This window comes from Actinosynnema sp. NPDC023658 (assembly GCF_040639995.1).
GTDB lineage: Bacteria > Actinomycetota > Actinomycetes > Mycobacteriales > Pseudonocardiaceae > Actinosynnema.
The window spans coordinates 1-54,847 of record NZ_JBFAAX010000002.1 but is presented as its reverse complement, the minus strand read 5'-3'; the positions used below and the strand labels follow the sequence as shown (position 1 = coordinate 54,847).

The following is a 54,847-nucleotide window of genomic DNA, read 5'->3' as shown; positions in this document are numbered from 1 at the left end:
GGGTGGGCGGGCGGGGGGCCGGCCGGCGCGCCGCGGGCGGCGGTGGCGGGGGGGCGCGCGCGGCCCCCCGCCCCCCCCCGGCGGGTGGCGGCGTCAGCCGTTGGCCAGCGCCTGCAGTCGGTCGTAGGCGCCGTTGAACTCGTTCTGGTCGATCGGGGACGACGAGTACTGCCAGATCGTGTAGATCGGCCAGGCGTAGGGCAGGGTGCCGACGGCGGTCGAGTAGCGGGCGACCCACAGCGGGTTGGTGGAGCTGAAGTCGCCGCTCACGCACTGGTTCCACCAGCTCGTGGACGTGTAGATGACCGGCCAGCGCCCGGTGCGGGCCTGGTAGCGGTCGCTGAACGACTTGATCCACGAGGTCATGCTCGCCTTGGACAGCCCGTAGCAGGTCGAGCCGTACGGGTTGTACTCCATGTCCAGCGCGCCGGGCAGGGTCTTGCCGTCACGGGACCAGCCGCCGCCGTTGCCGACGAAGTAGTCGGCCTGGGTGGCGCCGGCCGACTTGTCCGGCAGCGCGAAGTGGTAGGCGCCGCGGATCATGCCGATGTTGTAGGAACCGTTGTACTGCTGGGCGAAGTACGGGTTGCGGTAGGTGGTGCTCTCGGTCGCCTTGACGTAGGCGAACCGCTTGCCCTGGTTCCACCAGTAGGCCCAGTCGACGTTGCCCTGGTGCCCGCTGACGTCGATGCCGTAGACGACGGCCTGGGCGCTCGGATCGGTGGGGATCACGATGCGCTGGCCGCCGCGCCCCTCGTGCTTGGCGATCTGCGAGCCCATCGCGTGGTCGTCGACGACGGGTGCGGCCTGGGCGGTGCCGGCGAGGCCGAGCAGGGCCAGTCCGACGCTGGTCAGGATGGCTGTGGCGGAGCGTCTGAAGTTGTTCATCGGGACTCCTCGAGCCAGTGCAGGGGGTTGACTCGTTGGGCAGTGTGCTGCACGTCTAACCAATTCGCCAGGGTTCGTGTTAATTAGTCACGAAAACGGAGCAACGGGGACTACCCGAGTGCCACCCTGCGCAACTGTTGGTCGTCACCGTCGAGGACGTCCCGGCCGTCGGGGACCAGTCCGGATCCCGCTCCCGGCGGTACCGGGCACGGAGCGCGCGGGCCGGGGCCGCGTGCCGCGACCCCGGCCCCCCGTCGTGGAGCGGTCCGCCGACCGGTGGGTGGCGCTCCGGCGACCGGCCGCCGGACGACCGCCGGCGTGACGGTCGGCGCACCCGGTCGGGCGGTCGTGGTGCGCGGGCGGGTGTGTGTCGCCATCGACGTCCCCGTTCGGTCGGTGGTGCTGGTACGTCCGGCCTAGATCGTCCGGCCAACCGCCCGCCACCGCATCCGGGGCGTCACCCGTCCAGACGCACCAGCTCCTCCTCCGACAGCCGCAGGTGCACCGCGTCGGCCGAGTCGGAGATGCTCGCGGGCCGCGACGAACCCGGGATCGGCACCACCTGGGGAGCCTTGGCGAGCATCCACGCCAGGCACACCTGCTGCGGGCTGACCCCGCGGTCCCGGGCGACCTCGGCGAACGCGGCGAACCGCTCGCCCAGCTCGCCGGCCGCGGCGATGCCGCCCAGCGGGCTCCACGGCAGGAACGCGATGTCCAGCTCCGCGCACAGCTCCAGCTCCGGCTCGCTGGAGCGGAACGCGGGCGAGAACTGGTTCTGCACGCTCGCGAGACGGCCGCCCAGCACCTCGTTCGCCTTCCGGATCTGCGCCGGGTCGAAGTTGGACACGCCGGCGAGCTTGATCTTGCCCGCGTCCAGCAGCTCGGCCAGCGCGCCGACCGACTCCGCGGTCGGCACCGACGGGTCGGGCCGGTGGAACTGGTAGAGGTCGATCGCGTCCACCCCGAGCCTGCGCAACGACGCCTCGCACGCCGCCTTCAGGTACTCGGGGCGACCGTCGAGGCCCCAGTCGCCGCCGGGGAGGCGGGTGTGGCCGCCCTTGGTGGCGACCATGACGCCGTCGACGCCCTTGAGCGCCTCCGCGATCAGTTCCTCGTTGTGCCCGAAGTCGCTGTCGTCGGCCGAGTAGGCGTCCGCGGTGTCGATCAGCGTCACGCCCTTGTCCAGGGCGGTGCGGATGGTCTCGATCGCCTGCGCCCGGTCGGGGCGGCCTTCGAGCGACATCGGCATCGCGCCCAGGCCGATGGCGCTGACCTCGACCCCTCCGATTCGGCGAGTCAGCATGGTCGGAATACCTCCTGTGTCGGGATGCCGCTGCTCCGCAGACGGCGGCTCGGTCGCCTGGCAAGGCGGTCGCGAACGACCGACGCGACTTCGCGTACCCAGCTTGGGTGCCAAGCATTAAGCTGTCCAACAGAAGAACCTGATGCCATTCAGCAGTACGGGTGATGAATCTTGGAACTCCGCCAGCTCGAGTACTTCGTGGCCGTGGCCGAGGAGTGCCACTTCACCCGTGCCGCGCGGCGCATGCATGTCGCCCAATCGGGTCTGTCCGCGTCGATCCGGGCGCTGGAGGTCGAGCTGGGCGCACCGCTGTTCGTGCGCAGCACCCGCCAGGTGGAGCTGACCCAGGCCGGACGCGCGCTGCTGGTCGAGGCCCGCCGGGTGCTGGGCACGATCGACGCGGCGCGGGACGCGGTGGCCGCCGTCCAGGGGCTGCTGCGCGGCACGCTGGCCGTCGGCAGCATCCAGTGCCTGCACGCCATCCACCTGCCCGCCGTGCTGTCCCGGTTCCACGAGCTGCACCCCGGCGTGGAGCTGCGGCTGCGCCAGGCGGGTTCCGGTGAGCTGGTCGACCTGGTCCGGGGCGGGCGGCTGGACCTCGCGTTCGTCACGGCGGGCCGCGCGGGCGAGGACCTCAAGGCGTCCACCCTGTCCAGCGAGCCGCTGGTGCTGGCGTGCGCGCCGGAGCTGCCGTTCGCGGAGCGCGAGTCGGTGCGGCTGGCCGAGCTGACCGGTCAGTCCTTCGTGGACTTCAACCCCGACTGGGGGACGCGCGACGACGTGGACCGGGCGCTGGCCACCGCGGGCGTGGACCGGCGGGTCGCGGTCGAGGTCAACGACGTGCACTCGCTGCTGGACTTCGTCGGCTTCGGCCTGGGCGTCGCGCTGGTGCCGCGGTCGTTCGCCTCGAAGCCGACCCGGGCGCGGTTCGTGGAGCTGGTCGACGCGCCGGTGGTCGAGACCTCCGTGGTGACCGCGCCGACGGTGAGCGCCGCCGCGTCAGTCCTGCTCGACATGGCCCTGGAGGCCGGCCGGGGGCTGTCCGTCGCCGGTTAGGGGCCAGCCGGTCGGGTCGTTGCGGTACGCGGTGCCCTCCAGCACCTCCAGCGTGCCGACCAGCACCTCCGGTGGCCGGCGCGTGAGGTGCAGGAACGTGCCGACCCGCGCACCCGTCAGGTTGAGCTCGCGCTCGAACGCGGTGTCCTCGAACGAGATGCCACCCTCGAACAGGCCGTCCTGAATGGTCACCCGACCGTGGAACGTGGCGCCGGAGAACAGCGCGGGCTTGTGGAGCTCCATCCCACCGAGCTTGGTGATCCCGTAGAAGTCGGCCCGTCGCGCGATCAGCCGGCCGCCCAGCCTGCGGCCCTGGAGGCTGAAGTGCACGAGCCGCGCCCCGGTCAGGTCCAGGTGGTACCGGGTCTCGTCCGGGTCCGCGCCCCACGGGAGCATGTCGGTGATCAGCCGTTGCGCGGTCATCCGCACGGTCATCTCCCGGTCGTCCTCCGGCGACACCACGCGCCTGCCCTCCTCGAAGAACGCCAGGTCGGGGTCCTCGGGCTTCTGGTCGACGGCGGCGTGCTCGAACGGCCGCCGCAGGTAGGCGCACAGCACGTTCAGCACGGTCTGCTTGTACCGCGGCGTGGTCCGGGTCAGTTCGGCCAGCACGTACATCGCGCCGACCCGCACCTGGTCGGCCTCGTGGCCCAGCAGCTCGACGGCCCGCGCGAACTTCTCGTCGGTGACCTTCTCGATCTCCAGCTGGTGCCGCGCCTCCTCGGTGCGGCGGCGGCGGTCGTTGAGCCAGAGCGCGTACAGCGCGACGACCGCGCCGCCGGCCAGCCCACCGGTCTTGATCGCCTCCGCCTTGGGCTGCCGGGGGTCGACCAGCAGCAGGACGGCGGTCGTCGTCACCGTGACCAGCACGGCGGCGAGCACGCTCGCCACCAACAACCCGCGTCCTCGCACGTCAGCTCCTGACCAGTCCGAAGCCGCCTTCGCGGCGCTCCACCACCCAGCCGTCGGGCAGCTTGTTGGGGTGTTCCAGCGAGATGTGCATGCCGTGCGTGCGCGCCACCGTCGGCCTGGCCGGCTCCAGGTTCAGCCCGGCGTGGAACCGGGCGAGCTCGAAGTCGATCGGCTCGGCGAACTCGCAGCCCTCGAAGGTCACCGGGCCGGTGAACGCGGCCTCTGCGAACTTGCTCGGGCCGAGGAACCTGGTGGCGCTGTAGTCGACCGCCTGCTCGCCGGTGAACCGGCTGAACCACGCCTTGCCGTGGAACACCACGTGGTGCAGGTAGAGTCGACCGCGGCTGCGCGCGTCGGTGAACCACGCGCCGCCGTGCACGACCGCGTGGTGGAAGGAGTTCGACTCCCGCAGCCGCGCCGCGCGCAGCACGAGGTCCCCGACCTGGCGGTGGGAGAGGTCGAAGTACTCCAGGTAGGCCCTGGTCAGGTCCAGGTTGTAGTGCGGGGCGCCCTCCTCGCCGGCGCGCGGCAGCAGGTCCGCGACCAGCCGTTGCGCGGTGAGGCGGACCTCCAGTTCGCGCTCGTCGCGGTGCTCGTGCCGGTCGCGGTGCCCGGGCTCGTCGCCAGGGTCGTCGCGCTCGTCGTCGAACGGCCGCCGCAGGTAGGCGCACAGCACGTCGAGCACGGTCTGGGTGTACTCGGCCCGCGACCGCGCCAGGCCGGCCAGGGCGTGCATCGCGCCCACCCGCACCTGCTCCGCGTCGTGGCCGAGCAGTTCGACCGATCGAGCGAACCTCTCGTCCGCGACCCTCGACCGGTCGTGTTCGGCGCGGGCGCTGTCCAACCCGTGCCGATCGGACTCGATCTTCTGCCGCTCCTCGTCCGTGCGCCGCCGCCGGTCGTTGAGCCACAGCGCGTACAGGGCGACGACCGCGCCGCCCGCGAGGCCGCCGGTCTTGATCGCCTCGTTCTTCGGCGTGCCGGTGTCGACCGCGAACAACCAGCCCGCGACCAGCAGGAACACGCCGACGGACCCGGTCAGCGTCGGCACCAGGAGGCTGCTCGCGCGCCGGTGCTGCACGAGGAGCAGCACGACGGCCACCACCACGACGACCGCGCCCGCGATCCACAGGTACTTCACAAGGCGGTCATTCTTCCGGGTGATCAGCTCGGGGGAGGTCGTTTCCGAACTCGGAGCCGAACCGGCGGTGTGCTAACTCACCGGATTGGCCCATGATGTGCGTGTCACCGCAACGGTGGGACACGATCACGTCAGAGGAGAGCATCCGGGTGGACAGCGGGGAGCGGCCCAACTGGGCACCGGTGGACGTCGACCTGGCCCGACCGAGCATCGCGCGGGTCTACGACTACTGGCTGGGCGGCGCGCACAACTTCGCGATCGACAGGGCCGTCGCGGACAAGGTCCTCGCGGACGTGCCGGTGATCAAGTCCATCGTGCTCAACCACCGGGCGTTCCTGCGCCGCGCCGTGCGGTTCCTGCTGGCGCAGGGCATCCGCCAGTTCCTCGACCTGGGCTCCGGCATCCCCACCGTCGGCAACGTGCACGAGATCGCGCAGGCCACCGACCCGGGCGCGCGCGTCGTCTACGTCGACGTGGACGCCGTCGCGGTCGCCCACAGCCGGGCCATCCTGACCGGGAACGAGCTGGTCAGCGTGCTGCAGGCGGACGTGCGCGACGCCAAGCAGGTGCTGAAGTCGCCCGAGGTGCAGGAGCTGCTGGACTTCAGCCAACCGATCGGCGTGCTGATGATCGCCCTGCTGCACTTCGTGCCCGACTCCGAGGACCCGCGGGGCATCGTGGCCGACTACCGCGACGCCCTGCCGGACGGCAGCTACCTCACCATTTCGCACGCCGGGTACGAGGAGGGCGACTGGGACCCGGCGTGGGACGACGCGAAGCAGGTCTACAACCGCGGCGTCAGCGAGATGTGCTTCCGGCGCAAGCACGAGGTGCAGGCCCTGTTCGAGGGGTTCGACCTGGTCGAACCGGGTGTGGCGCGGCTGCCGCTGTGGCGGCCCGAGTCGCCGGACGACGTGGACGAGGACGCCGCGCGGTTCATCAGCTTCGGCGGCGTCGGGCGGAAGGCCTGATGGACGGCCGCGCGGCGCGTCGCGGCGTCGGCCTGGTTGTCGACCCCGCGTGGCAACCGGTCGTATCCTCTGGGTTGTGGCGGTAGGCCGACGGACATGACGGAACAGGTTGACCATCGGGTGGCAGCACCGGGCCGATCGAACCTCGACCCCGCCGTACTGGCCGGGGCGGAGTCCTTCGCCCGCACCTGGGCCACCGCGGTCATCGGCAGCAGCTACGTCCCCATGACCAGGGCCGAGGTCGCTGAGCACCTCCAGGCGCTGACCGAGGTGCTGGTCCACGCGCTGCACGCCAGCCCGTTCCGCACCGCGCCCGGCTACGAGATCGGCGCCCGCCTGGTCGAGGCGCACTTCACCGGCACCGACACGCTGGGCCGCACGGTGCAGCTGCTCGGTGACGACCTGCTCGGGGAGCTGGGCATCCAGCCCGACGAGCTGATGCGCTCCCGCCTGGCGGCGTTGCAGGGCGCGCTGGCCGCCGGGTACGCCCGTGCCCTGCGCGAGCGGACGCTGGCCGAGCAGGAGGCGATCCGCGCGGCCGTGCTGGACGCCCGTGACCAGGCCGAAGCCGCGTTGCGCGCGTCCGAGGCGCGGTTCCGCGCGATGTTCACCGAGGCCGCGATCGGCATCGGCATCGCGGACATCGAGGGCCGCATCCTGGACGTGAACCAGGCGTTGCAGGACATGCTCGGGTTCAGCGTCGAGGAGATGCGGCAGTACAACATCCGCGACCTCATGCACCCGGAGGACGGCGGCAGCGTCTGGCGGCTGTACGACCAGCTCACCGCGGGCGAGTGCGACCACTACCGGGCGGAGAAGCGGTTCCGCCGGGCCGACGGCGAGCAGGTGTGGACCCACCTGACGCTGTCGCTGGTGCGCGACGACCACGGCGACCCGCAGTACCAGGTCGCGATGATCGAGGACGTCACCGACCGCCACCTGCTGCAGAACCGGCTGCGCTACCAGGCGTTGCACGACCCGCTGACCGGCCTGCCGAACCGCGCGCTGTTCCTGGAGCGCCTCGGCCGGGTGTTCAACAACCGGGCCCGCCACCGCGCCGGCCTGTGCTACCTGGACCTCGACGGGTTCAAGGTGATCAACGACAGCCTCGGCCACGACATCGGTGACCAGCTGCTGGTCGAGGTCGGGCGGCGGCTGGACCTCTCGGTGTCCGGCGAGGGCAAGCTCGTCGCCCGGATGGGTGGCGACGAGTTCGTCATCCTGGTCGAGGGCTCGCAGGACACGCAGGACATCGTCGACGTCGCGGACCGGGTGCTGCGCGAGCTGGAGTCACCGATCCGGATCGGCGGGCACGAGCTGACCGTGTCGGCGTCGATCGGCATCGTGGAGCGGGCGCTGTCCGGCACCACGGCCGCCGACCTGATGCGCGACGCGGACATCACGCTGTACTGGGCGAAGGCCGACGGCAAGTCGCGGTGGGCGCTGTACAACCCGGAGCGCAACGCCAAGGAGGTCGCGCGGTTCACCCTGTCCGCGACGATGCCCGCGGCGTTGGAGCGCGACGAGTTCTACGTCGACTACCAGCCGCTGGTGCGGCTGGAGGACAGCACCGTGGTGGGCGTGGAGGCCCTGGTGCGCTGGCAGCACCCCGAGTTCGGGCGGCTCGCGCCGGACCGGTTCATCGAGCTGGCCGAGGAGACCGGGCTGATCGTCCCGCTCGGCCGGTGGGTGCTGCGGCGGGCGTGCGAGCAGGCGCGGCGGTGGCTGCAGGAGTTCGGCGAGTCCGCGCCGTTCGTCAGCGTCAACCTGGCCGTGCGGCAGTCCCGCGACCCGGAGCTGGTGCGGGACGTGAAGCGGATCCTGGACGAGTGCGCCCTGCCGCCGCACCACCTGCAGCTGGAGCTGACCGAGAGCGCGATCATGGGCACCGCCGACGAGCCGCTGGAGGCCTTGCGGGCGCTGTCGGACATGGGCGTGCGGATCGCGATCGACGACTTCGGCACGGGCTACTCGAACCTCGCCTACCTCAAGCACCTGCCGGTGCACGAGCTGAAGATCGCGGGCTCGTTCATGGAGGGCCTGCGGGCGGCCGACGAGGAGGACGCGGTGGACGCCCAGATCGTGTCCACGCTGGTCCAGCTGGCCCACGCGCTGCAACTGGGCGTCACCGCGGAGGGCGTGGAGACCCCGGCGCAGGCCAAGCGCCTGCACCGGATCGGCTGCGACACCGGCCAGGGCTGGTTCTTCGCCAAGCCGATGAAGCCCGAGGAGATCGACGAGCTGCTGCGCCGCTAGACCGGACCGGCCCGGTGCACCCGGCGACGGCGGGCGCGGCCGGGCACGTCCGCTACGCCAGGTCGACGACCACCTTCACGTCGTCCTCCTCCTTCTCCAGCGCGTCGGTGAAGCGGTCGAGCGGGACGCGGCGGGTGATCAGGCCGTTCAGCCACGGGCGGCTGGCGCCGGCCAGGGCCTCGGCGGCGGCGACGTAGTCGGGCAGGCCCGCGTTGACCGTGCCGACGACCGCCTTGTTGCCCATCACGATGCCGTCGAACACCCTGGGGTCCAGCGGCACGGGGTCGTGGTCGCCGGACAGGCCCGCCAGGACCGTGACGGACGCGCGGCGGGCGCACTCCCAGATCAGGGGCGCGACGCCGGTGCACTCGATGGCGACGTCCACGTCCGCGGTGACCTTGGCCAGGTCCGGGTAGTAGGTCGCGCCGAGCGTGGTCACGAGGTCGGGCTTGCGGCCGTCGGTGACCCGGTCGACCACGTGCACCTCCAGGCCCCGCTGCACGCCGAGCAGCGCCGCCAGCAGGCCGATCGGCCCCGCGCCGGTGATCAGCGCCGACCGCACCGGCAGGTGGGTCCGCGTCGCGACGGCCTCGACCTGCGCCCACGCCTTCGCCACCACCGACGCGGGCTCGGTGAGCACGCCCGCGTCGCCCAGCGCCGGGTCCAGCTTGACCGCGAACTTCGGCGGCACGGTCCAGCGCTGCATCCCGTAGCCGTCGAGCTCCTTGATGCCGCGCTCGGTGTACCGGCCGTTGCGGCAGAAGTCCCACGCGTCCACCGCGCAGGCCGGGCACGGCTCCGGGTCGGGTCGGCGCACCACGCCGACGACCAGGTCGCCGGGCGCGAAGTCCGGCGACGGGCTGTCGAGCACCCGGCCCAGGGACTCGTGGAACGGCACGATGTGGTCCCGCCCCGGCGGCAGCGAGCCGAAACCGTCGCGGATGATCTCCACGTCGGTGCCGCACAGGCCCGCCAGCAGCCCTTCCACCAGCAGCTCGCCCGCGACCGGAACGACCTCGCGGTCGACCACCCGCGACGCGCCCGGCTCGCCGGGGACGACCTCCGCGGCCCTCACGCCGCACCGCCGCGGTGGCGCTCGTCGCGGGTGTGGCCGCCGAACAGCACCGCCGCGCTGTTGACCAGCGCCAGGTGGCTGAACGCCTGCGGGAAGTTGCCGCACATCCGCCCGGTGCCCGCGTCGTACTCCTCGGCCAACAGGCCCACGTCGTTGCACAGGTCCACGAGCCGGTCGTACATCGCCAGCGCCTCCTCGCGTCGTCCCGCCAACGCCAGCGCGTCGACGTACCAGAACGAGCACGCCAGGAAGCTTCCCTCCACACCGGCCAACCCGTCCACTTCGGACTCGCCGTGCGACGTCCCGTACCGGTCGATCAGGTCGCCGTGCTTGAGCTCCCGCGAGATCGCCTCCAGGGTGCCGAGCACGCGCGGGTCGTCGCCGGGCAGGAACCCGACCGCCGGGATCAGCAGCGTGGCCGCGTCCAGCTCCGTGCCGCCGTAGTACTGGGTGAACGCGTTCACCGACGCGTTCCAGCCCTTCGCCAGCACCTCGGCGTGCACGGTCTCGCGCAGCTCGCGCCACCGCTCCACCGGACCGGGCAGGTCGAACTCCTCCACCGCCCGCACCGCCCGGTCGAACGCCACCCACAACATCACCCGGGAGTGGGTGAAGTGCCGGTCCGGCCCGCGCACCTCCCACAGGCCCTTGTCCGGCTGCTCCCACACCTTCTCCAGGTGCCGCAGCATGCCGCGCTGCATGGCCCACGAGTCCGGCGTCTCGCCCAGCCCGCGCTCCCGCGCCAGGTGCAGCGCGTCCATGACCTCGCCGTACACGTCCAGCTGGAGCTGCCGGTAGGCCGCGTTGCCGACCCGCACCGGCCGCGCGCCCCGGTACCCCGGCAGCCAGTCGACCTCCCACTCGACCAGGTGCCGCTCACCGCCGATGCCGTACATGATCTGCAGGTCGGCCGGGTCGCCCGCGACGGCCCGCAGCAGCCACTTCCGCCACGCCGCCGCCTCGCCCGTGCAGCCGAAGTTGTCCAGCGCCAGCAACGTGAACGTGGCGTCGCGCAGCCAGCAGTACCGGTAGTCCCAGTTGCGCTCGCCGCCGAACGTCTCGGGCAGCGACGTGGTCGGCGCGGCCACGATCCCGCCGGTCGGCGCGTACGACAGGCCCTTCAACGTGATCAGCGACCGCCGCACGACCTCCGCGTGCGGCCCGTCGTAGTCGATCCTGGACGACCAGGCCAGCCAGAACGCCTCGGACCGCGCCACCTCGCCGGTCGCGTCCACCGGCGCGGGCGGCTCGTCGGGCGAGTACGCGAACTCCATCACCCACGACAACCGCTCGCCCGCCGAGACGGTGAACACCGCCTCGTGCGCGCGCTGACCGTGCACCCGGTAGGGCAGCCGGTCGCCGTACAGCGCGACGGCGGACGGGCCAGCGAGCGCGACGATGCACTCCTGCCCGTCCCGCTCACCGCGCCGCACCCACGGCACCGAGTCGGCGTAGGCGAACCGCAGCACCCACCGCAACTCCACCTCGACCTGCCCGGATACGCCCTCCAGCACCCGCACCACGCGCGTGTCGGCGTCCCAGTCGTCCTGCTCGGGCGGCATGGTGTCGATCAGCCGCACGACGCCGTCGACGGTCTCGAACTCCGTCTCCAGCACCAGGCTGCCGTTCCGGTAGGACCGCCGCACCGACAGCACCTCGCCGGTCGGCGCGATCCGCCAGTGCCCGTCGTCCTCGGTGCCCAGCAGCCGCGAGAAGCACGACGGCGAGTCGAACCGCGGCATGCACAGCCAGTCGATCGACCCGTCCCGCCCCACCAGAGCCGCCGTCCGCAGGTCCGACAGCAGCGCGTAGTCCTCGATCCGTCCAGGTCCCGTGTCTCCCACCCCGCCGACCCTACGTACCCGCGTTTGACCGCGCGCGTCGTTGCGCACCCCATCGGACATGACCCCTTTAGTCGCGGTGCTGCTGGCGAGCGCGTTGACCGTCCCCGGTCCTCCTGCCACCTACGCACCGGCCGACAAACAGGGGTTCGGCACGGCCCGCCAGGCCACGAGCCCGGTCTGGTTCACCCTCGGCCGCACCGGCCTCACCGAGGTCTTCTACCCCGACCTGAGCACGCCGGCGACCCGTGACCTGCGGTTGGTCGTCGACGGCCGCACGGCCGAGGGCCGCACCGAACCGGTGGGCCGGCTGCGCTACCGGCAGACGTTCCAGGGCCACGACTGGCAGGCCACCATCACCTACACCACCGACCCGGGACGGCCGACCGTGCTGGCCGACCTGCGGCTGCGCGCCGAACGGCCGGTGGACGTGCGGGTCGTGCTCGACCCGAACCTGTCCCGCGACGGCGACGACGACTCGGCCGTCGAGCACCCCGAAGCGCTGCTCGCCCACGACGCCCAGTCCGCGAGCGCCCTGGTCGCGGACGAGCCGATCAAGCCGCTCGGCTCCACCGAGGGCAACGTCATCCAGACCGGCGCGTTGCGCGTGGACGGCGTGCACGACCGGAGCACCACGCTGGCGCTGGGCTTCGGCGCCCGCGTCGACGAGGCGCTCACGACGGCGCGGCAGTCCCTGGTCGAGGGCTTCCCGCGGCACGCCCTGCGGTACGACCGGGGCTGGAACGACTACCTGAAGGGGCTCAAGCGCCCGAAGAGCGCCGACGGCCACCTCTACGACACGTCCCTGATGGTGATGGCGGCGACCGAGGACAAGCGGCACCCCGGCGCGTTCGTGGCCTCACCGAGCTTCCCGTGGGCGTTCGGCTTCGACCGCACGATCGCCCCGGAGTTCGGCTCGTACGCCCTGGTCTGGCCGCGCGACCTGTACCAGGTGGCCAGTGCGATGCTCGCGGCCGGCGACCGTGCGGCGGCCGAGCGCGCGCTCGACTTCATGCTCGACGTGCAGCAGCAGGCCGACGGCCACCTGCCGCAGAACACGAGGGTGGACGGCGAGCCGTACTGGACCAACGTCCAGCAGGACGAGCAGGCCGCGCCGATGCTGCTGGCCTGGCTGCTCGGCCGCGCGGACCGGTCCACAGTGGACAAGCTGGTCGCGGCCGCCGACTTCATGATCGCCCAGCCGGACGCGCCGTCCACCCCGCAGGAGCGGTGGGAGAACCAGAGCGGCTACTCGCCCGGCACGATCGCCGCCGAGATCGCCGGCCTGGTGTGCCTGGCCGACCTGCTGCACCGGGCGGGCGACCCTCGTGCCGACGGGTACCTCGCCGTGGCCGACGACTGGGAGCGCCGGCTGGAGGGCTGGACCGTCACCACCACCGGCCCGTTCTCGCCCGACCCGTACTACCTGCGGCTCACCAAGGACGGGCAGCCGAACGCGGGCACCACCTACAACCCGGGCGACAACCACCCGACCGCGATCGACCAGCGCGCCGCCGTGGACCCGAGCTTCCTGGAGCTGGTGCGGCTGGGCGTCCGGCCGCACGACGACCCGGTCGTCCGCAACACCGTGAAGGTCGTCGACGAGCAGTTGGGCGTGGACCGGTTCTGGCACCGCTACAACGGCGACGGCTACGGCGAACGCGCCGACGGCGGACCGTGGAACATCGGCCAGGGCCGCACGTACGGCAGGCTGTGGCCGATCTTCGCCGGTGAGCGCGGCGAGTACGAGCTGCTGGCCGGTGACGTCGACGGCGCGCGCCGCCGGCTGGCCGACATCGCGTCCACCGCCAACGACGGCGGGATGCTGCCCGAGCAGGTGTGGGAGGGCCGCGGCACCACCTCGGCCACGCCGCTGGCCTGGACGCACGCCCAGTACGTGCGGCTGGCGTGGTCGATCGACGCCGGTCGGCCGGTCGAGCGGCCGGCTGTCGTGAACTGCCGTTACGCCGACTGCTGATCCGATACGTTGGACCACATGCGTCGTGCCGTGCCGCTCATCGCCGCCCTGGCCCTGCTCGCGGGCTGCTCGCAACCCACGGACGGGTCCGCCTCCGGTGCGACCACGACCTCCGCCGCCGCCGGGCGGACGTCCGCGACGAGCGCGCCGACCTCGGCCTCCGAGGAGCCGTCCCGGCGCCCGAAGACGATCAACGTCGAGGGCGTGGACCCGTGCGCCCTGCTGACCGACGCCCAGCGCACCCAGTTCGGCCTGAACCGCCCGCCGCAGAAGGATGACCAGCCGGGCAAGCCGGGGTGCGCCATGAACCGCGAGGACCGCAAGCACTCCATCGCCATCTACCTCGACAGCACGAAGGGCATCGGGACCTACACGGACTCGCCGCGGCCCGACGTGACGAAGTTGGAGGTCGGTGGCTTCCCTGCCGTGCTGGTCGAGTCCACCACGGCGCTGGGCCTGGCGTGCTCAGTGGACATCGACGTCTCCGACGGCCAGTTGGTCGACGTCCAGGCGTTCAGCCTCGGTGACACGGACGTGAAGACCCTGTGCCGACTCGTCCAGCCGGTGGCCGACGCGGTCGTGGCCAACCTCGTGAGCAAATAGGAATGAGCGGAACTACACCCTTTGCAGAGGGAACCGCTCACCTCCGTCATACATCAGAGCTAGAGTCGTCCCAGATGCACACGCTGGGGTATGTGCAGCACTGAGGAGGGGTGTGCCGTGTTCATCGCGGATGGTGGTGGCGGGGGATCGACGCCGACGACGCTTCCCGACTACGCCGGGGCGCAGCGGAAGCTGAGCATCGAGCCCTCAGCGATCCCTGACGCGCGCAAGGTGTTCTCGGACGCGTTGGAGAAGCTGGAACTCAAGCTGCAGCGCGCGGTCGCCGAACTCAAGGCTCAGCCGTGGGCTGGTGACCCGGTGAGCTCGGAGACCGCCGACCGGTTCAACCGGGACACGTTCGAGGCCGGCGACTCGGCGGGGCTCACGGCCCTCAAGGCGTACCGCGACCAGCTCAAGGGCGTGGTCGACCAGCTCACCGCCATCGAGGCCGACTACCGGCGGGTCGAAGGCGACAACACCGCGTCCTGGGGACGCATCAACAACGGCTGACCTGCTGACCTACGCACCCGAGGGGGGCGAGCACGATGGGTGACCACCGCTGGCGCGGGTATGCCCACCCCGATCTCCACCGCATGATCAACGAGGGCCCGGGCGTCGCCGCGTCCCGACCGCTCGAGGACTCGTGGAAGTCGCTGTCCGAGGCACTGGGCGAGATCGACACCTCCATCCAGGACGGCCTGGGCAAGCTGGGCGCGAGCTGGGAGGGCGAGACGGCCGACACGACGACGGCCTCGCTGTCCCCCCTCGCGGCGTGGGCGTCGGACGCCCAGCAGGGTTCCGGCACGATGGAGACCTCCGCGCAGCTCCAGGCGGACTACATCGCCAACGCCCGCAAGGAGATGCCCGAGCCGTTGGCGGTGACCACCGAGGCGCCGTCCCTGGGCGACAAGATCGTCGGTGGGCTCACCGGTCCGATCGGGATGATGCACGTCATCCAGCAGCAGGAGGACCACGAGCGGCAGGAAGCGGCGCAGGACAACGCCGAGGCCAAGGCCGTCGAGGTGATGAACAACTACCAGTCCAGCAGCGAGTGGAACGCCGACACGCTGGGCAAGTTCGTCCCGCCGCCGCAGGTCGTGATCGACACCCCGCCGCCGGCCGGTGCGGGCGAGTACAACAACTCCAGCGCGAACTACAACACCACCCCGTCGTGGACGGCGCCGAGCCAGGGCGGCGGCACGACGCAGCCGTCGTGGACGCCGCCGCCGACCGGCACGCCGGTCCCGCAGCCGACCCAGCTGCCCACGACCGGCGGCACCACGAACACGTCCTGGGCCCCGCCGCCCGTCGGCACGCCGACGCCGACGCCGCCTCCGGTCAACCCGCCGGTGAACCCCCCGGTGAACACGCCCGTCAGGCCGCCCATCGGCACCCCGCCGCTGCCTCCCGGCTGGACCCCGCCGCGGCCTCCGGGCAACGGCCCGCAGTTCCCGCCCCGGGTCCCCACGGGCCCCGGCGGTCAGCGACCGGGCCTGCCGACCGGCCGGGTGCCCGGCATGCCGGGTGCCCCCGGTGGTCCGAACGCCCACGGTCCCGGCGGGATGCGTCCCGGGATGCCCGGTGCGGGTGGTCTGCCCGGCTCGGGTGTGCCCGGCGCCGGTGGTCCCGGTGGTAGCCACCCGACGGGCGTGGCGCCCGGTCGCGGCGGCGTCCCCGGTGCCGGTGGCTTCGGTCCCGGCGCGGGTCGTCCCGGCGCGGGTGGTCCCGGTGCGGGCGGCCGTCCGGGTGCTCCGGGCGCCGGTGGTCGTGCGGGTGCGGGCATGCCCGGTGGGGCGGCCGGCGCGCAGGGCGGCGACGGCGAGGACGACATCGAGCACAAGGCAGCCGACTACCTGGTCGAGACCACCGACGTGTTCGGTGACGACCGGCTCGTCGCGCCGCCGGTGATCGGCGAGACGCCGCAGTAGTGATCGTCCGGTGCACGGGCCCGCGTCGACTTCGGCGCGGGCCCGTGTCCGGTCTCCAGGGACGGGGAGTCGGTGACGTATTTCGGGGGGCCCGCGGAGCGGGAGCCGGTCGAGCTTTCCGCCGAGGAGTTCGACGTGCTCTGGGAGCGCCTCGACCTCGGCCAGATGCCGCTGGTCATCAAGGTGCCCTCGCCGGGCAGGACCCACCGGGAGCGCGCCGAGCTGGAACGGCGCGTCTGGCACGACGTCGCCGCGCGCGGGCTCGGCGGCCCGACCGGGCTGCACCCCGAGCTGGACCACCTGCTGCGGCTGTTCAACAGGCCTGAGCGCGAGGTCGACGGCCGGGTGTGGGTCGGCAAGAGCGTGCGGGTGCTGGCCGTGGCCAACGGCGACGACGGCGCGGTGGCCACCCTGACCGACAACCGGCTCACGTTCCGGCGCGCGGCGGGCAGCGGCCTGCCGTCGGCCGTCGTGGGCGCGCTGCCCGCGCACCCGGCGGGCACCGGCCACTCGGTGACCATGCCCAGCGCGGACCTGGAGGCCGCGGTCAAGAAGTCCGACGGCTCGCCCAAGAGCCTGGAGAACTCGCTGCGCGCGCACGGCGTGCGACAGGAGGACGCCGCCACGCTGGTGAAGATGTTCACCGGCCTCGTGCACACCGGGAACTTCGGCGCGGCGGCCCGGGACAAGTACGGCAAGCGGTGCCGACCGGACCGGGTGGTCGCGTTCTTCGACACCGAGGAAGGCCGCTACCTGCAGCAACGGCGGGCGTCGAACGGGTCGGTGCCGTGGAGCACGTTCAGCCCGACCGACTCGCGCCGGCTCGCGCACCAGGTCGAGGAGCTGCTGGCCGAAGCGGTGCGCTCCGCCCGGATCTGACCGCGCGCCGCACGCCGGTCGTCCACAGTGGACGGTGACCGCGGCGTGGTTGGCGTTAACCTTGGCGCGTGCCGTCGAAGCCCGTTGACCCCCGTGAGCTGCGTGCCGCCGTCGAGGCCGTGCTGCCCTGGCTCGCCGGCGCCGCTGAGCAGCCCGAACGCCCGGTCCTGGCCGCGGCGGTGCGGCTGAGCCTGCGGACGCTGGAGCAGGTCGCGCCGGGCCGCAGCGTGGAGGTGCGGGTGCCGCCGTTCGCCGCCGTGCAGTGCGTGGCGGGCCCCCGGCACACCCGCGGCACGCCGCCGAACGTCGTCGAGACCGACCCGCGCACGTGGCTGGAGCTGGCCGTGGGCGACCTCGGGTGGGACGAGGCGGTGCGGGAGGCCAGGGTCACCGCGTCCGGCAGCCGGGCCGATCTCTCGGCGCTGCTCCCCGTGCTGCGCTTCGAGCGGTGAGCGGCGAAAGCCGGGATCGGTGCGCGACCACTGGCTAAGCTCGATCGCGTGAAGGCGCTCAAGGCGTGTGTCGCCGTGCTCGCGGTCGGGGCTCTCCTCGTCGGTTGCGGCAGCGAGTGGGAGGAAGACGTCCGGTTCAAGGTCACCAGGATCAACCCCGAGCACGAGGTGACCCCCGGGCACACGTCACCGGCGTACGTGGTGCTCGCGCTCGACCAGGACGACCCCAAGGGCCTGGTGTCGCTGGACACCGCGGGCGCGGACGTCGACCAGTTCCCGGCCGGCATCGCGGTCGGTGACGTGGTGACCTGCAAGGTCCGCCAGGTCGAGTCCAACAACGTCGACGGCCTGGGCGCGGAGACGACCGTCGGTCCCTGCCGGGCGGCCTAGGACCGGGCCCGCCCCCTGGCGGCTCCGGCTCACCGTTGGCTCAGAACCACGACCCGACGGTCTTGTCCCAGACCTTGCCGACGCCCTCCACCGCGTCGCGACCGAGCTCGACCACGTCACCGACGCCGCCGACCACGACGTCCACGGTGTCGTTGACGATCTCCTTGCCCGTGTCGAGCAGGCCGGTGCCCGCCTCGGACCAGTTGCCGTTCCACGCGTCGCGACCGGCGTTGTAGAGGCCGGTCCCGGCGTCGACCACGAGGTCCGCCGCGCCGACGGCCGTGCCGCCGACGAAGTCCACCACCGGCCCGACGCCGGGCACGTGCGACCCGGGCAGCGACGGGCCGAGCGGGCGCTCGTCCCACTCCTGGCCGGACACCGAGCCGCCGTCGCCGGTCGCGATCCGGGCCAGGTTGTCCACCGACTCGGAGCCCTTGGCGTAGTACTGGGAGTGCGCGCCCAGCGCGGACGTGCCGTCGGTGGTGCCGAAGGCCTTGGCGCCGAACCGGTCGTCGTACGGCCCGATCGACGAGCCGTCCTCGGTGAACCAGTCGGAACTGGTGCCCTGCACGACCGGGTCGTGCTCGGTCGCGCCGACGTACACGTGGCCGGGGCCGGCCGAGAGCTGGTCGACGTTCGACGCGCCGACACCGGGCGAGCCGACGAACGCGATGTCGTCCGCCGCCAGGCCGTTCATGCCCGCGTAGCCGACCGTGGTGGAGCCGTAGGAGTGGCCGATCACGGTCACGTGCGGGTCGTGGCCCGCGGCCTCGGCGGCGGCGCGGTAGCCGTCGACGTCGGCGACGAGGTTCGCACCGCCCTCGCGGGCCTGCGCCGGGTTGTCGACCTCGCCGGGCGCCCAACCGGGCGCGTCGTAGCCGAGCCACTGGATGGTGGCGTTGCCCTTCGCGCCCATCTGCTCGCGCAGGTTCGCCGCCTGGTCGAGGCCGAAGCCGCCCAGGTCGGAACCGGTGCCGGGCACGCAGACCGCCAGGTTGGCCGCGTTGTCCGGGTCGCCGTACGCGACGGCCATGCCGCCGTCGCCGCGCGGGCCGTACGGGTCGTAGGCCAGCACGCGGACGTCGCTCGCGTCCCAGCCCTTCTGGGCAGCGATCTTCTCGGCGTCCTCCAGGCTGCCCTGGGCCTTCTGCGCGTTCTCGGCCTTGGTGGCGGCTTCCTGGCGCTGCTCGTTGAGCGACGCGTACTGCTCGTCGTTGAGCAGCTTTGTCATGTCCTCGGACCTGGACGGGTCGAGCCCCAGCTCCCGGGCCCGCGCGGCCATCTGCGCGTCGAGCTGGTCGCGCTGCGCGCCGAAGCGCTGGGCGTCGTCCGCGATGCGCATCCGGTTGGCCTGGTCGAGGACGCCCGACGGCAGGCCGCGGAGTCGGCCCAGCTCCTGGAACCTCGTGCGCAGCAGCTCGTCCTGCTGCTCCTTGGTCAGCGACTTCCACCAGGCGGCGACCTGCTTGGGGTCCGCGCCGGGACCGGGCACGGCGGCGGTGGTGCGCAGGGCCGCGACGGCGGTGTTCCAGCCGGCGTCCCGGCCCGCCGTCTCCTCGAAACCGGGGCGGACCTGGGCGAGCGCGCCGGCGTAGGAGCGCAGGACGCGCTCGTAACCGGTCCTGACGTTGTTCAGCTGCTCGTTGACGCGGTTGGCCAGCTCGCGGGTCTGCACCTCGTCCAGCGCGGGCGAGCGACCGCGCCAGAAGTCGATCAGCTGGTCGGCGCTGCCGCGCATCTGGGTGTAGGCGCGTGAGGCGGCCCGCACGATGTCCGCGCCGGCGGCCAGCCGTTCACCGGCCACGGACGCGGACCGCGTGGACAGCTCGGCGCGGGCGCCGAACTTCGCCGCCGCGTCGCCCTGCCAGGTCGAGGTCGCCGTGCTGCCGCCGGCGGACACGGACTGGCCCGCGCGGCTGACGGCGCTCATCGCACCGGTGATGGGGTCGGCGGCGGCCGCGACCCGGCCGGCGTCACCGGCGGCGAGCTGCCCGTACAGGACCTCGGGGTCGGTGTAGCTCACGCAAGGCCCCCTTCGATGCCGCGGAACGAGCTGGTCGAGTCGTCGTCCGCGCGCTGGTAGGAGTCGGCGTTCTCGTTGAGGCCGTCACCGGTGTCGCGGTACCAGGCGCTGCCGCGGCGCAGGTCGTCCGACTGCTCGCCGGACCAGCGGGCCAGCGCGTCGACGAACTCCGCCGCCGCGGGGACCTGCCCCAGCGCCTGGGCGTCCAACCTCAGCATGGAGATCATCTCGGCGCCGTCGCCGGTCGCGTCCGCACCGTCGTGGAACTGCTTCGACGCCTCGCGCAACGTCTCTGGTCGCACACCGAACACGATTGCCCACCCTTCGTGCCGCCACCGCTGGCACTGCGACGCGGTTCCCTCACGTTCGGTTCCCCCGCCCCGCGGGTCAAACAGGTGAAAAAACACCCCCGGTAGTGATCACCCGAAGGTGATCTTGCCGACGTCGAACAGCAGTTCGACCATTAACACATGACACTTTTACTGCCGACGCCCAAGACCGTGACCTACCGCGAGTTCCGGGTGTTCGTGGCGTGGGTCGGTGAACACCTGGTCGAACTCCTCACCCGACCGCGCTCCCGGGGTCGTCACCGCGCCCTCTCGTCCGGGCAGAACCTGTGGCAGAGCTGGAAGTTCTCGATCGCGACCGGCATCGCCCGGGCGCTCCGACTGGGCCCGGTGCCGCCGCGCGCCGGGCCCGGCCAACCCTGCCGGAGGGCGGTGCGCACGCGACCGCGGACCCCGCTCCGGCCACCAACCCGAACGGCCCAGTCCCCGCACCCCGCCCGACCGTCCGCACGCCCCGCGCCGGACCGGTCGACCCGACCCACCGCCGCCCAGGAGCCCTACGTGGAACCGCAGCCCGAGCCGTGGTCCGAGTCCTGCCCGGCACCGCTGTCCGAGGTCCGATCCGACATCTGGTCCGAGGCGAGGTTCGAGCTGTGGTCGCCTCCGCAGTCCGAGTCGCAGTCCGGGTCGCAGTCCGAGTCGCCGCCTGCGTCGCAGCCGGAGCCGCAACCCGGGTCACGGTCCGAGTCGCGGTCGGCGCCGCCGCTCGACCTGTGGTCCGACTCGCTCGACCCCGGTTTCACCGGCTACCTCGACGAACCCACGGGCCGCCACGCCTTCCGCCCCCGGACCGCCTACCTCCAGCCGCGCCACCCCCGGCCCGTGCACCGCCGGCCCGCCCGTCTCCATCTCGCGCACCTCCGGCCCGCGCACCCCTCGCCCGCGCACCTCCAGCCCGCCTCCGTGGAGCCCGCTCACATGCAGTTCTCCGACTCCGATCCCACGACCTTCCAGCCCTCCGGCCTCCCGCCGACCGACTTCCGGCCGGCCGACGTGCACCCCGCCGACCTGCTCTCCACCGATCCCTGGCCGACCGACCCCGAACCCGCCCACACCTGGCCGACCGACACCCACTCCGCCGCCGACACCCCCGCCCCGCAGTCCACCGTCCCGCAGTCCATCGCCCCGCAGCCCGCCGCCGACATCGACGACTCCGACCCCGCTACCTGGGAGTTCCAGGTGGGCGACCTGGCCCGGTGGTGGGAGGAAGCCGCCGCGAGGCTGGACGCCGCCGCCCGGAACGAAGCCCGCAACCGCCACTGGTGACCACCCCCACCCGCCCCACCCCACCGACCGCCCGCCACCGCCCGAGAGGAGCGCCCGCCCTACCCGCCCGCTACCCGCCTGCCCGGAGGGGCTGCCGATCCACCTGCCCGCCCCTCCGCCCGCCGGACCGCCCCTGCCGGACCCGGACCGCGCCTGCCGGACCGCGCCTGCCGGACCCGGACCGCGCCCGCCTACCCGGCTGCCTGCCCACCGCCCGCCTGACCGTCCGCCGCCCGCTTGCCCGGCGGATCCATCGGCCGCCTGCCCCGGTGGGTCCGCCGCCTGCCTGCCCGGCCGCCTACCTCGGTGGGTCCGCCAGCCGCCTGCCCGGCTGCCTGCCGGCTGCCTGTCCACCGTGCGCGCCGGCCGCCTGCCCCGGCCGCCTGCCTGCCGCTCGCGTCCTCCGCCCGCGCACGCTGGCCGCCGCGTGAGGTAGTGGCGTGGGGCGTTGGCGCGAGGTTGGGGCGTGAGGCAGGGCGTGAGGTGGCGGAGTGAGGGGTTGTCGCGATCCGAGGGCACCGATCGGGCTGTCCCTGCGTCGGTTCGGGGGAAGGTCGGTCATCCGGAGCCGGGACGCGTTCCCGTGCGGCACGATGGCCGCGCGCCGATCGACCCGGCGCACCGATCGACCCGAGCGGGAGGCTGGACGTGCCAGGAGGTTGGACCACCCAGCGGTGGACCGAGGTCTTCACCGCGCAGGCCGCGATGTTCCGGGCGGCGGTCGGGAAGGCGGACCCCGCCGCCAAGGTGCCCAGCTGCCCCGGCTGGACGTTCACCGACCTGACCCTGCACGTCGGCAGGTTCCTGGAGACGTCCCTGGAGTACCTGCGCACCGGCAGCACGGTGCAGCTCCGCCTGCCCGACCCGCCCGCCGGGGTCGTGCCGCTGGAGTACCTGGACGAGCAGCTCGCCAAGGCCGCCGAGCTGCTGCCGTCCACCCCGGGCAACCGCACGGCCTGGACGTTCTCGCCCTCCGCGCCGGACCTGGCGTGGGTCTGGCACCGGCGCATCGCGCACGAGTTGGACCTGCGCCGCTGGGACGCCCAGGCGGCGCTGCGCGAGCTCGTCGTGGGCGACGCGGACTTCGCCGTCGACGGCATCGACGAGGCGTTGACCACCCTCCTCGCCGCCAAGTACGCCACGGACGTGCCGCCGACCGCCAAGGGCACCGTCCTCGTCCAGCTCACCGACGTGCCCGAGTCGTGGGTGGTGACGTTCGCGCCGGGCGTGGTGCCGGAGGTGCGCGCGGCCTGGCCCGGCGAGGAGGCGGACCTGCAGGTCACCGGCGAGGCGCAGCTCGTCCACTACGGGCTGTGGGGTCGCCTGCCGCTCAAGCGCACGGGTGACGAGCAGCTCTGGTTCGCGGTGAAGCTCGACTGAGCGGAACCGGTGCCGCAGGTCACCGCACGAGCCGCACGGAGGTCGCGGAGAGTGCGTTTGGTCACGTCGGAGGGGGCTCGATGGGGCGAGTACCACCCCCATCAGCCTTACACTCGGTGGTGCAGCCCGACCTCGTCGCTAGGGAGCACTCGGTGGTCATCGACCATTCCGCAACCGGCCGCACCGACCCCGAAACCCAGGAAGAACGTGAACCCCGCGAAGAATGCGGTGTGTTCGGCGTCTGGGCACCCGGCGAAGAAGTCGCCAAGCTCACGTACTACGGCCTGTACGCCCTCCAGCACCGCGGCCAGGAAGCCGCGGGCATGTCGGTGGGCGACGGCAGCCAGGTGGTGGTCTTCAAGGACCTCGGCCTGGTCAGCCAGGTGTTCGACGAGCAGGTGCTCCAGTCGCTGCGCGGCCACGTCGCCGTCGGCCACTGCCGCTACTCGACCACCGGCTCCACGACGTGGGAGAACGCGCAACCGACGTTCCGCACCACGGCCACCGGCTCCGGCCTGTCGCTGGGCCACAACGGCAACCTGGTGAACACCGCCGAGCTGCTGGCCAAGGCCCGCGAGGTGGGCGTGGACACCGGTCACGGCGCCACCACCGACTCCGACCTGGTGTGCGGCCTGCTCGCCGCGCAGGCCGCCGACATCGGCATCGAGCAGGCGGCCATGCAGCTGCTGCCGACGCTGCGCGGCGCGTTCTGCCTCACGTTCTCCGACGAGTCGACGCTCTACGCGGCGCGCGACCCGCAGGGCGTGCGCCCGCTGGTGCTGGGCCGGCTGGAGCGCGGCTGGGTCGTCGCGAGCGAGACGGCGGCGCTGGACATCGTCGGCGCGTCGTTCGTCCGGGAGGTCGAGCCGGGCGAGCTGATCGCCATCGACGAGAACGGCCTGCGGTCGAGCCGGTTCGCGAACCCCGAGCCCAAGGGCTGCATCTTCGAGTACGTCTACCTGGCCCGCCCGGACACCACGATCGCCGGCCGCTCGGTGCACGCCACCCGGGTCGAGATCGGCCGCCGGCTCGCTGTCGAGCACCCGGTGGAGGCCGACCTGGTCATCCCGGTGCCCGAGTCCGGCACGCCCGCCGCCATCGGGTACGCCCAGGCCAGCGGCATCCCCTACGGCTCCGGCCTGGTGAAGAACGCCTACGTCGGCCGCACCTTCATCCAGCCGTCGCAGACGATCCGCCAGCTGGGCATCCGGCTGAAGCTGAACCCGCTGCGGGACGTGATCCGCGGCAAGCGCCTGGTCGTGGTGGACGACTCGATCGTGCGCGGCAACACGCAGCGGGCCCTGGTCCGGATGCTGCGCGAGGCCGGTGCGCTGGAGGTGCACGTGCGGATCGCGTCGCCGCCGGTGAAGTGGCCGTGCTTCTACGGCATCGACTTCGCCTCCCGGGCCGAGCTCATCGCGAACGGCCTGGACACCGACGGCATCCGCCGCTCGGTGGGCGCGGACTCGTTGGGCTACGTGTCGCTGGAGCAGCTGATCGCGGCCAGCGAGCAGCCCAAGACGCGCCTGTGCACGGCGTGCTTCGACGGCGACTACCCGATCCCGCTGCCCGACGACGCGCTGATCGGCAAGCACCTGCTCGAGGGGATCAGGGGCGTCTCGGGCTCGGCCGCCCCCGTCCTGCCGACCGGGTACGGTGCCGAGGACGCCCTGCAACGGCCCTGAGCGCCGGTGGAGCGGGCGGCGTGGTGGCCCGAGAAGCGGTACCCGGACTAGTGGATGCCCTGAAGTTGGAGCACAGAGACGTGACGGACAGCGCGAAGGCGACCTACGCCGCAGCTGGAGTAAGCATCGAAGCCGGCGACGAGGCGGTGGAGAAGCTCAAGCCGTGGGCGGCGAAGGCGCAGCGTCCCGAGGTGCTCGGCGGCATCGGCGGCTTCGCGGGGTTGTTCCAGCTCAGGCTCGACCGCTGGAAGGAGCCGGTGCTCGCGTCCTCGACCGACGGCGTCGGCACCAAGATCGCGGTCGCGCAGGCGTTGGACAAGCACGACACGGTCGGCATCGACCTGGTCGCGATGGTCGTGGACGACCTGGTCGTGTGCGGTGCCGAACCGCTGTTCATGCAGGACTACATCGCGATCGGCCAGGTCGTGCCGGACAAGGTCGCGGCGCTGGTCAAGGGCATCTCCGAGGGCTGCGTGCTGGCCGGGTGCGCGTTGCTGGGCGGCGAGACCGCCGAGCACCCCGGCCTGATGGGCGCGAACGACTACGACATCTCCGGCACGGGCGTCGGCGTGGTCGAGGCCTCCGCCATGCTCGGCCCGGACCGGGTCCGCGCGGGTGACGTGGTGATCGCCATGGGCTCCTCCGGCCTGCACTCGAACGGGTACTCCTTGGCGCGGCACGTGCTGCTGGACATCGCCCGGATGCCGCTGGAGGGTCACGTCGAGGAGTTCGGCCGCACCCTCGGTGAGGAGATGCTGGAGCCGACCCGCATCTACGCCAAGGACTGCCTGGCGCTGGCCGCCGAGGCGGAGGTGCGCACGTTCGCGCACGTCACCGGCGGTGGCCTGGCCGCGAACCTGGCCCGCGTGCTGCCCCCGGGCGTGCGCGCGGAGCTGAACCGCGGCACGTGGACGCCCGCGCCCGTGTTCGCCCTGATCGCCCAGCGCGGTCGGGTGGAGCGCGAGGAGATGGAGAAGACGTTCAACATGGGCGTCGGCATGGTGGCCGTGGTGGCCCCCGAGGACGTCGACCGCGCCCTGGCCGTGCTCACCGCCCGCCACGTGCCCGCGTGGGTGCTGGGTGACGTCGTCCGCTCCGACGAGCCCGGCGCCGCCCTGGCCGGGGACCACCCGCGCTTCTAGCTCCGGGCAGCAACCCCCGGCGGTCGTCGATCCGTACTAAGCGGCGACCGAAGGGGGGACCGAGTGGATCGCGATCGTGAGTTCGACGAGTACGTCGACGCCCGCGCGCTGGTGATGCGGAGGACCGCGTACCTGCTGTGCGGTGACTGGCACCGCGCCGAAGACCTGGTGCAGACGGCGCTGACCAAGCTGTACGTCGCCTGGCCGCGGGTCAGGCGGGACATCTCACCCGATGCCTACGCCCGGAAAGTGCTGGTCCGCGCGGCCATCGACGACTCGCGCCGGGCGTTCCGGCGTCGGGAGACGGTCGTGGACGAGGTGCCGGACACGCGCGTTCCCGACGCCACGTCCGACTTCGACGTGCGCCGTGCCCTGGCGTCGTTACCGGCGGGGCAGCGGGCGACGGTGGTGCTGCGCTACTGGGAGGACCTGAGCGTCAAGGAGACCGCGCGCCTCCTCGGTCGAACCGAAGGGACCGTGAAGAGCCAGTCGGCCAAGGGCTTGGCCGCGCTGCGCGACCTTCTCGGTCACGACGTCCTGGAGGAGCAGCGATGAGCGACATCAAAGAAGTCCTGGCCACCGCGTTCGCCGACGAGCCGCCGATGGTCGTCGACAAGCTCGCGTTGATCAAGGCGGGCAGGCGCGGGGTCACCACCCGCTACGCGCTCGTGGGCTTGGCGGCGGTCGCGGCGGCTGCCGTGGTGGTCGTGCCCATCGTGACGATGCCCGGCGGAGGTGGTGGTGGAGGTCCGGACGCGGCGCAGGTGAGCACAACGCCGTCTCCGGCCCGCGTCGTCACGCCTTCGGACCCGATCGGGCTTCCCCCGAGCCCCTATCCCGCCACGGCGGAGCACGCGGCGGAGCTGACCGGGATCCTGCGCGGGTCCGGCGCGATCCCGGGTGACTTCACCCCGGTGCCCCGTCCACCGGGGTCGACGGCCGACAACTGGGAGTTCGAGCCATCCGATTCCGCCTACCAGGCCGGGGCCGAGATGTTCGGTGCCAGGGGGAGCGTCCAGGTGTGGATGAGGCTGTCCCGGTACGCCTACAAGGGCTGCGAGGAGTCGAGCTTCCCGACGTCGAGCACCGCGACGTGCGAACAGCGGACCACGGACGACGGACGCGAGTACAAGGTGGAGTCCGCCCCGGACTTCCCGGGCGTGCCTTTCGCGGTCACCGTGAAGCTGCCGGACGGCAACACGGTGATGGCGTCCTCCAACGGGATCGAGGACCGCAGCAACGGGCCCTACACCCGGTCGCCCGGTGCGGTCGGTGACCAGCCGCTGACCATGGACGAGCTGGTAAAGCTCGCGACGGTTCCGGGGTTGACCTTCTAACCTGTGGGGGTGGCCGAGGACCTGACCGTGACCCGGACGCTGGTGATACCGGCGGCCGAGCTGAGCGAGCGCTTCTCGCGGTCCTCCGGTCCCGGCGGCCAGGGCGTGAACACGGCGGACAGCCGGGTCGAGCTGAGCTTCGACCTGGCTGCCTCGCCGTCGGTGCCGGAGTGGCTGCGCACCCGGATGCTCGGCCGGCTGGAGAAGCGCCTGGTGGACGGCGTGCTGACGGTGACGGCCAGCGAGCACCGGGCCCAGTTGCAGAACCGGCAGGCGGCCCGCGAGCGGTTGGCGGGCATGCTGCGCGACGCGGCCGCCGCACCACCGCCGGTGCGCCGCGCGACCAAGCCGACCAAGGGCTCGAAGGAACGCCGCATCGCGGAGAAGAAGCGCCGCGCGCAGACGAAGCACGGCCGGCGCGGCGGCGGTTGGGATTAGGGTCCGGCACGTGACCGAGGCCGACTTCCTGACCATGACCCGCACCGCCTACGACACCGTCGCCCGCAGCTACGCCGACCACCTGCGCGACGACCTGGCGCAGAACCCGCCGGACCGGGCGGTGCTGGGGTTGTTCGCCGAGCTGGTGCGCGGACCGGTGGCGGACGTCGGCTGCGGTCCCGGCCGGATCTCCGGACACCTGAAGCGGCTCGGCGTGGACGTGTCCGGGATCGACCTGTCGCCGGAGATGGTCGCGGTGGCCCGCCGCGACCACCCGGACGTGCGGTTCGAGGTCGGTTCCATGCTCGACCTCGACCTGCCGGACGCCTCGCTGGGCGGCGCGCTGGGCTGGTACTCGGTGATCCACGTGCCGTGGGACCTGCACCCGGCGGTGTTCGCCGAGTTCCACCGCGTCCTCGCGCCCGGTGGCCTGCTGCTGATGGCGTTCCAGGTCGGTGACGAGGTCCGGCGGATCGAGCACGGCTACGGGCACGACGTGCAGCTGGACGTCTACCGGCTGAACCCCGACCGGGTGCTCGACCGGCTCGTCGAGGCCGGGTTCGTGCCGCACACGCGGCTGGAGCGCGAGCCGGTCGGCTCGGAGAAGACGCCGCAGGCCTACCTGCTCGTGCGCAAGCCGGGCCCGGTGGGCGCGGGTCAGCCCAGCCAGACGTAGAGGCGTTCGGGCCGCCCGGTCCCGCCGTACCGCAGCCGCACCTCGGCCTTGCCGGTGCCCACGAAGTGCTCCAGGTAGCGCCGGGCGGACACGCGGGCCAGCTCGGTGGCGTCGGCGCACTCGCCGGCGGTCACCGGGCGTTCCCGCAGCACCCGTTCGACCAGCGCGGCGGTCTGCGCGGTCAACCCCTTCGGCAGCACGGGCGCGTTGCGCGGTCGTGCGCCGAAGACCTGGTCGACGTCCGCCTGACCGGCCGACGCGAGCAGGTCCAACCGCCGGTCCAGCGCGGCGAAGTGGGCGAGCTGGTCGCGCAGCGCCGCGTACTCGAACGGCTTGATCAGGTAGTGCAGCACGCCGCCGCGCATGGCGGTGCGCACGGTCTCCACGTCCGTCGCCGCGGTGATCACGATGACGTCCACGTCGTCGGCCACCCCGCGCAGCTCCCGCAGCACGGCCAACCCGTCGACGTCGGGCAGGTAGACGTCCAGCAGCACGAGGTCCGGCCGCAGCTCGCGCACCAGCCGCACGGCGTCCGCGCCGTTGTGCGCCACGCCGACCACCTCGAACCCGGGCGTGCGCGCCACGTATCCACTGTGGACCTTGGCGACCATGAAGTCGTCGTCCACCACCAGGACCCTGATCACACCGGCACCTCCGCGGGCAGCCGGGCGGTGAACACCGCGCCGTCCTCGTTGCGCACCCGCACGGAGCCGCCGCGCCGCAGGCAGGCCTGCCGGACCAGGGCCAACCCGAGCCCGCGCCGACCCCGTTCGGCGGCCTTGGTGGTGAACCCGTGCCGGAACACCTCCTCGGCCAGCCCGGCCGCGACACCGGGTCCGGAGTCGCGCACCTCGACCACGACCTCGTCCGGCGACGACCGCACCGACACCTCGATCCAGCCGTGCCCCGCCAGCGCGTCCAGCGCGTTGTCGACCAGGTTGCCGATCACCGTGACGAGGTCGGTGGACAACGCCTCGTCCACCTCGTCGAGCGCGCTGTCCGGCGCCATCCGCAGCCCGGTGCCGCGCTCGGCGGCGAGGCTGGACTTGGCGATCAGCAGCGCGGCGACCGCCGGGTCCGCGACCTTGGCGGCGACCTCGGCCCGCCACGCGCCCCGCGCGGTGGTGATGCGGCTGATGAACCCGCGCACCTCGTCGTACTCGCCCAGCTCGACCAGGCCCGCGATGGTGTGCAGGCGGTTGCTGAACTCGTGCGCCTGCGCCCGCAGGGTGTCGGTGGCGTGCCGGGTGGCGTCCAGCTCGTCCCGCAGCGTCATCAGCTCGGTGCGGTCGCGCAGGGTCACCACGGCGCCGTGCACGTCCAGCGGCATGTGGTTGAGGGTGAGCACCCGGCCGCCGGTCAGGGCGAGCTGGTCGACGCCGGTCGCGCGGCCGGTCAGCACGTCGCGCAGCCGTTCGTCCAGGCGCAGCTCGGCCACCGACCGGCCCACCGCCTCCGGCGGCAGCGCCAGCAGGTCGCGGGCGTGGTCGTTGACCAGGGTGATCCGGTGCTGCGGGTCGAGCGCGACGACGCCCTCCTTGATGCCGTGCAGCAGTGCCTCCCGGTACTCGACCAGCGCGGTGATCTCGTGCGGCTCCAGCCCGAGCGTCTGGTTCTTCACCCGCCGCGCCAGCAGCAGCGACCCGGTGACGCCGATGACCAGCGCCACCCCGAGCAGCCGCAGCGCGTTGTCCGGGGAGTCCAGCACACCGTCCCAGAACCCCGGCGCCTGCCTCCCGGCGGCGACCAGCCCGATCACCGTGCCGCCGTCACCGATCACCGGCACGTGCGCGACGGTCGCGCCGCCCAGCTCGCCCACCCACGACCGGCCCCGCAACGCCGTGCTGCCGCCGACGTCGAGCGGCTCCCCGACCTGGCTCGGGTCCGGCGAGGTCAGCACCTCGCGGTCCGGGTCGGTGATGATCACGTAACTGGCGCCGGACAGGCTGCGGGCGGTCTCCGCGAACGGCGCGAGCGCGTAGTGGCGCAGCGGGTCGGCCAACGACGCCCGCACGCCCGCCGTGGCGGCCACGTCCTCGGCCACGGACAGCATCCGCCGCCCCTCGGTGGTGCGGAAGTTGTTGCCCGCCTGCACGACGGACAGCGCGCCCACCGCGCCCAGCAGCGCCACGACCACCACCAGTTGCCACCCGAGCAGCTGACGGGCCAGGGAGCCGCGACCGGTGCGGATCCTGTCGGCCAACCGGCACCTCCGTGACCACAAAGACCAAAAGAACCCTTAGGCGCGCAAGCGGGACATCCCTGTCTACACGAGTGCACCATGTCGAACCACGCGAAGGAGAGGCGGGGATCACAGTGCGGATCAGGAACTGGCTCGCGGTCGTCGGCGCGGTGGCCGTCGTCGTCCTCGTGCCGCCGCTGCTGACGTCCGGCGCGGACACCGCGGCGTCGTTGCGCAGCCTGCGGGTCCTGGTGCCGAACTCGCCGGGCGGCGGCTACGACGTCACGGCGCGCACCGCCGCGAAGGCGATGGAGGACGCGGACCTGATCCGCAACGCCGAGGTGTTCAACCTGCCCGGCGCGGGCGGCACGGTCGGGCTCGGCCGGACGGTCAGCGAGCGCGGCAACGGCAAGCTCGTGATGTCCATGGGCCTGGGCGTGGTCGGCAGCGTCTACACGAACAAGGCACCGTCGTCGCTGCTGGACACCACGCCGATCGCGAAGCTCATCGAGGAGCCGGACATCGTCGTGGTCGGCGCGGACTCGCCGTACCGGACGCTCGCGGACCTGGTGGCGGCGTGGAAGGCGGACCCGGGCGCGGTGACGGTCGGCGGCGGCTCGTCGCCCGGCGGGCCGGACCACCTGGCGCCGATGCTGATCGCCAAGGCGGTCGGCCTCGACCCGCGCCGGGTCAACTACATCCCGTTCGACGGCGGCGGTGAGCTGCTGGCGTCGGTGCTCGGCGGGAAGGTCGCGTTCGGCGTCTCGGGCGTCGGGGAGTACCGCGACCAGATCGAGGCCGGGCAGATCCGGGTGCTCGCGGTGACCGCCGGCACGCGGCTGTCCGGTGTGGACGCGCCGACGCTGCGCGAGTCCGGTGTGGACGTCGAGTTCACCAACTGGCGCGGCGTGGTCGCGCCGCCGGGCATCACCGACACCGACCGCGCCCGGCTGGTGGACCTGTTCACCGACCTGCACGGCACCCCGCAGTGGCGGGAGGCGGTGGCGCGCAACGGCTGGACGGACGCGTTCGCACCGGGCGAGGAGTTCGGCGCGTTCCTGCGCGAGGAGAACGACCGGGTGGCGACGGTGCTCAAGGACCTGGGGCTGGCATGAGTGGAGGGCGGGACGTGCGCGAGGCGGTGGGAGACACCCCCGACGGGACTCCGGGCGGTGGTCCGGGCGGGAGCCCGGGCGGTGTGCCGAGCCGGACGTGGCTGCGGGAGCACTCGGAGCTGGGTGTGTCCGCGGTGCTGGTCGGGTTGGGCGTGCTGGTCCTGGTCGACGCGATCCGGATCCACACCGACTTCGCGCAGCGCGGCCCGATCGGGCCCAAGGCGGTGCCGGTGGTGGTCGGCGTCGGGCTGCTCGTGGTCGCCGCGCTGCTCGCGCGGGACGTGCTGCGCGGTGGGCGGGGCGAGGCGGAGGGCGGCGAGGACGTCGACCTCGCCGCGCCGGCCGACTGGCGGACCGTGCTGCTGCTGTGCGGCGCGTTCCTGGCCAACGCGGCGCTGATCGGCGTCGTCGGCTTCCCGATCTCCGGGGCGGTCCTGTTCTGGGGCGCGGCCTACGCGCTGGGCAGCCGGGACCCCGTCCGCGACCCGCTGCTCGCCGCCGGGCTCTCGGTGGCGACGTTCCTGCTGTTCAACAACCTGCTGGGCGTGCCGCTGCCCGGTGGCCCGCTGGTGGGGATGTTCTGACGTGGACTCGTTCACCAACCTCCTGGAGGGGTTCGCGACCGCGCTGACCCCGGCTCACCTCGCGCTGGCCGCGGTGGGCGTGCTGCTGGGCACGGCGATCGGCGTGCTGCCGGGCATCGGGCCCGCGATGGCGGTGGCGCTGCTGCTGCCCGTCACCTACGGCCTGGAGCCGACCGGGGCGTTCATCATGTTCGCCGGCATCTACTACGGCGGCATGTTCGGCGGCTCGACCACGTCGATCCTGCTCAACACGCCGGGCGAGAGCGCGGCGGTGGTCGCGGCCATCGAGGGCAACCCGATGGCGCGCAAGGGCCGCGGCTCGCAAGCGCTTGCGGCGGCCGCCATCGGGCACTTCGTCGGCGGCGTCATCGGCACGGCGCTGCTCGTGCTGCTCGCACCGACGGTGGCCGGGTTCGCCGTGGACATCGGTGCGCCGGACTTCTTCGCGATCATGGTGCTGGCGTTCATCGCGGTCACGTCCGTGCTCGGCGCGTCCCGCGTGCGAGGCTTCGCGTCCCTGCTCATCGGCCTCACCATCGGCCTGGTCGGGCTGGACGAGATGACCGGGCAGCAGCGGCTGACGTTCGGGTCGCTGCACCTGGCCGACGGCGTCGACGTGGTCGTGGTCGCGGTGGCCCTGTTCGCCGTGGGCGAGTCGCTGTGGGTGGCCGCCCACCTGCGGCGCAGGCCCGCCGAGGCGATCCCGGTCGGCCGCGCGTTCCTGGGCCGCGAGGACTTGCGGCGGGCGTGGAAGCCGTGGCTGCGCGGCCCGCTGATCGGGTTCCCGTTCGGCGCGATCCCGGCCGGTGGCGCGGAGATCCCGACGTTCCTGTCGTACGTGACCGAGAAGCGGCTGTCGAAGCACCGCGACGAGTTCGGCCGGGGTGCGATCGAGGGCGTGGCCGGGCCCGAGGCGACGGCCAGCGCGTCGGCCGCCGGGACCCTGGTGTCGATGCTGACGCTCGGCCTGCCGACCACGGCGGTGGCGGCGGTGATGCTGGCGGCGTTCCAGCAGTACGGCATCCAGCCGGGCCCGCTGCTGTTCGAGCGGGAGTCCGCGCTGGTCTGGGGCCTGATCGCGTCGCTGTTCATCGGCCTGTGCCTGCTGCTGGTGCTCAACCTGCCGCTCGCGCCGGTGTGGGCGAAGCTGCTGCGCATCCCCCGGCCGTACCTCTACGCGGGCATCCTGTTCTTCGCCGGCGTCGGCGCGTACGCCGTGAACGCCGACGTGTTCGACCTGCTGGTGATGTTCGTGATCGGGGTGCTCGGCTTCGTGATGCGCCGCTACGGCCTGCCCGTGCTGCCGGCGATCATCGGCGTCATCCTCGGCCCGGCCGCCGAGCAGCAGATGCGACGGGCCCTGCAGCTGTCCGACGGCTCCCTGACCGGGCTGGTCAACACCCCGTTCGCGCTGGTCGTCTACGGGATCGTGGTGGTCCTGCTGGCCTGGCCGCTGGTCCGCCGGCTGGTCCGCGCGCCCTCCCGGGAGGTGGACGCCTGACCCGTCCGGGCCGCCGGGCCGAGCAGGCCGTCCAGCAGGGCGTCGAGGCCGTTCTTGATCGTCGCGGCCTCGGCGTCCCGGCGTGAGACCAGGTTCGCGGCCAGTGGGGCGAGCAGGGCGTCGGCGGTGAACGCGGCGTCCACGTCCGGCCTGACCTGTGCGACGAGCAGGGCCAGGTGGTGGTGGTGCGCGTCGTACGCGCCGCCGAAGCGGGCGAACGGTCCGGCGGTCTCGGCCAGCAGCAGCAGGTCGAGCTGCGCGAGCGTGCGGTCGACCAGGGCGTGCAGGAACGCCCGGAGGCGGGCCGCGGGCGGTGCGCCGGGGCCGACCGGGGGCGGGCCGGTCAGGAACGCGGCCTGGAACTCGCGCTCGGACTCGTCGATCAACGCGTGGGCGAGGCCGGAGCGGTCACCGAAGCGCCGGTAGAGCGTGCCGACGCCCACCCCGGACGCGGCGGCCACCTCGGCCATGGCGAGGCCCTCGATGCCCCGTTCGGTGACGAGGTCGGCGGCGGCGGCCAGGATCCTCGCCCGGTTCCTGGCGGCGTCGGCCCGCTCGCGCGTCACCCCGGCAGCTTATCGACGGCCCCCGCGCGGTCGACAAGCGGAACCCGTTCCGATTAGGCTGAACCGGAATGGATTCCGGTTAATGGGGGCGCAATGGCCTGGGTGTTGTTGATCGGCGCGGCGTTGTTGGAGGTCGTGTGGGCCACGGCGTTGGGGCGCTCGGAGGGGTTCACCCGTCCGTGGCCGACCACCATCGGGATCGTGGGGGCGGTGGCCAGCTTCGTCCTGCTCACCATCGCGATGCGGGACCTGCCCGTCGGCACCGCCTACGCGGTGTGGGTGGGGCTGGGCGCCGTGGGCGTGGTGCTGCTGGGCATCATCGTCTCGGGTGAGAGCGCGTCACCGCTGCGGCTGGCGTGCCTGGCGCTGATCGTCGTCGGCGTGGTCGGCCTCAAGTTGGCCTGACCGCGCGTCGTCCCGGCGGGGCGGTGGTCGAGCGGACGACCAGCGACGGGTGCAGCAGGTGGCGCACCGGGTCCGTCCGCTCGCCGCGCACCCGTTGCAGCAGGGCCTCGGCGGCGAGCCTGCCGAACTCGTTGCGCGGCTGGTCGACCGTGGTCAGCGAGACGTGCCGCAGGGCGGCCAGCGACGTGTTGTCGTACCCGACCACGGAGACGTCCCGCGGCACCCGGAACCCGGCCTCCTCCAACGCGGAGATCGCGCCGACGGCGTTGAAGTCGTTGCACGAGACGATCGCGGTGGGCAGGTCACCGAACAGCCCCCGCACGGCCCGCGCGCCGGCCACGTCGGTGTACTCGCTGGCCACCACCCGCGGCGCGAGCCCGTGGGCCGCCATCGCGGCCAGGTACCCGCGTCGCCGCGGCGCGGCCCGCGAACCGCCGCCGCCGTCGAGGTGCGCGATCCGCCGGTGCCCCAACGACACCAGGTGGTCCACCGCCAACGCGATGCCGCGCTCGCCGTCGTCGTTCACGGTGTCCACCGAGGCCAGCCGGGACGACCGCGCCACCAGCACCACGGGCGCCTGGTCCGCCGCCCGGCCGATGTCCGCGGCGGGCACGACCGGTGACAGCAGCGCCAGGCCCGCCGGCCGGAACGACAGCAGGCTCCGCAACGCCCGCCGCTCCCGCGCCGGGCTGCGCCCGCCGGTGTTGAGGATCAGGTCGAAGCCCTGCCCGGTCGCCACCGCGTCCAGCCCGTCCACGACCTCCGCGAAGAACGCGTTGTGCAGGTCCGACACCATCACGCCGAGCACGTGGGACGTGCGGCTGGCCAACGACCGCGCCATGGCGTGCGGCGAGTACCCCAGTTCGTCGGCCGCCTTGAGCACCGCGGCACGCCGCTGGTCGCTCACCTTCGGTGATCCCCGCATCACCAGCGACACCAGCGCGCGGGACACGCCGGCGCGTGCCGCGACGTCCTCCATCGTGGGTCTGGCCACCGGTATCTCCTCACGAGCGCGACCCGCACCCTTGACACCCGTGTGACGGACGTTACAGCATTGGAGCGCTCCAACGAATAGAGCGCTCTAACGCGAGATCGCCTCTACCAGGACGGAGACCAGCGGGATGCGCATCGGAGTTGCCGGGGTCGGCCGGATCGGCACCATGCACGCCACCAACCTGGCCACCCTGGACGAAGTGGACGAGGTGCTGCTGTTCGACCCCGTGCCCGGCCGCGCGGCGCGGGCGTCGGCCGCCCTGCCCGGCACCAGGAGCGTGGACGACCTCGACGCGTTGCTCACGGCCAGTGACGGCGTCCTGCTGGCCACCCCCACGACCACGCACCCCGAGCTGCTGCGCACCGCCATCGCGGCGGGCGTGCCGACGCTGTGCGAGAAGCCGATCGCCGCCCACCTCGACGAGATGCGCGCGCTGGTCGAGGACGTGGAGGCGTCCGGGGTGGAGGTGCTGGTCGGCTTCCAGCGCCGGTTCGACCCGGCCGTGTCCGAGCTCCACCGACGCGTCCGGGCGGGCGACGTGGGCGACGTCTACCTGGTCCGGGCGCTGGGCAACGACGCCCGGCCGCCGGACTTCTCCTACCTGCCGCAGTCCGGCGGCCTCTTCCGCGACCTGCTGATCCACGACCTCGACGCGGTGCCGTGGCTGGTCGGTGAGCCGGTGGTGGAGGTGTACGCGTCGGGCTCGGTGCTGGTGGACCGGGCGTTCGCGGACGCCGACGACGTGGACAACGCGGTGGTGCTGCTGAAGTTCGCGGGCGGCGCGCACGCCACCCTGGCCGGCGGCAGGCACGACCCGCTCGGCTACGACCACCGCATCGAGGTGCTGGGCAGCCGGGACTCGCTGGCCGCCGGCCTCGACCCGCGCACGCCGCTGACGTCGCTGGAACCCGACGGGCCGAAGGTCGCCGCCGACGCCTACCCCGGCTTCCCGGAGCGCTTCCACCGCGCCTACCTGGCCGAGGTGGGCGTGTTCACGCAGGTCGTGGCCGGCACGGTGGCGAACCCGTCGCCCGCGCGGGAGAGTCTGATCAGCCTTCGGCTCGCGGAGGCGTGCGAGCGGTCGCGGCGCTCGGGCGCCCCGGTCCGCATCCGCGCCGAGGCGGGGAAACCGACCACGGAGGTCGTCGCGTGAAGATCGCCGGTGCACCGATCTCGTGGGGTGTCTGCGAGGTGCCCGGCTGGGGCGCCGTCCTCGATCCCCGGACCGTCCTGGCCGAGATGGCCTCGCTCGGGCTTCGGGCCACCGAACTCGGTCCGCCCGACTACCTGCCCGCCGACCCGCGGGCGTTGCGGGCCCTGCTGGACGAGCACGGCCTCGCGCTGGTCGGCGGTTTCCTCGCCGTCCCGCTGCACACCGGCGCGCAGTCCACAGTGGACGAAGCCGACCGGGTCGCCGCGCTGCTCGCCGCCGCGGGCGCGGAAGTCCTCGTGCTCGCCGCCGCCACCGGCCTGGACGGCTACGACGAGCGCCCGGCGCTCACCGACGACGAGTGGCGCACCCTCGTCGACACCGCCGCGCTGGTCCGCGACCGCGCCGCCGACCACGGCCTGCGCACCGCCCTGCACCCCCACGTGGGCACGCACGTCGAGCGCACCGCCGAGGTCGAGCGGTTCCTCACGGACTCCGACCTGGACCTCTGCCTGGACACCGGCCACCTCCTCATCGGCGGCACCGACCCGGTCGACCTGGCCCGCCGCCACCCCCACCGCATCGGCCACGTCCACCTCAAGGACGTCCGCGCCGACATCGCGGCCACCGTGCGCGACGGCGACCTCGGCTACACGGCCGCCGTGCAGCAGCGGATGTACGTGCCGCTCGGGGACGGCGACGTGGACGTGACCGCCCTGGTGGCGCTCCTCCGCGACGCCGGCTACACCGGTTGGTACGTCCTGGAGCAGGACACCGCGCTCGCCGCCGACAGCCCGCTCGACACCCCGGTGCGGGACACCGGCCGCAGCCTCGCGCACCTCACCCGGTCCACCGCCTGATCCCCCTGAGCGAGGAGAGACGATGACGTCCACCCGGAAGGCCCTGCGTGCAGGCCTTGCCCTGACCGGACTGGCCCTGCTGGCCGCGTGCAGCGGCCCCGGCGCGGAGAACACCGCGAGCACGACGCCCGGCGCCGCCGAAGCGCCGACCGGTGACCTGCGCGTCGCCGTCGTCACCCACGGCACGTCGGGCGACGCCTTCTGGAACGTGGTGAAGAACGGGGCCACCGACGCGGGCAAGCAGCTCGGCGTCACGGTCGACTACAACTCCGACGGCGACCCCGGCCGGCAGTCCACCCTGATCGACAACGCCGTGTCGCAGAAGGTCGGCGGCATCGTCGTGTCGATGGCCAACCCGGACGCGCTGCGGACCTCGATCGAGAACGCGGTGAAGGCGGGCATCCCCGTCATCACCATCAACTCCGGCTCCGACAAGAGCGCGACCTTCGGCGCGCTGGCGCACGTCGGCCAGGAGGAGAGCGTCGCGGGCGAGCAAGCCGGGCGCAAGCTCAAGGAGGCGGGCAGGACCAAGCTGCTGTGCGTCATCCACGAGGCCGGCAACGTCGGCCTCAACCAGCGCTGCGACGGTGCGCGCACCGGCTTCGGCGGCACCGTCACCAACCTCCAGGTCGACATCAACAACCCCACCGACGTGGAGTCGCGGATCAAGGGCGCGTTGCAGACCGACCCCTCGGTCGACGCCGTCCTCGCGCTGAACCCGCAGGTCGCGGTGTCGTCCGTGAACGCGGTCAAGGGCGCGTCCTCGAAGGCCGGCGTCGCCACGTTCGACCTCAACGCCGACGTCACCGCCGCGATCAAGGCCGGCGACGTGCTGTTCGCCGTCGACCAGCAGCAGTACGAGCAGGGCTACCTGCCGGTCGTCATGCTCAAGCTCTACCGCGACAACGCCAACACCGTCGGCGGCGGCAAGCCGGTGCTCACTGGACCGGGCTTCGTCGACAAGTCCAACGTGGACAAGGTGGCCGAGTACGCCGAGCGCGGCACCCGCTGAGGATGACGCCCGTGACCCCCCAACCCCCGGCGCTCTCCGCTCCTCCGGCCCCTCCGCCCGACGAACGCGTCGGCTCGGCGCGGCTGCTCGACCGGTTGGTGGTCCGACCCGAGATCGGCGCGCTGCTCGGCGCCGTGCTGGTCTTCGCGTTCTTCTCGGTGGTGACCGAGCGGTTCCTCAGCACCGGCGGCGTGGCGACCTGGCTGGACGACGCGTCCACGCTCGGCATCATGGCCGTCGCGGTCGCGCTGCTCATGATCGGCGGCGAGTTCGACCTGTCCGCCGGTGTGATGACCGCGTCCACCGCGCTGGTGACGGCCGTCCTCGCCACCCGCCTCGGCTGGAACGTGTGGCTCGCGCTGCTCGTGTCGCTGGTGTTCGCGCTGGCCGTCGGCGCGCTGAACGGGTGGCTGGTGATGCGCACCGGACTGCCCAGCTTCATCGTCACGCTCGGCACGTTCCTCGCCCTGCAGGGCCTCAACCTCGGCGTGACGCGGCTGGTGACCGGCACCGTGCAGGTGTCCGGCATGAGGTCGACCGACGGTTACCCCTCCGCCGGGTTCCTGTTCGCCTCGACGTTCACCGTCGGCGGCACGGCGTTCTACGTCTCGATCCTGTGGTGGGTCGTCGCCACCGCCCTCGCGGCGGTCGTGCTGCTGCGCACCCGGTTCGGCAACTGGATCTTCGCGGTCGGCGGGTCGGCGCAGTCGTCCCGCGCCGTCGGCGTGCCCGTGGTGCGCACCAAGGTGCTGCTGTTCATGACCACGGCCGGCGCGGCGTGGCTCGTCGGTTCCATCAACATCCTGCGGTTCACCAGCGTCCAGGCCAACCAGGGCATCGGGCTGGAGTTCCAGTTCATCATCGCCGCGGTGATCGGCGGGTGCCTGCTGACCGGCGGCTTCGGCTCCGCCGTCGGCGCGGCGATCGGCGCGCTCATCTTCGGCATGGCGCGGCAGGGCATCGTCTACGCCAACTGGAACTCCGACTGGTTCCAGCTGTTCCTCGGCGTGATGCTGCTGGCCGCCGTGCTGGTCAACAACGCCCTGCGACGACGGGCGGAGAGGGTGCGGCGATGACTCCACTCCTGGAGGTGCGGGGGATCGGCAAGACCTACGGCAGCGTCATCGCGCTGCGCGACGTCTCGACCGCCGTCAACGCGGGCGAGGTGACCTGCGTGCTCGGTGACAACGGCGCGGGCAAGTCCACGCTGATCAAGGTGCTGGCGGGCGTGCACCGGCACGACTCCGGCGAGTACCTCGTCGACGGCGCCCCAGTCCGGTTCACCTCGCCCCGCGAAGCCCTCGACCGCGGCATCGCGACCGTCTACCAGGACCTGGCCGTCGTGCCGCTGATGAGCGTGTGGCGGAACTTCTTCCTCGGCTCCGAGCCGACCACCGGCATCGGGCCGTTCCGGTTCCTCGACCGGCGGCGGGCCCGCGAGGTGACGCGGACGGCGTTGGCCGAGATGGGCATCGACCTGCGGGACGTCGAACAACCGGTGGGGACGCTGTCCGGCGGTGAACGGCAGTCCGTCGCGATCGCGCGGGCCGTCCACTTCGGGGCGAAGGTGCTGATCCTGGACGAACCGACGGCCGCGCTCGGCGTCAAGCAGGCCGGAGTGGTGCTGAAGTACGTGGCCCGCGCGCGCGACCGCGGGCTCGGGGTCGTGCTGATCACCCACAACCCGCACCACGCCTACCCCGTCGGTGACCGGTTCCTGCTGCTCAAGCGCGGGCGCGCGCTCGGCACGTACGAGAAGTCGGAGATCGGCCTGGACGAGCTGACCAGGCAGATGGCGGGCGGCGCGGAGCTGGAGGCGTTGGCGCACGAACTGCGGGGTGTCGACGGATGACCGTCGAGGTGCTCACCGTCGGCCGGGTCGGGGTGGACCTCTACCCCGAGCAGAGCGGCGTGCCGCTGGCGGAGGTGCGCACGTTCGCCAAGTCGCTCGGCGGGACGGCGACGAACGTGGCCGTGGCGGCGGCACGCCTCGGCCGCTCCTCGGCGGTGCTGACCAAGGTCGGACCGGACGGCTTCGGCCCCTACGTCCGCTCCGCGCTGGAGTCCTTCGGCGTGTCGTCGGCCCACGTCGGCACCGCCCCCGGCCTCCAGACCCCCGTGGTCTTCTGCGCCCTGGACCCGCCCGAGGACCCACCCCTGCTGTTCTACCGCGCCCCCCTGGCACCGGACCTGGCGCTGGAGGAGGAGGACGTGCCGTGGGATCTCGTGGCCTCCGTGCCACTGCTGTGGGTCACCGGAACGGGTGTCTCCGCCTCGCCCGCCCGGGAAACCCAGCGGCAGATCCTGCGCCACCGGGCCCACCGCACCCACACCGTCCTCGACCTGGACCACCGGCCGATGTTCTGGCCCGACCGGGAGACGGCACGGCGCGAGATCGGTTGGATGCTCGACCACGTCACGGTCGCCGTCGGCAACCGGGAGGAGGTCGACGTCGCGGTCGGCACGTCCGATCCCGACGAGGCCGCCGCGCGACTGCTCGACCGGGGCGTCGCGCTGGCCGTGGTGAAGAAGGGCGGCGAGGGCGTGCTGCTCGCCACGGCGGAGGGCTCGTGGACCGTCCCGCCCCACCCGGTCGACGTCGTGTGCGGCCTCGGCGCGGGGGACGCGTTCGGCGGCGCACTGGCCCACGGCCTGCTCTCGGGCTGGGAACCCGAGCAGACCGCCCGTTACGCCAACGTGGCCGGGGCCCTGGTGGCGGGCCGCCTGGCGTGCGCCGACGCCATGCCGACCCCGGCCGAGATCGAGGCCCACCTGTGAACCCCCATCGCCCCACCCGGGGACGCCTCGCGGGCCTGGCGGGAGGTGCCGGGTGATCACCGATGAGCAGTGGTCGCGGCTGCTGGACACCAGGGCGACCGACCCGGCCGCCATCCGCCGCGCCTACCAGGCCCGTTGCCGCCGGACGCAGCTGCTGTCCGACCAGGGCACGCTGTTCCTCGTCGCGGCCGACCACCCGGCCCGCGGCGCGCTCGGCGTCGGCGGCGACCCGCTGGCCATGGCCGACCGCCGCTCGCTGCTGGACCGCCTGCTCACCGCGCTGGCCAACCCCGCGGTGGACGGGGTGCTCGGCACGCCGGACGTGATCGAGGAGTTGCTGCTGCTCGACGGGCTGGACGGCCGGGTCGTCATCGGCTCCATGAACCGCGGCGGCCTCGCCGGGGCGGATTGGGAGATCGACGACCGGTTCACCGCCTACGACCCCACGTCGATCGCCGGCAGCGGGTTGGACGGCGGGAAGATGCTGTTGCGCCTGGTCGACTCCGACCCCGGCACCGCGCCCACGCTGGAGGGCTGCGCCGCGGCGGTGTCCGCGTTGGCCGAGCGCGGCCTGATGGCGATGGTCGAGCCGCTGCCCTACGCGCGGGACGCGGCGGGGAAGCTCGTCCTGCAGCGGGACGCCGCCGCGCTGGCGCGGGCCGGGAGCGTCGCCGCCGGGTTGGGGGTGACGTCGGCGTTCACCTGGCTCAAGCTGCCGCCGTCACCCGACGAGGTGCTGGACGCGACGACGTTGCCGGCGCTCGTGCTCGGTGGCGTGCCGTCCGCCCGCTTGGGTGACGACCTGGAGTCGTGGGGACGGTCGCTGCGTCACCCGACCGTGCGCGGGTTGGTCGTGGGACGCGCCCTGCTCTACCCGCCGGACGGCGACGTCGCCGCGGCGGTTGACGCCGCCGCACGGGTGTTGCGCACGGCGCGGGGAGAAAACCGGAGGGGAGTCGCGGGATGAGCTTGCACCGACCGCTGGGCACGCTGTCGGACGGCGAGAACGCCGTCGAACTCACCGCCGGCACCGCCGGATGGGACTACGCCGGGTTGCGGGTCTTGTTGCTGCACCCCGGTGGTGTGACCACGTTCGGCACCGGCGACTGCGAAGCGTTCGTGCTCCCGCTCTCCGGCGGGTGCGTGGTCGAGGTGGACGGGGAGCGGTTCGAGCTGCGGGGACGCGACTCGGTCTTCACCCGCGTCACGGACTTCGCCTACCTCCCGCGAGACGCCGAAGTCACCCTGTCCACGAAGGACGGCGTCGAGGTCGCCCTCCCGACGGCCCGCTGCGACCGCAGGCTGACCCCCAGGTACGGCCCGGCCGAGGACGTCCCGGTCGAGGTCAGGGGCGCGGGCACGGCCACCCGCCAGGTCACCAACTTCGGCGTGCCGGGCGTGTGGGACCACGCCGACCGGCTCATCGCCTGCGAGCTGATCACCCCGGACGGCAACTGGTCGTCCTACCCGCCGCACAAGCACGACCACACCTGCGACGTCGTCAACGAGGAGATCTACTACTTCCGCATCGCCGGCCGCGACAAGATCACCCCATCGCGTGAGGGTTTCGGCTTCCACCGCACCTACACCGACCACACCCACGGCGACGACGAGGCCGACGACGAGCACGTGGTGGTCCGGGACGGCGACGTCTTCCTCATCCCCCGCGGCTACCACGGCCCGTGCGTCGCCGCGCCCGGCTACCCCATGTACTACCTGAACGTCCTGGCCGGACCCGGCACCGGCGACCGGCGGTCCACGGCGTTCTGCGACGACCCGGCGCACGGCTGGGTCCGGGACACCTGGGCCGACCAGGCGCGAGACCCCCGCTGCCCCGTCACCAGCGCCGAAGGGAGGGTCGGATGAGGCTCACCACCGCGCAGGCGCTGGTCCGCTGGGTCCTGGCCCAGCGCACCGAACTGGCCGACGGCACGCACGCCCCGCTGTTCCCGGGCGTGTTCGCGATCTTCGGCCACGGCAACGTCCTCGCCCTCGGCAACGCCCTCGAAGAAGCACGCGCGGAGCTGCCGGTCTGGCGCGGCCACAATGAGCAGGGCATGGCGCTGGCCGCGGTCGGCATCGGCAAGGCCACCCACCGCCGCCAGGTCGGCGTCGCCACGTCCTCCATCGGGCCGGGCGCGCTGAACATGGTCACCGCCGCCGGCGTCGCCCACGCCAACCGCCTGCCGCTGCTCCTGCTGCCCGGCGACACGTTCACCAGCCGCGCGCCGGACCCGGTGCTCCAGCAGGTCGAGCACTTCGGCGACCCGACGACCACGGTCAACGACGCGTTCCGCGCGGTCAGCCGCTACTTCGACCGCATCACCCGGCCCGAGCAGCTGCTCAACACCCTGCCGCAGGTGGCGCGCGTGCTCACCGACCCGGCCGACTGCGGCCCGGTGGTGCTCGCCCTGCCGCAGGACGTGCAGGCCGAGTCGGCAGACTTCCCGGACGCCCTGTTCGCGCCGGTCCTGCACCGGCCGTCCCGCCCCCGCCCGGACACCCGCGCCCTCACCGAGGCCACCGCCGTCCTCCGCGACGCCCGCAGGCCGCTGCTGGTCCTCGGCGGCGGCGTCCGCTACTCCCGCGCCGCCGGCCGGGCGATCCGCTTCGCGGAGCAGCACGCCGTCCCGGTCGTCGAGACGACCGCCGGTCGCACCCTCGTCCCGCACGACCACCCGCTGCACGCCGGCCCGCTCGGCATCACCGGCTCCACCTCGGCCAACGCCCTGGCCGCCGAAGCCGACGTGGTGCTCGCCGTCGGCACCCGCCTCCAGGACTTCACCACCGCGTCCTGGACGGTGTTCGCACCGGACGTCCGGATCGTCTCCCTCAACGCCGCCCGGTTCGACGCCGTGAAGCACGGCGCGCTGTCGGTGGTGGCCGACGCCGACGAAGGCCTGCGCGAGCTCACCGACGGGCTCGGCGCGTGGCGGGCCGACCCGGCCTGGGCCGCGCGGGCGGGCGAGGAGCGGTCGAAGTGGGACGCGCACGTCGACGGCCTGCGCGCACCCGGCGGCACCCCGACGTACGCGCAGGTCGTGGGCGTGGTCAACGAGCTGTCCACGCCGGAGGACTACGTGATGACGGCGTCCGGCGGCCTGCCCGGCGAGCTGATCGGCGGCTGGCGCGCGCTCGGTGAGGCGACCATGGACGTGGAGTACGGGTTCTCCTGCATGGGCTACGAGCTGGCCGGCGCGTGGGGCGCGGCCATCGCCCGGCCCGACGGCGTGGTGACCACCCTCGTGGGTGACGGTTCCTACCTGATGCTGAACTCGGAGCTGTTCTCGGCGGCGTTCGCCGGGCACGGTTTCGTGGCCGTGGTCTGCGACAACGACGGGTACGCCGTGATCCACCGCCTGCAGACCGGTCAGGGCGGCGCGGGGTTCAACAACCTCTACGACGACGTGCGCACGACCCACGCCCACCCGCCGCGCACGGACTTCGCCGCCCACGCCGCGGCGATGGGCTGCGCGGCGTTCCCGGTGGACGACCTGGCGGGCCTGCGCGACGCCTACCGCCGTGCCCGGGAAGTCGCGCGGACCGGACACCGCCCGGCGGTGGTCGTGATCCGCACCCACCCGTCCGCGTGGACCGACGCGGGCGCGTGGTGGGAGGTCGGCGTGCCGGAAGTGGCGCACCGACCGGAGATCACCGCCGCCCACGACGAGGTGCTGAGCGGCAAGGCGAAACAACTCCGCTATCTCTGACCGGCCGGCTCCGGGGACGTCAAGTCCGCGCGGCGTCGGCCGGGCCGAAGTCACCGGCCACCCGCGGCAGGGCGGGGCCGACCTCGTGCAGCACCGCGCGCAGGGGGCCTGCGGCCTCGGGGCGTTCCCACAGCATGGTGTGGATCGAGCCGCGCCACTCGGTGGTGAACTCGGCGCGCGCCAGCTCCAACCGCACCCTCGGCACGGCGACGAGCCGCAGCCGCGCCTCGTCCATCCGGGCGCTCACCACGTCGACCAGGTCGGGCGCGAGGACCGCGGCCACCCTCGTCCTCAGGTCGGGCCACTGCTCGGTGTCCACGACCGTCGCCAGCGCGCCGGCAGCCGCGCCGGCGAGGAGTCTCAGCGGTTCCTCGCGCACGTCACGCCCTTTCGTCGGAGTCCCTGCGGTAGACCGGGCCGAAGTGCGAACCCCGCTGGTCGTTGCGGTCGAAGTGCTGGATCACGTCGGCCTTCTGCGTCGGCACGTGCGCGTCGCGGCCCGCCTGGACCACCGTCGACCCGCCGGTGGCGACCGCGTGCTGGTTCACCGACGTCGGCGCGGACGTGACGACCGGCGAGACGGCGTCGGCCCCGAGCGCGACCTCCGGCGCGGCGGCCCCGGGCGTGTCGGCGGTCGCGGCGTCCAGGGCCAAGGCGTGCACGTCCCCGCTCGGCAGCCACATCCACCCGTGGCCGCGGAAGTCCTTCACCCGCACGTCCACGTGCCGGAACTGCTCGGGCCGCAGCGTGGTGAACCCGGCCGCGACCAGCGAGGTGAACAGCGTCTCGGACAGCACGACGACCAGGTCGGCTTCGGTCTGCTCCAGCGCCGCGTGCGCCGGCTCGCTGTTGAGCAGCCTGCTGACCAGCACCGCGTCCTGGCCGGGGTAGCCGTTGGCGCCCTCGACGGTGGTGCCGAAGTGGATCGCCATCCGCATCCTCAGCTTGGCCTGCGGCACCCGGTACCGGTTGGTCGCGGCCAGCTCGGCGTCCAGCGCCCGCACGTACCGGTCCACGACGTCGCCCTCCGCCGCCGTGGCCGGCAGCACGGCCCACTCCTCGTCGCCCTTGGCCTGCCGGCTCCACGTCGAGCGGTCCAGGCCGGCGGCTTCACCGGCCCGGTCCAGGCTGCGCACCAGCAGCTCCTGCAACTCGCGTTGGAGCAGGTCGTCGGCCGACCCGTAGCTCTTCAGGTCACAACAGACCAGCAGACCGCGCTGGAAGCTCATGGGTACGGCCTTTCGACGGGTGCTGACGCACTGCGGGCAAACGACTGCGCAGAGTCACTGTGGACTACTGCATCGGCGCGAATACCGCAGAAATGCGGTCTCGCGTCAGAAGCCCGCGAATTTACGCAGTCCGGCCAGATCCGGCACCAGCACGTCGCGCCTCAGGTGACTGACGACCACCCCCGCCTTTCGCAGATCGGAGAACGCCTTCTCGGCCGTTCTGGGCTTCATGCCGGCGATCGAGGCGAGTTCCACCTTCGTCAGCGGAATTCCGAGCGTCCACCCGTGCGCCTCTTCGCGCCCGTAGGTCTGCACCAATTCGGCCAGCACCCGCGCCACCCGTTCGGCGGCCGGGTGGGACAGGAAATCCCGTCGGCGCTGGTTCGCCCAGCGGAGCCGGTCGTTGATCATCCCGATCAATTCCACGAACACGTCGTTGCGCCGGTGCAGGAAGCTCATCAGCTCACCGCTGGTGATCAGCTTCGCGACCACGTCGCCGCACGTGACGACGGTGGCCGACCGGGGCTTCTGGTCCAGCGCGGCCATCTCGCCCACCAGGTCGCCCGCGACCCGGATCGCCAGCAGCGCCGTGTCGCCCGTCTCGTCCGTGGTCTGCACCTTGACGACGCCGTCGAGCAGCAAAAGGACGTGAGTGTCTTTCGCGTCTTGCTCGATGACCTCGCGGTCGGCCGTGTACCGCACGACCGTGCCGATGTTCAACAGTTCTTGTCGGGTGTTGTCTCGGAGGCGACCCAGGAGGCTGTTGCTGGGCCACCCTGGATCCTGTGTCATCGTGGTCGGCATGGGCAGCATGTGGATCCTGTTACTGTCGTGACCGGCGGGAACTTCCAGAGGCCGACCTGCGTCGGGCGGCAAGTGATGGTCTCCCCGAACGTGCTGCGGACAGTACACCCGAATGGGCGTAACTGGCGTCCTCTTGTTCGGCGTTTTGCCCGCGACCCCCCATTGAAGATCACGTGCGAATGCACGCGCAATACCGAATCGAATGGAATTCCGCAGCTCCGCGAGGTGGGACGGCCACCACACCGGGGAACAAGGGCCGATCCGGTGAACTTGGACGAGGTGGCGTGCCACGACGCCGTCGTTGCCAAAATCGGAACGCTCCGGAGGACCCGCTCGTGAGCCAGCTGTTCAGCCCGCTGACCATCCGCACCGTCACGCTGCCGAACCGGATCGCGGTCAGCCCCATGTGCCAGTACTCGGCGGAGGACGGTCACCCGAACGAGTGGCACCTCGTGCACCTCGGCTCGCGCGCGGTCGGCGGGGCCGGCCTCGTGCTCACCGAGGCGACCGCGGTCCAGGCGGTCGGCCGCATCTCGCCCGAGGACACCGGCCTGTGGGACGACGCGCACATCGCCTCGTGGCGGCCGGTCGTGGACTTCATCCACGCCCACGGCGCCGTCGCCGGCGTGCAGCTCGCCCACGCCGGCCGCAAGGCCTCGACCTACTCGCCGTTCGCCTCGCGACGGGGTGGGGTGGCCGACGCCGACGGCGGGTGGACGCCCGTCGCGCCCGGCGCCGAACCGTTCCAGGCGGACTACCGGACGCCGGTGGAGCTGGACGCCGAGGGAATCGCGCGGGTGGTCGAGGACTTCGCCGCGGCGGCCCGCCGCGCGGTGGCGGCCGGCTTCCGGGTGGTCGAGGTGCACGCGGCGCACGGCTACCTCCTGCACGAGTTCCTGTCGCCGCTCAGCAACCACCGCACCGACGCCTACGGCGGCTCGCCGCGCAACCGCACCCGGCTCACGCGCGAGGTCACCGCCGCCGTCCGGGAAGCCGTGGGCGAGGACGTGCCGGTGTTCGTGCGCATCTCCGCCACCGACTGGGTCGAGGGCGGCTGGACCGCGGAGGACAGCGTCGAACTGGCGCGCGACCTCGCGGCCCTGGGTGCCGACCTGGTCGACGTGTCCACCGGCGGCAACACGCCCGCGGCGGACATCCCGACCGGCCCCGGCTACCAGGTGCCGTTCGCCGAGACCGTGCGGCGGAAGGCCGACGTGCCCACCGGGGCCGTCGGCATGATCACCGACGCCCGGCAGGCCGAGCAGGTCCTCGCCGATGGCTCGGCCGACCTGGTGCTGCTCGGCCGGGAGTCCCTGCGCGACCCGTACTGGCCGCTGCACGCGGCAGCGCAGTTGGGGGTGCAGGTCGACCCGCCGAGGCAGTACGCCAGGGCGTTCTAGGGGCCCGCTGCAAAGGTCGGGCTGCCGGTTCGTAAGACCGGCAGCCCAACCTCAGCAGCGGGTGTGGTGTTGTGTCAGCGACGGTAGTCGTCGTATTCGTCGTCCGACGGGTCGTCGAAGCGTTCTTCGCTTCGTCGAACACCTGCGGACTCGCCGCCGGACAGCTCGCGTTGCAAGGCGTCGACGTCGATGTTGTGAGAGCTGTACTTGAGCTCCCGCGCCACCTTGGTCTGCTTGGCCTTAGCTCGGCCGCGCCCCATGGCTCGACCCCCTCGCACAGGGACGGGGGCGGCCGGGGGAACGGCGGCCCCACTCGTCTCGACAACTAGTTCCTGGTAACTACCGTACCGTGTCGAAGGGGTTCCCCGCGACGCGGTAGGCGTGACACGTACCGCCAAATCTCACCGTGGGAGGATGCGCGGGTGCCTCGACCGTTCGTCGCCTACCTCAGGGTGTACGAACCGCTGTCGGCTCTTGACGCACCGTTGGCCGATCAGGTGCGAAAAGCCCTGGAGAACGGGGCCCTGAGCCGTGCGGACGTCGGCGTGCGCGAACGGGAGCTGTGGTTGCGATCACAGCTGGCCCGGCCGCGTCGCCTCCTGCCCGGTGAGCGGTCGGACGGCAGCGTCGCACCCGACGCGCCGTTCGACGTGATGACCATCAGCCCCGCCGAGGTGCCGGGGGAGGTCGGTCCCGGTCCCCTCGTCTGCCCCCTCGACCTGCGGGCCCGGTCGGCCGCCGCGCTGGTCGGCTTCCTGGCCACGTCCACCGGCCCCCTGCGGGACGAGGCCGTGGCGGTCGAGCCGGAGGAGATCCGGTCGCGGGCGTCCGCGGTGATGGCCGAGCTGACCGCCGGGGCGGTGCACGTCATCTCGACCACCTGGACGGTGCCGCTGCCGTGGTTCGCCCTGGTCGAGCCGGAGGCGCGGCGGGTGGTGCTCGCCCCGAGGGACGACCCGGAGCGCCAGGTGTCGTGGCGGGTGTCCATGTCGGACGCCCGCGAGCGGGTGGCGCGGGCGCACCGCGTGGTGTCCGGCTCGCTGGGCGAGGGCGGTCCGGCCAAGGTGCTCGCGGACACCGGTCGCTGGCTCGACCACTTCGCGCCGGACTCGGCCGTCGAGCTGGACTACGGCGGCCTGGTGCAGCTCATCGAGGACGACGACCTGCTGGAAGACAGCTCGGCGGCGGACGTGAACGCGATCGTGGACGCGCTGGAGACCGGCGACGCCGAGGAGGTCGCCCTCCGGTACGAGCGGCTACGGGAGTTCTGGGGAGAGCTCGCGCGCCGCGAGCGGCACGGCTAGCAGCACGCGGGCGGCCACGGCGGCCGCCGCGGCCACCAGGAGGGCGGCCGGCCACCCGGCGGCCGTCGCCACCCAGCCGGCCAGCGGCGGCGTGACGGTGGCGCTGAGGTAGTTGGCGGAGTTCTGCATCCCGAGCGCGATGCCGGTCCGGCCCGGGGGCGCCAGCTCGCCGGCGGCCGTGATCGCCACGCCGTTCCAGCACAGCGCCAGCGCGGCCGTGGGGATGAGCACCGCGGCCAGCAGCCAGACGGGCGCCTGGTCGAGGACGGCGCAGAGCGCGAACCCGACCGCGATCAGCACGCTCAGCACCTTCAGCGGTCCCACCCGGGTGGGTGAACGGTCCGACCACACGCCGACGACCAGCCTGCCGATACCGCCGCTGACCTGGGCGGCGGCGAACAGCCCGGCGGCCAGGCCCACGGCCACGCCGCGGTGGTCGTGCAGCAGTTCCACCATGAGCGCGGCGGCGGTGAACTGGGGGACGACCAGCAGGCCGCTGGCCGTGCTCAGCCGGATCAGGGCCGGGTCGGAGAGCACGACCCCGTGCCGCCCCCCGCCGGACCGCACCGCCCACGGCGGCTCCCGGACCCACAGCGCCACCGCGACCGCGACGAACGCGGTGAAGCCCGCCAGCGCCAGGAACGCCACCGGCACCCCGGCCCGCACCGCGACCACCGGCAGGACCGCGGCGGCCAGCGCCGCGCCGAGCGGGGTGGCGGTCTGCCGCAGGCCCATGGCGAACCCGCGGCGCTCCACGGGGAACCAGGTCATCACCGCGCGGCCGCTGGCGGCGTTCACGCTCGCGCCGAACAACCCGACGCCCACCAGCGCCAACCCGGCCACCACCGGCCCGTCGAACGCGGCCAGTGCCAGGCACCCGGCCGCGCCGAACCCGCCGACGGCCATGACCAGCCGCTCGCCGTGCCGGTCCGCCGCCGCACCCCACAGCACGAGGGTGAGCATGGTGCCCAGGTTGACCGCCCCGAGGAGCAGCCCGACCTGCGGCAACGACAGCCCGAAGTGCGCGCGCAGCTGCGGGGTGATCGCGGGCAGGCCGAGGAACACCGCGGCGTTGGTGCCCTGCGCGACCGCGCCGACCGCGAGCACCACCCACCGGTACCCGGGCGCGGCTGATCGTTGGTGTGCCATCAACCGGCCACGTTAGGCGGGCCGTCCAGATATCGGGAGAGCTTTCCCGGATGCTGGGAGCCCTACTCCTTGGTGCGACCCGGGTTGGTCGGCCAACCGCGCTCGGCGGCCAGCAGCTCGTCCACCGACGCGCTGCCGCTCTGGTACCGCCCGGCGATCTCGGCGTTGAGGTGGTCCACCACGGCCTGCACCTCGCGCCGCCGTGACGACACCGAGGCCTCCTCGCTGATGAACACCCGCAGCGCCAGGTCGAGCTTGTCGTCGGTGAGCGCGCTGACGTCCGAGAGGTCGACGTCGGAGACCAGGGCCTCGACGTGCCGCCGGTGCGCCTCGGCCCGCGAAGGCTCCTGCGTCTGGTACCGCCCGAGGCCGGTCGCCGGCCCCACCGCGTTCGACGCCAGGATGGTCGCCAGCTGGTCCACCACCGCCGAACCGCCGGACGTCCGCCGCTCCTGCTCGGCCCGCACGATGTCGATCCGCGCGTGCAGCAGTCGCCGCAGGTACGACAGGTCCGTCTCCTCCTGCGCCGCTTCGTCGCGCAGCGCGCGCACCTCGGCGAGCGGGAGCCGCTCGACCCCCTCCGCGTAGTCGGGGGCGAGCACCCGGTCGATACGGCGGCGCCCGCCGGGACGCACCTCGATCACGTACTCATCCTGAGGTAGTTCGTGTCCACCCGCCAACACAAACCTGCTTCCAAAGTTGTCTCAAACCTGTACCGGACTGCGCACACCCAGGAGCGCACGTGCCTCCGCCGGCGACAGCGGCGGCCGTTGGGCGATCTTCGCCAACCCCGCCGCCCGTGCGATGAGTTGCGCGTTGTCCCGGACCGGTTGGCCCTTCGCGTACGAAATGGTGTCCTCCATGCCCACCCGCAGGTGACCGCCAGCGGCCAACGCCGTCAGCATCACCGGCAGGGTGGTCCGCCCGATGCCCGTCGCGGAGAACGACGCGCCCTCCGGCAGCAGCCGCAACGCCGCCACCAGCGTCTCCGCGTCGCCCGGCATGCCGCCCGGCACGCCCATCACCAGGTCGACGTGCACCTTGCCACCCGCGGGCAGCCCGTGCTGGTCCAGCAGCCGCCGCAGCGACGCCAGCTGGCCGATGTCGAAGATCTCGTACTCCGGGACGATGCCCCGCTCCTGCATCCCCTTGTGCAGGGCGACGACGAACTCCCACCTGTTCAGGAAGACGTCGTCGCCGAAGTTCACCGTGCCCATGGTGCAGGACGCCGAGTCGGGCAGGGCGTCGAGCACCCGCAGCCGGTCGGCCTCCGGGTCGGTCACCGCGCCACCGGTGGACAGCTGGACGACGAGGTCCGTGTGCTCCCGCAGGGCGGCGACGGTCTCCTTGAGCAGCCCGAGGTCCAACGTCGGCCTGGTGTCCGCGCCGCGGATGTGCACGTGGACCATCGCGGCGCCGACCTGCTCGCACGACCGGGCGGTGACGACCAGCTCCTCCAGCGTGACCGGCAGGTTGGGGACGTCGGCCTTCGCGTGCTCGGCCCCGGTGGGGGCGACCGTGAGCAGCGTGCCGTGGGATCCGGGTCGGGACATGCCGTGATCCTGGCACAGAACCCGTTCGGACCAGCGCCTCGACGCCACCCGGTGGACCCGGAACCGCAGGCAGGGGCGGTCGTCGGTTTTCCGGTCCGGATGATCAGCGGCCGAGGTTGCGCGCCGCCTCGCGGCCGAGGCCCGGGGTGTCCGGCGGCACGGAGTCCGGGTCGACGCTCGCCTGGACCCGGCGGTCCTCCGCGCCGACCAGCAGCTCCGTCTCCGGCGGGACCGACCGCTTGACCAGCGCCAGCACGATCGTGCCCAGCTCGTGGTGCAGCGCCACGCTGCCGACCCGGCCGACCACGCGGTCGTCGACCAGCACCGGGTCGCCGGTCTCCGGCTGGACCTCGCGTGACCCGTCCAGGTGCAGCAGCAGCATCCGGCGCGGCGGGCGGCCGACGTTGTGGACCTTCGAGACCGTCTCCTGGCCCCGGTAGCAGCCCTTGTCGAGGTGGACGGCGCCGCCGATCCAGTTCACCTCGTGCGGGATGGTCTTCTCGTCGGTGTCCACGCCCAGGCGGGCGTGCAGCGACTCGACCCGCAGCGCCTCGAACGCCCAGCTGCCGGCCGGGCGGGCGCCCGCGTCGGTGAGCCTGCCCCACCAGCCGGCCAGCTCGCCGCGCGGGACGACCAGGTCGACCGCGTCGTGACCCGGCCAGGTCATGCGGCGGGCGAAACCGCCCCCGACCGCGACGACGCCGTGCGGGCCGGCGGGCAGCGGCAGCTCCAGCTTGGCGAACAGCCCGGCGACCTCGGGGCCGACGACGGTCAGCACGGCCAGCTCGGCCGTCGCGTCCCGCGGCTCCACCTTCGACCAGAACACCATCTTGGTCAGGTACGCCAGCAGCTCGGCCGCCCGCGACGCCTCCGTGTCGAGGTAGGCGACACCGCCGACGTTCGCGACGACCACGTGGTGCTCGACCCGGCCCTGGACGTCCAGGATCAGCGCCTCGGTGCCCTGTCCCTCACCGAGCGCGGTGAAGTGCTGGCTGGTCAGCGAGTGCAACCAGGTCAACCGGTCGTCGCCCGGGACCGCGATCACGGCCCGGTGCGACCGGTCGAACACCGCGACCGACCGCGCCGCCGAGCGCTGCTCGGCGAACGGGTCGCCGAAGTGCCACGGCACGCCCTGGTCGGGTGCGCCCTCGAACGGGGCGACCGCACCGGGAGCGGTCAACAGCGGTGAATTCACTCGGACTCCTTCGGGGCGCTCCGGCTCAGGCACTCGCGGCACGTGCCCGACAGCGCGAGGTGGCTCGCATCAAGTTCGAACCCGTACCCGTCCCTCAGTGTTCCCCCCAGGGGGGAGAGCAGCTCGCACGGCACCTCGTCCACCCTGCCGCACCGGTGGCACACGAGGTGCACGTGCTCGTGCGCGTCGACCGAGTAGTTGGGTGCGCCGTGCCCCAGGTGGGTGTGCCGGACGAGGCCGAGCCGGTCGAGCAGGTCGAGGGTGCGGTAGACGGTGGTGATGTTCACGGTCGGCGCGGTGACCTGGACGCGCTGGCAGATCTGCTCCGGCGTGGCGTGGCCCAGCTCGCGCACCGCGTCCAGCACGAGCTGGCGCTGGGGCGTCATCCGCATGCCGCGTTCGTGCAGCGTCTTGCGCAGGGCTTTCGGTGCGCCGGCAGTGTCCACGATTGCGATGGTAGGCCGTGAGTAGGCTCACGGTATGCGCGTGCTGGCACTGCTGGACGGAACACTGGCCGACCCCGACGCCCCGCTGATCCGGGTCGACGACCTGGGCCTGATGCGCGGCGACGGCGTCTTCGAGACGATCCTCGTCGTCGACGGCAAGCCCCGGGAACTCGGTCCGCACCTGGACCGGTTGGCCCGCTCGGCGGCCATGCTCGACCTGCCGGAGCCCGACCGCTCCGCGTTCGAGCGCGCCGTCGACCTCGTGCTGGACAACTGGACGGGCGGCGCCGAGGTCGCGCTCAAGCTCGTCTACACGCGCGGCGTCGAGGGCGGTGACGGCACGCCCACCGGCTTCGCCCTGGGCATGGACATCTCGGCCAAGGTGCTGGCGCAGCGGGCCGAGGGCATCGCCGCGGTCACCCTGGACCGGGGCGTCGAGCCGGGCCTGGTGGACCGCGCGCCGTGGCTGCTGCTGGGCGCCAAGTCGCTGTCGTACGCGGTGAACATGGCGGCTCTGCGCGAGGCCGAGCGCCGCGGTGCGGCCGAGGTCGTGTTCACCACGTCGTCCGGCTCGGTGCTGGAGGGCCCCACGTCGACGCTGATCATGGCCCGCGGTCGGACCCTGGTCACGCCGCCCGCCGAGCTGGGCATCCTGCCGGGCACCACGCAGGCCGCGCTGTTCCGCGCCGCCGAGCGCGAGGGCTGGACCGTCGAGGTGCGACCGGTCGAGGTGGACGAGCTGTACCCGGCCGATGGCGTGTTCCTGGTGTCGAGCGTCCGCAAGGTCACCCGCGTCCACACCCTGGACGGCAAGACGCTCCCCGACTCGACCGAGCTGCACGCGACCCTGGCCGCGCTGTACGAGTCCGAGTACTGAATTGGATTGCCGCTGCTCCGCAGACGGCGGGCGAGGTCGCCCGGAAGTCGGTCGTTCGCGCCTGAT

At 72.9% G+C, this 54,847-nt stretch carries 55 protein-coding genes; 34 read left to right on the top strand and 21 right to left on the bottom strand.

Annotated features, from left to right (window positions below; all coding sequences use genetic code 11):
* Positions 1-93 precede the first annotated feature (93 nt).
* Together AB0G02_RS00750 and AB0G02_RS00745 are read right to left on the bottom strand one after the other, a co-directional pair.
* Positions 94-780, bottom strand: coding sequence for a lysozyme (locus AB0G02_RS00750; RefSeq protein WP_360787248.1), 687 nt, complete (start codon positions 778-780; stop codon positions 94-96).
* Between the two features lie 565 nt (positions 781-1,345).
* Positions 1,346-2,191 (bottom strand): aldo/keto reductase, encoded by an 846-nt coding sequence (locus AB0G02_RS00745; protein WP_360787188.1) that lies wholly within the window; start codon positions 2,189-2,191, stop codon positions 1,346-1,348.
* A 171-nt stretch (positions 2,192-2,362) separates the two neighbouring features.
* Between AB0G02_RS00745 and AB0G02_RS00740 the strand changes: the two genes are divergently transcribed.
* Positions 2,363-3,247, top strand: coding sequence for a LysR family transcriptional regulator (locus AB0G02_RS00740; RefSeq protein ID WP_360787185.1), 885 nt, complete (start codon positions 2,363-2,365; stop codon positions 3,245-3,247).
* Here AB0G02_RS00740 and AB0G02_RS00735 read toward each other — a convergent pair.
* Positions 3,191-4,159: a pentapeptide repeat-containing protein gene (locus AB0G02_RS00735; RefSeq protein ID WP_360787182.1), complete on the bottom strand. Its 969-nt coding sequence runs from the start codon at positions 4,157-4,159 to the stop codon at positions 3,191-3,193. The genes AB0G02_RS00740 and AB0G02_RS00735 overlap by 57 nt on opposite strands.
* A 1-nt stretch (position 4,160) precedes the next feature.
* Positions 4,161-5,300, bottom strand: a complete 1,140-nt coding sequence (locus tag AB0G02_RS00730; RefSeq protein WP_360787180.1) for a pentapeptide repeat-containing protein — start codon at positions 5,298-5,300, stop codon at positions 4,161-4,163.
* Between the two features lie 149 nt (positions 5,301-5,449).
* Between AB0G02_RS00730 and AB0G02_RS00725 the strand changes: the two genes are divergently transcribed.
* Both AB0G02_RS00725 and AB0G02_RS00720 read left to right on the top strand, forming a co-directional pair.
* Positions 5,450-6,271, top strand: coding sequence for an SAM-dependent methyltransferase (locus AB0G02_RS00725; protein WP_360787177.1), 822 nt, complete (start codon positions 5,450-5,452; stop codon positions 6,269-6,271).
* A 96-nt stretch (positions 6,272-6,367) separates the two neighbouring features.
* Positions 6,368-8,527 carry an EAL domain-containing protein gene (locus AB0G02_RS00720; RefSeq protein ID WP_360787175.1) on the top strand — a complete coding sequence of 720 codons (2,160 nt, stop codon included), beginning with the start codon at positions 6,368-6,370 and terminating at the stop codon, positions 8,525-8,527.
* A gap of 52 nt (positions 8,528-8,579) precedes the next feature.
* Here the strand turns inward: AB0G02_RS00720 and AB0G02_RS00715 are convergent, their stop codons facing one another.
* Complete coding sequence (locus tag AB0G02_RS00715; RefSeq protein ID WP_360787173.1) at positions 8,580-9,602, bottom strand: glucose 1-dehydrogenase; 1,023 nt, start codon at positions 9,600-9,602, stop codon at positions 8,580-8,582.
* A complete protein-coding gene (locus AB0G02_RS00710) occupies positions 9,599-11,446 on the bottom strand; it encodes a glycoside hydrolase family 15 protein (protein WP_360787170.1) in 1,848 nt (615 codons plus the stop codon). Before AB0G02_RS00710 ends, AB0G02_RS00715 begins: the two co-directional genes overlap by 4 nt.
* A 58-nt stretch (positions 11,447-11,504) precedes the next feature.
* Between AB0G02_RS00710 and AB0G02_RS00705 the strand changes: the two genes are divergently transcribed.
* From AB0G02_RS00705 to AB0G02_RS00675, 7 genes are all read left to right on the top strand, one after another.
* Positions 11,505-13,421 (top strand): glycoside hydrolase family 15 protein, encoded by a 1,917-nt coding sequence (locus AB0G02_RS00705; protein ID WP_360787167.1) that lies wholly within the window; start codon positions 11,505-11,507, stop codon positions 13,419-13,421.
* Positions 13,422-13,439: 18 nt separating this feature from the next.
* Positions 13,440-14,024 (top strand): DUF3558 domain-containing protein, encoded by a 585-nt coding sequence (locus AB0G02_RS00700; RefSeq protein WP_360787164.1) that lies wholly within the window; start codon positions 13,440-13,442, stop codon positions 14,022-14,024.
* Positions 14,025-14,141: 117 nt separating this feature from the next.
* On the top strand, positions 14,142-14,534 hold the full coding sequence (locus AB0G02_RS00695) for a transcriptional regulator (protein ID WP_360787162.1): 393 nt from the start codon (positions 14,142-14,144) through the stop codon (positions 14,532-14,534).
* Between the two features lie 83 nt (positions 14,535-14,617).
* Positions 14,618-15,952 carry a PPE domain-containing protein gene (locus tag AB0G02_RS00690; RefSeq protein ID WP_360787159.1) on the top strand — a complete coding sequence of 445 codons (1,335 nt, stop codon included), beginning with the start codon at positions 14,618-14,620 and terminating at the stop codon, positions 15,950-15,952.
* Between the two features lie 72 nt (positions 15,953-16,024).
* On the top strand, positions 16,025-16,831 hold the full coding sequence (locus AB0G02_RS00685; RefSeq protein WP_360787156.1) for an ESX secretion-associated protein EspG: 807 nt from the start codon (positions 16,025-16,027) through the stop codon (positions 16,829-16,831).
* 68 nt (positions 16,832-16,899) lie between these two features.
* Positions 16,900-17,283: a sterol carrier family protein gene (locus AB0G02_RS00680; RefSeq protein WP_360787153.1), complete on the top strand. Its 384-nt coding sequence runs from the start codon at positions 16,900-16,902 to the stop codon at positions 17,281-17,283.
* A 48-nt stretch (positions 17,284-17,331) separates the two neighbouring features.
* Positions 17,332-17,673: a hypothetical protein gene (locus AB0G02_RS00675; protein WP_360787150.1), complete on the top strand. Its 342-nt coding sequence runs from the start codon at positions 17,332-17,334 to the stop codon at positions 17,671-17,673.
* Positions 17,674-17,713: 40 nt separating this feature from the next.
* Here the strand turns inward: AB0G02_RS00675 and AB0G02_RS00670 are convergent, their stop codons facing one another.
* On the bottom strand, positions 17,714-19,696 hold the full coding sequence (locus tag AB0G02_RS00670; RefSeq protein ID WP_360787148.1) for an alpha/beta hydrolase: 1,983 nt from the start codon (positions 19,694-19,696) through the stop codon (positions 17,714-17,716).
* Positions 19,693-20,007 (bottom strand): hypothetical protein, encoded by a 315-nt coding sequence (locus AB0G02_RS00665; RefSeq protein ID WP_360787145.1) that lies wholly within the window; start codon positions 20,005-20,007, stop codon positions 19,693-19,695. The genes AB0G02_RS00670 and AB0G02_RS00665 overlap by 4 nt, the downstream gene beginning before the upstream one ends.
* 159 nt (positions 20,008-20,166) lie before the next feature.
* Here AB0G02_RS00665 and AB0G02_RS00660 point away from each other — a divergent pair, with 159 nt between their 5' ends.
* From AB0G02_RS00660 to AB0G02_RS00625, 8 genes are all read left to right on the top strand, one after another.
* The gene (locus AB0G02_RS00660; protein WP_360787143.1) at positions 20,167-21,309 is read left to right on the top strand and encodes a hypothetical protein; all 1,143 of its coding nucleotides are present in this window, start codon (positions 20,167-20,169) and stop codon (positions 21,307-21,309) included.
* A 648-nt stretch (positions 21,310-21,957) separates the two neighbouring features.
* On the top strand, positions 21,958-22,689 hold the full coding sequence (locus AB0G02_RS00655; RefSeq protein WP_360787140.1) for a maleylpyruvate isomerase N-terminal domain-containing protein: 732 nt from the start codon (positions 21,958-21,960) through the stop codon (positions 22,687-22,689).
* A gap of 80 nt (positions 22,690-22,769) precedes the next feature.
* The gene (gene purF, locus AB0G02_RS00650) at positions 22,770-24,374 is read left to right on the top strand and encodes an amidophosphoribosyltransferase (RefSeq protein ID WP_360787137.1); all 1,605 of its coding nucleotides are present in this window, start codon (positions 22,770-22,772) and stop codon (positions 24,372-24,374) included.
* Positions 24,375-24,454: 80 nt separating this feature from the next.
* Positions 24,455-25,516, top strand: a complete 1,062-nt coding sequence (purM, locus tag AB0G02_RS00645; RefSeq protein WP_360787134.1) for a phosphoribosylformylglycinamidine cyclo-ligase — start codon at positions 24,455-24,457, stop codon at positions 25,514-25,516.
* Between the two features lie 63 nt (positions 25,517-25,579).
* Positions 25,580-26,071 carry a SigE family RNA polymerase sigma factor gene (locus AB0G02_RS00640; RefSeq protein WP_360787132.1) on the top strand — a complete coding sequence of 164 codons (492 nt, stop codon included), beginning with the start codon at positions 25,580-25,582 and terminating at the stop codon, positions 26,069-26,071.
* A complete protein-coding gene (locus AB0G02_RS00635; RefSeq protein WP_360787129.1) occupies positions 26,068-26,853 on the top strand; it encodes a hypothetical protein in 786 nt (261 codons plus the stop codon). Before AB0G02_RS00640 ends, AB0G02_RS00635 begins: the two co-directional genes overlap by 4 nt.
* A gap of 9 nt (positions 26,854-26,862) precedes the next feature.
* Positions 26,863-27,291 carry an alternative ribosome rescue aminoacyl-tRNA hydrolase ArfB gene (gene arfB, locus AB0G02_RS00630; RefSeq protein ID WP_360787127.1) on the top strand — a complete coding sequence of 143 codons (429 nt, stop codon included), beginning with the start codon at positions 26,863-26,865 and terminating at the stop codon, positions 27,289-27,291.
* A gap of 10 nt (positions 27,292-27,301) precedes the next feature.
* Positions 27,302-27,967 carry a class I SAM-dependent methyltransferase gene (locus AB0G02_RS00625; protein WP_360787125.1) on the top strand — a complete coding sequence of 222 codons (666 nt, stop codon included), beginning with the start codon at positions 27,302-27,304 and terminating at the stop codon, positions 27,965-27,967.
* On the opposite strand, the gene AB0G02_RS00620 is transcribed toward AB0G02_RS00625, so the two are convergent.
* Positions 27,949-28,611: a response regulator gene (locus tag AB0G02_RS00620; RefSeq protein ID WP_360787123.1), complete on the bottom strand. Its 663-nt coding sequence runs from the start codon at positions 28,609-28,611 to the stop codon at positions 27,949-27,951. The two genes, AB0G02_RS00625 and AB0G02_RS00620, sit on opposite strands and share 19 nt — an antisense overlap.
* The gene (locus AB0G02_RS00615) at positions 28,608-30,170 is read right to left on the bottom strand and encodes a sensor histidine kinase (protein WP_360787120.1); all 1,563 of its coding nucleotides are present in this window, start codon (positions 30,168-30,170) and stop codon (positions 28,608-28,610) included. Before AB0G02_RS00615 ends, AB0G02_RS00620 begins: the two co-directional genes overlap by 4 nt.
* A 113-nt stretch (positions 30,171-30,283) precedes the next feature.
* Here AB0G02_RS00615 and AB0G02_RS00610 point away from each other — a divergent pair, with 113 nt between their 5' ends.
* The 3 genes from AB0G02_RS00610 to AB0G02_RS00600 are packed head-to-tail and all read left to right on the top strand — an operon-like array spanning position 30,284 to position 33,349.
* Positions 30,284-31,264 (top strand): tripartite tricarboxylate transporter substrate-binding protein, encoded by a 981-nt coding sequence (locus AB0G02_RS00610; protein ID WP_360787118.1) that lies wholly within the window; start codon positions 30,284-30,286, stop codon positions 31,262-31,264.
* Positions 31,261-31,848 (top strand): tripartite tricarboxylate transporter TctB family protein, encoded by a 588-nt coding sequence (locus AB0G02_RS00605; protein ID WP_360787115.1) that lies wholly within the window; start codon positions 31,261-31,263, stop codon positions 31,846-31,848. Before AB0G02_RS00610 ends, AB0G02_RS00605 begins: the two co-directional genes overlap by 4 nt.
* A gap of 1 nt (position 31,849) precedes the next feature.
* Positions 31,850-33,349 carry a tripartite tricarboxylate transporter permease gene (locus tag AB0G02_RS00600; protein WP_360787112.1) on the top strand — a complete coding sequence of 500 codons (1,500 nt, stop codon included), beginning with the start codon at positions 31,850-31,852 and terminating at the stop codon, positions 33,347-33,349.
* On the opposite strand, the gene AB0G02_RS00595 is transcribed toward AB0G02_RS00600, so the two are convergent.
* On the bottom strand, positions 33,268-33,915 hold the full coding sequence (locus tag AB0G02_RS00595; protein ID WP_360787109.1) for a helix-turn-helix domain-containing protein: 648 nt from the start codon (positions 33,913-33,915) through the stop codon (positions 33,268-33,270). The two genes, AB0G02_RS00600 and AB0G02_RS00595, sit on opposite strands and share 82 nt — an antisense overlap.
* A 93-nt stretch (positions 33,916-34,008) precedes the next feature.
* Here AB0G02_RS00595 and AB0G02_RS00590 point away from each other — a divergent pair, with 93 nt between their 5' ends.
* On the top strand, positions 34,009-34,320 hold the full coding sequence (locus AB0G02_RS00590) for a multidrug efflux SMR transporter (RefSeq protein WP_360787107.1): 312 nt from the start codon (positions 34,009-34,011) through the stop codon (positions 34,318-34,320).
* On the opposite strand, the gene AB0G02_RS00585 is transcribed toward AB0G02_RS00590, so the two are convergent.
* Entirely contained in the window at positions 34,307-35,314 is a 1,008-nt protein-coding gene (locus AB0G02_RS00585) for a LacI family DNA-binding transcriptional regulator (RefSeq protein ID WP_360787105.1), read from the bottom strand. The two genes, AB0G02_RS00590 and AB0G02_RS00585, sit on opposite strands and share 14 nt — an antisense overlap.
* A gap of 97 nt (positions 35,315-35,411) precedes the next feature.
* On the opposite strand from AB0G02_RS00585, the gene AB0G02_RS00580 reads away from it, so the two are divergent.
* Genes AB0G02_RS00580 through iolD form a run of 9 tightly spaced genes read left to right on the top strand, consistent with a single transcriptional unit; the run spans position 35,412 to position 44,824 of the window.
* Positions 35,412-36,467 (top strand): Gfo/Idh/MocA family oxidoreductase, encoded by a 1,056-nt coding sequence (locus tag AB0G02_RS00580; RefSeq protein ID WP_360787245.1) that lies wholly within the window; start codon positions 35,412-35,414, stop codon positions 36,465-36,467.
* A 2-nt stretch (positions 36,468-36,469) separates the two neighbouring features.
* On the top strand, positions 36,470-37,324 hold the full coding sequence (locus tag AB0G02_RS00575; protein WP_360787242.1) for a TIM barrel protein: 855 nt from the start codon (positions 36,470-36,472) through the stop codon (positions 37,322-37,324).
* Between the two features lie 22 nt (positions 37,325-37,346).
* Positions 37,347-38,336, top strand: a complete 990-nt coding sequence (locus AB0G02_RS00570) for a sugar ABC transporter substrate-binding protein (protein WP_360787102.1) — start codon at positions 37,347-37,349, stop codon at positions 38,334-38,336.
* A gap of 2 nt (positions 38,337-38,338) precedes the next feature.
* A complete protein-coding gene (locus AB0G02_RS00565; RefSeq protein WP_360787099.1) occupies positions 38,339-39,412 on the top strand; it encodes an ABC transporter permease in 1,074 nt (357 codons plus the stop codon).
* A complete protein-coding gene (locus AB0G02_RS00560; RefSeq protein ID WP_360787096.1) occupies positions 39,409-40,188 on the top strand; it encodes an ATP-binding cassette domain-containing protein in 780 nt (259 codons plus the stop codon). The genes AB0G02_RS00565 and AB0G02_RS00560 overlap by 4 nt, the downstream gene beginning before the upstream one ends.
* Positions 40,185-41,114 carry a 5-dehydro-2-deoxygluconokinase gene (iolC, locus tag AB0G02_RS00555; RefSeq protein WP_360787093.1) on the top strand — a complete coding sequence of 310 codons (930 nt, stop codon included), beginning with the start codon at positions 40,185-40,187 and terminating at the stop codon, positions 41,112-41,114. Before AB0G02_RS00560 ends, iolC begins: the two co-directional genes overlap by 4 nt.
* A 52-nt stretch (positions 41,115-41,166) precedes the next feature.
* A complete protein-coding gene (locus AB0G02_RS00550; protein ID WP_360787090.1) occupies positions 41,167-42,081 on the top strand; it encodes an aldolase in 915 nt (304 codons plus the stop codon).
* Complete coding sequence (iolB, locus tag AB0G02_RS00545; RefSeq protein WP_360787087.1) at positions 42,078-42,980, top strand: 5-deoxy-glucuronate isomerase; 903 nt, start codon at positions 42,078-42,080, stop codon at positions 42,978-42,980. Before AB0G02_RS00550 ends, iolB begins: the two co-directional genes overlap by 4 nt.
* A complete protein-coding gene (gene iolD, locus AB0G02_RS00540) occupies positions 42,977-44,824 on the top strand; it encodes a 3D-(3,5/4)-trihydroxycyclohexane-1,2-dione acylhydrolase (decyclizing) (protein WP_360787084.1) in 1,848 nt (615 codons plus the stop codon). The genes iolB and iolD overlap by 4 nt, the downstream gene beginning before the upstream one ends.
* A gap of 19 nt (positions 44,825-44,843) precedes the next feature.
* On the opposite strand, the gene AB0G02_RS00535 is transcribed toward iolD, so the two are convergent.
* The 3 genes from AB0G02_RS00535 to AB0G02_RS00525 all read right to left on the bottom strand — a co-directional run bounded on the left by AB0G02_RS00535 (position 44,844) and on the right by AB0G02_RS00525 (position 46,773).
* Complete coding sequence (locus AB0G02_RS00535; RefSeq protein WP_360787081.1) at positions 44,844-45,203, bottom strand: hypothetical protein; 360 nt, start codon at positions 45,201-45,203, stop codon at positions 44,844-44,846.
* Position 45,204: 1 nt separating this feature from the next.
* The gene (locus tag AB0G02_RS00530) at positions 45,205-46,053 is read right to left on the bottom strand and encodes a hypothetical protein (protein ID WP_360787078.1); all 849 of its coding nucleotides are present in this window, start codon (positions 46,051-46,053) and stop codon (positions 45,205-45,207) included.
* 105 nt (positions 46,054-46,158) lie between these two features.
* Entirely contained in the window at positions 46,159-46,773 is a 615-nt protein-coding gene (locus AB0G02_RS00525; RefSeq protein ID WP_231647952.1) for a Crp/Fnr family transcriptional regulator, read from the bottom strand.
* Between the two features lie 419 nt (positions 46,774-47,192).
* Here AB0G02_RS00525 and AB0G02_RS00520 point away from each other — a divergent pair, with 419 nt between their 5' ends.
* Positions 47,193-48,257, top strand: coding sequence for an NADH:flavin oxidoreductase/NADH oxidase (locus tag AB0G02_RS00520; protein ID WP_360787074.1), 1,065 nt, complete (start codon positions 47,193-47,195; stop codon positions 48,255-48,257).
* Positions 48,258-48,331: 74 nt separating this feature from the next.
* On the opposite strand, the gene AB0G02_RS00515 is transcribed toward AB0G02_RS00520, so the two are convergent.
* The gene (locus AB0G02_RS00515) at positions 48,332-48,517 is read right to left on the bottom strand and encodes a DUF3073 domain-containing protein (RefSeq protein ID WP_123745067.1); all 186 of its coding nucleotides are present in this window, start codon (positions 48,515-48,517) and stop codon (positions 48,332-48,334) included.
* 162 nt (positions 48,518-48,679) lie between these two features.
* On the opposite strand from AB0G02_RS00515, the gene AB0G02_RS00510 reads away from it, so the two are divergent.
* Entirely contained in the window at positions 48,680-49,561 is an 882-nt protein-coding gene (locus AB0G02_RS00510) for a hypothetical protein (protein ID WP_360787070.1), read from the top strand.
* On the opposite strand, the gene AB0G02_RS00505 is transcribed toward AB0G02_RS00510, so the two are convergent.
* The 5 genes from AB0G02_RS00505 to AB0G02_RS00485 form a co-directional block, all read right to left on the bottom strand.
* Positions 49,514-50,710, bottom strand: a complete 1,197-nt coding sequence (locus tag AB0G02_RS00505) for an MFS transporter (protein WP_360787068.1) — start codon at positions 50,708-50,710, stop codon at positions 49,514-49,516. The two genes, AB0G02_RS00510 and AB0G02_RS00505, sit on opposite strands and share 48 nt — an antisense overlap.
* 62 nt (positions 50,711-50,772) lie before the next feature.
* Positions 50,773-51,354: an aerial mycelium formation protein gene (locus AB0G02_RS00500; protein WP_360787065.1), complete on the bottom strand. Its 582-nt coding sequence runs from the start codon at positions 51,352-51,354 to the stop codon at positions 50,773-50,775.
* 60 nt (positions 51,355-51,414) lie between these two features.
* Entirely contained in the window at positions 51,415-52,263 is an 849-nt protein-coding gene (locus tag AB0G02_RS00495; RefSeq protein ID WP_360787062.1) for a 3-keto-5-aminohexanoate cleavage protein, read from the bottom strand.
* Between the two features lie 103 nt (positions 52,264-52,366).
* Positions 52,367-53,458 (bottom strand): glycine cleavage T C-terminal barrel domain-containing protein, encoded by a 1,092-nt coding sequence (locus AB0G02_RS00490; RefSeq protein ID WP_360787059.1) that lies wholly within the window; start codon positions 53,456-53,458, stop codon positions 52,367-52,369.
* Positions 53,455-53,850, bottom strand: coding sequence for a transcriptional repressor (locus AB0G02_RS00485; protein WP_360787239.1), 396 nt, complete (start codon positions 53,848-53,850; stop codon positions 53,455-53,457). Before AB0G02_RS00485 ends, AB0G02_RS00490 begins: the two co-directional genes overlap by 4 nt.
* Before the next feature lie 88 nt (positions 53,851-53,938).
* Here AB0G02_RS00485 and AB0G02_RS00480 point away from each other — a divergent pair, with 88 nt between their 5' ends.
* Positions 53,939-54,781, top strand: coding sequence for an aminodeoxychorismate lyase (locus AB0G02_RS00480; RefSeq protein ID WP_360787056.1), 843 nt, complete (start codon positions 53,939-53,941; stop codon positions 54,779-54,781).
* The last annotated feature ends 66 nt before the right edge of the window (positions 54,782-54,847 follow it).

Coding starts and splice junctions, on each gene's coding strand:
- AB0G02_RS00750 (WP_360787248.1), bottom strand. CDS start 780: ATGGGCTCGCAGATCGCCAAGCACGAGGGGCGCGGCGGCCAGCGCATC.
- AB0G02_RS00745 (WP_360787188.1), bottom strand. CDS start 2,191: ATGCTGACTCGCCGAATCGGAGGGGTCGAGGTCAGCGCCATCGGCCTG.
- AB0G02_RS00720 (WP_360787175.1), top strand. CDS start 6,368: ATGACGGAACAGGTTGACCATCGGGTGGCAGCACCGGGCCGATCGAAC.
- AB0G02_RS00705 (WP_360787167.1), top strand. CDS start 11,505: ATGACCCCTTTAGTCGCGGTGCTGCTGGCGAGCGCGTTGACCGTCCCC.
- AB0G02_RS00700 (WP_360787164.1), top strand. CDS start 13,440: ATGCGTCGTGCCGTGCCGCTCATCGCCGCCCTGGCCCTGCTCGCGGGC.
- AB0G02_RS00690 (WP_360787159.1), top strand. CDS start 14,618: ATGATCAACGAGGGCCCGGGCGTCGCCGCGTCCCGACCGCTCGAGGAC.
- AB0G02_RS00660 (WP_360787143.1), top strand. CDS start 20,167: ATGACACTTTTACTGCCGACGCCCAAGACCGTGACCTACCGCGAGTTC.
- purF (WP_360787137.1), top strand. CDS start 22,770: ATGGGGCGAGTACCACCCCCATCAGCCTTACACTCGGTGGTGCAGCCC.
- AB0G02_RS00635 (WP_360787129.1), top strand. CDS start 26,068: ATGAGCGACATCAAAGAAGTCCTGGCCACCGCGTTCGCCGACGAGCCG.
- AB0G02_RS00605 (WP_360787115.1), top strand. CDS start 31,261: ATGAGTGGAGGGCGGGACGTGCGCGAGGCGGTGGGAGACACCCCCGAC.
- AB0G02_RS00590 (WP_360787107.1), top strand. CDS start 34,009: ATGGCCTGGGTGTTGTTGATCGGCGCGGCGTTGTTGGAGGTCGTGTGG.
- AB0G02_RS00570 (WP_360787102.1), top strand. CDS start 37,347: ATGACGTCCACCCGGAAGGCCCTGCGTGCAGGCCTTGCCCTGACCGGA.
- AB0G02_RS00565 (WP_360787099.1), top strand. CDS start 38,339: ATGACGCCCGTGACCCCCCAACCCCCGGCGCTCTCCGCTCCTCCGGCC.
- AB0G02_RS00560 (WP_360787096.1), top strand. CDS start 39,409: ATGACTCCACTCCTGGAGGTGCGGGGGATCGGCAAGACCTACGGCAGC.
- iolC (WP_360787093.1), top strand. CDS start 40,185: ATGACCGTCGAGGTGCTCACCGTCGGCCGGGTCGGGGTGGACCTCTAC.
- iolB (WP_360787087.1), top strand. CDS start 42,078: ATGAGCTTGCACCGACCGCTGGGCACGCTGTCGGACGGCGAGAACGCC.
- iolD (WP_360787084.1), top strand. CDS start 42,977: ATGAGGCTCACCACCGCGCAGGCGCTGGTCCGCTGGGTCCTGGCCCAG.
- AB0G02_RS00530 (WP_360787078.1), bottom strand. CDS start 46,053: ATGAGCTTCCAGCGCGGTCTGCTGGTCTGTTGTGACCTGAAGAGCTAC.
- AB0G02_RS00515 (WP_123745067.1), bottom strand. CDS start 48,517: ATGGGGCGCGGCCGAGCTAAGGCCAAGCAGACCAAGGTGGCGCGGGAG.
- AB0G02_RS00505 (WP_360787068.1), bottom strand. CDS start 50,710: ATGGCACACCAACGATCAGCCGCGCCCGGGTACCGGTGGGTGGTGCTC.
- AB0G02_RS00495 (WP_360787062.1), bottom strand. CDS start 52,263: ATGTCCCGACCCGGATCCCACGGCACGCTGCTCACGGTCGCCCCCACC.
- AB0G02_RS00485 (WP_360787239.1), bottom strand. CDS start 53,850: ATGCGGATGACGCCCCAGCGCCAGCTCGTGCTGGACGCGGTGCGCGAG.
- AB0G02_RS00480 (WP_360787056.1), top strand. CDS start 53,939: ATGCGCGTGCTGGCACTGCTGGACGGAACACTGGCCGACCCCGACGCC.